The sequence below is a fragment of the Polaromonas sp. CG_9.11 genome (assembly GCF_015752225.1).
Taxonomy (GTDB): Bacteria; Pseudomonadota; Gammaproteobacteria; order Burkholderiales; family Burkholderiaceae_C; genus Polaromonas.
In genome coordinates, this window is sequence record NZ_JADOVE010000024.1 from 1 (window position 1) to 57,671 (window position 57,671).

Consider the following 57,671-nt stretch of genomic DNA (forward strand, 5'->3'; position numbering starts at 1 on the left):
CGAATTGGGCGCTGGCCTGCGGGGCAATCACCCAGCCGATCTTCCTCCAGGGCTTGAGCTCGTTTTTTTCAGCGCCCGCCGCACCGTCTCGTGGGACACGCTGTCCACCAATTCGAGCTCGACCAGCCGATCTGCCAGCAGGCGCAGCGACCAGCGGGCCTGGCCTTCAGGGGGCGCCGAGCAACTCAGGGCCAGCAGCTGCGCCTCCAGCCGGCCATCGATCTTCAGCGCGTACTCGCATTTGGCGGGCTGGCGGTTCAACGTCAACTCCAGGCCTTCGAGAACAAACTTCTTTTTGACCCGGTCCACCTTGCGCTCGCTCACGCACAGCATGGCTGCGATGTCGCAGGTGCGGGGGCGTTCAGTGCGCTCCCCCGCTTGGTCGCAGTTGAGCAGTATCAAGGCATTGATGACTTTGGATGCTGCGTGCGTGCCTTTGCCTGCGATGCCCTGCAACTCGGCTCTTTCCTGCTCTGACAAGGTGACTTTGTAATGTTCCATTCCCCATTGTCCACGTCAAATTTCTCATGACGCGACACTAGCAGGTCCAGCGTGAGCTGCGTACCGCGCTCATCCATCATTCGCTCAAGAGTGCAGGTTCACCGGCGAGTTGTGCGACAAACTACCAGTTCATGCTCCATAAACATCCGGGCAACTGATGCTGGTTTAGAGGGTGCGTACTGCATTGCTGCATTGACGATCGCAATGATAGTGCCTGCAGTTTTATCGGACACTTTCGATGTACTGCTTCGAGACCTCGTCTTGAATTTATTTGTAGACGCAATAAAACTTTGATATTTCAGAGATTTATCACAAAGTACGCTTTTTGCGCATACTGCAAAAGCATCAATTGCTATTTTATTGATAGCAGTCGGGTAGTCCCAGCGCTGCGTCGCCACGCACGAGCAACACGGCCTTTGCGGGCAACGTGTCCAGCCGTGTCCATTCACCCCACGCCAGTTGCCTGTCCGCCGCCAGCGGAGCGGCGCCTGCCGGTTCGCGCTGCCAGTGCACGGTGATGTCATGGCCCTGGAGCAACAGGCGCAGCTCAACCGCCGGCCAGTGCGCGGGCAGGCGCGGCGACAGCGAGAGGCGGCCCGGCTGTACTGCCAGACCGAGCAGCGTTTCAAGCCCTGCCCGGTATAGCCAGGCAGCCGATCCGGTGTACCAGCTCCAGCCGCCCCGGCCCACATAGGGGTCGGCGCTGTAGACGTCGCCTGCGATCACATACGGCTCCAACTCATAAGCTGGCCCACGACCGGGATGCGCGCTGCGGTGGGCCGGGCTCAAGTCCTCGAAACTGCGCCAGGCGCCTTCCACGTCACCACTCAGGGCTTGCGCCATTAAAGCCCAGACGCCGGCATGCGAATACTGCCCGCCGTTTTCGCGCACACCGGGGGGATAGGCCTGGATGTAGCCCGGATTGTTGGCAGAGTCTCGGAACGGGGGATCGAGCAGGCGCAGCAGGCCGGCTTTTTCATCGATCAGCTGGTTGTTCAGCGCCAGCATGGCCGAGCGGGTAAAGGCCGGGGTCGAAGCGCCCGACAGCACAGCCCAGGCCTGGGCAATCAGGTCGATATGGCATTCGGCATTGGCGTTGGAGCCGAGCGGCGCGCCATTGTCGAAAAAGGCGCGGCGGAACCAGGCGCCGTCCCATCCGGCGTCGTGCAACGCGGTGATCCAGCCGGTGCGCGCCTCCAGCCAGCGTTGGGCGCGCATAGCATCGCCGCGCTGCGCGGCAACCGGCGCGAAGCCCTCGACCACGCTGCACAAAAACCAGCCCAGCCAGACCGACTCGCCGCGCCCCTCATGGCCGACGCGGTTCATGCCGTCGTTCCAGTCGCCGGTGCCCATCAGGGGCAGACCATGGGCGCCCACCGCCAGGCTGCGGTCGATGGTGCGGGCGCAGTGCTCGTAGATGCTGGCCAACTGCTCGCTGGTCTGCGGCGCGTAATAAGCGTCTTCCGCGCCATCGGGAATCGGCGGTCCATCGATGAAAGCCACACTCTCGTCCAGCAAACTGGCGTCGCCTGTGGCCTGCAGGTAGTGGGTGCAGGCATAAGGCAGCCAGAGCAGGTCGTCCGAAAAATGGGTGCGCACGCCTTCGCCGCCGGGCGCGTGCCACCAGTGCTGCACGTCGCCTTCGGGAAACTGGCGTGATGCACTGAGCACGATTTGGGCACGAAGCCGCGCCGGGTCGGCCAGCGCCAGCGCCATCGAGTCCTGCAGTTGGTCACGAAAGCCCGATGCGCCACCCGCCTGGTAGAAGCCGGCCTTGGACCAAAGGCGGCAGACCACCGTCTGGTAGAGAAGCCAATGGTTGATGAGGGCATCGAAACGGGCGTCGGGCGTCTTGACTTGCACCTTGCCGAGCAGTCCGGACCAGGCGGCCTTGACGCCGGCCAGGGCATCGGTGCAGGCCTGCTGCGTCCACCGGACAGCCATCTGCTCTGCTTCAGTGGCATCGACGGCATGACCGATGATGAAGCTGAACGCCAGTTCTTCGTTGCCGGTCAGCGAAAACTCGCTGGTCAGGCAGGCGCAGGGGTCGCAACCGGTGCCGCTCTGGCCGGCCAGGGTGGCAGGCAAAAACAGCCGGCCCAGCGTGTCAAAAAATTCACCCCGGTCGCAGGTCCATTGCAGGCGATCCGAAGCGCCTGCCATGGCCAGGAACACCGTGCTGCCGCCATAGCCGTCCCGGGTCTCCTGCTGACGGGCCATCACCGCCGCCTGTCCCCGAAGCTTCCAGGTTTGCAGCGTACGACGGCGGCCGCGTGCGTCGCCCATCTGCCATTCGACCATGGCCACTGCGCGCAGGCGCCTGCGCACGCCGCCATCCAGCCGCACCTTGACCTGGACGACCTTCACCGCGGCTTGCATGTCGGCGAAGAAAGTGGTTTCCACCTGCAGCCCGTCCTGCATTCCCTGGAACACCGAGTAGCCCTGGCCATGGCGCACGCGCCAGCGGCTGTCGCTGCCTGCCAGCACCGAGGGCGCCAAGGGGAAAATCTGGCCGCTGTCGATGTCCTGCAGCAGCCAGTGCTCGAATGCAGGGTCAACGACCGGGTCGTTCGACCACGGCGTGAGCTGGTGCATGCGGCTGTTGCTGGCCCAGCTCATGCCGCTGCCGGTTTCGGATACCTGAAAGCCAAATTCCGGATTGGCGATGACATTGACCCAGGGACGCGGCAGCGATTGGCCGCCCTGCAGGTCAAACCAGAATTCCCCATTGGCCGGGTCAAACTGGCCGGCATCTTCTGGCACCGGTGCAACTGCCGGCACGCCGTTGGCCAGGGCGGTCTCGGGCCGGGCCGAAAGCAGCGTTCCGCCGGCCAGGCTGGCCTGCTGTGCTGGCCAGACGCCGGTGCGCAAGGCGGCCACCTGCGTTTCCAGTCCCCGGCCGTCAGCGGTGAGAACCACCCGCGCCAAGCCGGCCAACGCGGCTTTCTCAGCGGCAGAGGTTTCGGGCTCGCGCAGCAGGTGAAAGCTCGATGACAGCTCGCCTCCCTTGGCAAAGCTGTTCTGCACGCGCTGCATCAGCCGATCGCGCAGCGCCAAAATGTCGCGCTGCAGGGGCATGAGGTAGGAATTGGGTTCGCTGTTCAGCACCACCAAGTCAACCGCCAAACCGCCAAAGGTCCACCAGGGCTGGGCGCGTAGCAGGGCATGGACCATCGGCAGCCCGCTGGCCGCCTGGATGCGTACCAGCACGATGGGTTTGTCGCCCGAAATACCAAAGCGCCACAACTGGCGCTGGTCCAGCGGCCCGGCCACTGCATTCAGCCGGGGCGTGCTGTACATCAAGGTGGTTGTCAGGTCCTGCACCGCCAGGTGTTCTTCGGGCGTCAGGGTCAGGTCGCGCAGCCGGACCTGCGCCAGCGTGGCCGCCATCTGGGTGGCGCGCACGATGTGCATGGGCTGCAGGTACTTGTCGATGCGCGCAATGAGTTCGTCTTCCGTCTGCGCCGCCGCCGTGGCAAAGCTCAGGCGGGCCACGGCACCGGGCGCCAGCCGCAGGGTCAGGCGCAGGCTGGCCACCGGGTCCAGGCCATTGATCGGGTTGCCGTCGGTGTCCATGGGCTGGTCCCCCAGGGCAGGCACATGCTGCGGTTGATGGCGCCCGGCAAAAATCCGGCGGTCGGCGATGCAATCGACCGACAGCAGGTCGGCATCGGCCTCGGCCAGGAAATGCGCCACCGCCATTTGCGGGTCGCCATGCAGGCGTGGCATGCGCTTGAGCAGCAAGGCGCGCCATTGCGGCTCCCAGCGGGTCTGCACGAACAGGTTGGAAAACGCCGGATGCGCTTCGTCGGCGCGCGGATCCGCCAGCACTGCCTCAAAGCACGACACCAGTTCGACGACGCGCGCGGTCCGGCCGGTGTTGTGCAGTTGCACAGTACGCAGTTCTGTATCGTCCTCGGGGCTGACCAACACGCTGATGCTGGTGGTAAGGCTGTCGCCCTGCGCCTCGAACTGCACCCGGTCGGCCATGAAACGCGCCTGGTAGCGCCAGCCTGGCAGGGGCGCCGGCACGGCGGTCAGGGACCCGGTGCCTTCGTTGCCGCCCAGGTTCAGGTAGAAAAAACAGCCATGGCTGTCGCGCAGCAGGTCGTCGCGCCAGCGGCTGATGTTGCGGCCCTGCCAGCGGCTGACGCCCGCACCGCTGGCGCGCAGGGCCACGTTGTAGCGCCCGTTGGACAGCAGGTGGGTCGGTTTCCAGCCAAGCTGCACCGGATTGACGTCGCGCGAATGGAACACCGGCGCGCTGTTTTGCGCATCCAGCATGGGCGGCTGGCGCGGACTGGCGGTTTCAATGATCTGGCGCGGCGTGCGTTCATGCAGCAGGGATTCATGCGCGGCCACCTGAGGTTCGGCACAGAACCAGCGCCGGGGCGCATCCAGGCACAGCACATTGCACAGCGCCACTAGCGACATGCCGTGGTGGTGCGTCATGAAGGTCTGAACGATGCTGAAGGCCTGCCTTTCAGGCTGGTGCGAGGCGGTGAAGTCGAGCGCTTCGAACATTCCGAACTCGCCACGCCCGCCCAGCGCTTCGAGCCGCCGCAGGTTGGCTGCCGATGCTGCCGGCTCAAACAGCGTGGCCAGCAAGGTGGCATAAGGCGCGACCACGCGGTCGGTCAGTGGCGTGCGCCGCATCGCCAAGCGCGGAACGCCAAAGGGTGAATACTGGTAGGCCAGCGAATGGTCTTGGGCAAAATAGGCCGATTCCGAAACGCCCCAGGGCAGCGATTGCTGCCGGCCGAATTCCCGCTGCGCGGCAATGGCCGAACGCGCCATGGTCTGCAGCAGTCCCTCAGCAGGCTCGTGCATCAGCAACGACGGCATCAGGTATTCGAACATCGAACCCGACCACGAAGCCAGCCCGGGCGCACCGCCCACCGACAGGAATGGCCTGCCCAGGGCGCTCCAGTGGCGCTTGGGCACGTCTCCCTTGGCAATCGCCAGAAAGCTGGTCAGCCGCGACTCGGACGCCAACAGGTCGTAATAGCTGATGTCCAGCGCCTGTTCCTCAACCCGCAAACCGATATGGAACAGGCGGCGCTTGGGGTCATACAGGCCCTTGAAATCCATGGCCTCATAGAGGCTGGCGCAGCGCCCGGCCAGGCTGCGCAGCGCTGTCTGTGAATGTAACTGTGACTCTCCGCCGTCGCTGCCTTGCTGGTCTGCTTGCTGAGCCAACTGATGGCAAGCCTGACCCACGGCCAGCAGCATGCCGGCCAGGTTTCCGCTGTCGACGGACGACACATAAGCGGGCAGAAGGACTTCCAGCGTGCGCGTGTCGTACCAGTTGAGCAGGTGGCCGTTGTGCTTGGCGAGCTTGTCGATGCTGTCCAGCGACGCCTGCAGGCGACGGATGACTTCAGGGGTCGTGATCCAGCCGAATTCGCGGGCGCAGCAGACCGCCAGCAGGTACAGGCCGATGTTGGTGGGCGAGGTGCGGTGCGCCAGCGTGGGGTCGGGGACCAGCTGAAGGTTGTCGGGCGGCAGGTGGTTGTCTTCAGGCCCGACGCAGCGCTCGAAAAAGCGCCAGGTATCGCGTGCCAGCGCCAACAGGTAGCGTTTGTCTCCGGCATGCAGCGCATGCTCGGTGCTGGCCGGGCGCGGCTGGCTGGACCACCAAGCGGCGATCGGCGAGGCGCCCCAGAAGAGAAACAGGAAGATGCCGGCCCACGGGTGGGCCGCCCAAGGTGCGGCCATGGCCAGCGTGGCGCACAGCAGCGACGCTGCGGCATGCTGGTGCACAAACACGAAAAGCTCCCTGCGCGACGCCGATTGCGCCTGCGCTGCGGTGGTCCATTCCATCAGTCGGCGGCGGCTGACGCGCATGCGCCAGACCGAACGCAGCGCCGCATCAAGCAGCAGGACCGACTGCGCCGGTATCTGGCTGAACTGCCAGGCGGCAGCGCCCAGCGTGATGCGCAACTCGGCTCGGCCGCGCTTGAAAAAGTGTCGCCAGGCAATGCCAGCGTGGGTCGGCACCAAGCCTGCCAGCGCGCCCAGCAGCGGCCCGGCCAGCAGCGCGGCAATGACTGCCAGAAATGCGGTGCCCAGGGGCAATGCGCCGGTGAAGATCACCCAGACAAGCAATGCAAACGCGGCAGGAAAAACCAGCGAACGGCGCAGGTTGTCAAGCATTTTCCAGGCACCCAGGGCGTCAATGCCGTACAGCCGGGCATCCCAGAGCAGCGGGATCAGCTGCCAGTCGCCGCGCGTCCAGCGGTGCTGGCGCGATGCGGCCACGCCGGCATGGTGGGGCGCATCCTCGACGAGCATCACATCGCTGACAAAGCCGCAGCGTGCAATGCTGCCTTCAAGCAGGTCATGGCTAAGCACCGCTTCATCGGGCAGGAGGCGGTCCAGCACGGCATGCAGTGCCTTGACATGCAGCAGTCCCTTGCCGCTGAAACTCCCCGTGCCGAACAGGTCCTGGTAAACATCGGAGACGCCACTGCTATAAGGATCGATGCCGCACTGGCCGGCAAACAGCCGGTGGTAGGCGGTGTCCTCCAAACGGCCGGGCAGCGGCGTGACCATGCGGGGCTGCAAGATGGCGTAGCCGCTGACCACCCGGCGCAGGAGGGGGTCCACCCGCGGCGCATTCATCGGATGGGCGGCAATGGCGACGAGTTCGCGCAATGCGCCGGGCGGCAGGCCGGTGTCGCTGTCCAGCGTGACCACGTAGCAAATATTGTCGGCCAGCTGAAAAGTCGGTGCCAGCGGCTGGAATCCTTCCATGCTGCCAGTAGCCAGCAGGCGCATCAGCTGCTCAAGCTTCCCGCGCTTGCGTTCCCAACCGAGCCAGCGCTGCTGGGTTTCGCACCAGCTGCGCGGCCGGTGAATCAGCAGGAAGCGCGGCGGGCGGCCTGCGCCTGCAGGGTAGCGTGCATTCAGCGTTTCCAGCCGGGTCAGCGCATCCTGCACCAGCGCGTCATCACCGGGCAGGCTGGCCTCGGTCGCATCGACCCAGTCGGAGAGCAGGGCAAACTGGGCTTCGTTCTCCCGATTGGCCAGCCAGTGAAACTCCAGCTGCTGCAGCAGTGCCTCGTTGGCGTGGGAGGAGGTGAGCAGCGTCGGGATCACCACCAACACCCGATGTTCAGGCGGAATGCCGGACACAAAGCCGAGGCGCGGCAGGGACCGGACTTTCAGGGACTCGGCAATCAGGCGATGCACAAAAGCCGATGCAGCCTCGAAGGCGGGGCCGGCCAGCAGGAATAGCGCCACCAGGGCCTGCCAGCGGTGCCAGTCGGCATGGCGCGTGGCCATCAGCACCATCACCAGTGTCACCAATGTGATGCAGCCGATGTACAGGCTCAGGCGCCAACGGCGCCAGTTCAGGCGTTGCCGCGTGCGCTGCGCTGGCATGCCAAGCTCGGTTTCAAGCCGGACACGGCCATCGCCCATCAGGTAAAAACCTGCCGTTCGCTCGGCGGCGTCTGCCGCCAGGTCGCCGGGCAGCGACAGGGCCGCCGTCACCACCGCCTGGGCCACTTCATGCTCGGTTTTTTGGCTGTCGCGGGCCAGTTGCTCCATGGCCCGGGTGATCTGCTGGCGTGTGCTTTCGCTTTCGCGTGCAAAGCCGGGCAGTTGCCGCAGCACCTGCAGGGACCGGCTGACCGGCTCGATCAGCTCGACCCAGTCAATCTGGCCAATCACGCGCAGCGTCGTGATGATGTTGCCAACGGTCAGGTTGGATGCAACCTGGGCGCTCTGGCTTTCCAGCATCAGGGCATGGCCATCCGGGCAGTTCTTCTCGATCCAGCGCACTACAGCGGAGGTGTCGCCTGAAATTTCTGTCGGCAGACGCTGCCACAACTGGGTCTGGTAGCTGCGCTGCACGCCACGCTGGCGCATCAGGCTGTTGAGCGTGTCCAGGTCCGCCTCGTCCAGCGCTTGTCCGCTGTCCCAGACCGCATGGGCGACTTCGCGCGCCAGTTTGCTGCGCGCAATGTCATCGGCCATGCGGCGCAGGTTTTCCAGCAGCACCACTCTCAGCGTCGTCGGCAGGGCCCACAGTTCGCTCAGGCGCAATTCACTGCAGCTCTGGTAAGCATTCAGGAAGGCGGTGAATACTTCTGGGTTCAGAACGCTGTCGGTGTGCGCCACATAAGCCCAGGCAATGCCATAGACGCGCGGCAATCCGCGCAGCGGCAGAACGGCCAGCTTGGGCAGCCGGGCGTAAAAGCGGCGCGGCACGCCCTCACGGATTTGCTGAAGCTGCGCTTCGATCAGCGGGAAATTGTCCAGCAGCCATTCGGCCGCCGGTGTGGCGTAATGAGCGCTGTGCGAGCTCAGCGCAACATAGTCATAGGCAACGCGCAGCGCCGCCAGATTTTCCTCGACGCGTGGAAAGAACGGGGAATGGCGCAACGACTGAGCATCGTTCTCAACAACCTGCGCCTGCGCCAAGCTGCAGCCGTGCTCTTCAAAGCGCTGGATGCCGAAAAGTTCCGCCCGAATCGAAGGTTCGGCAGGTCCCTCCTGAGACAGCAAGCGTTCTCGGGCATGGGGGCTGAGCGTTCCAAGCCGGTCCAGTACGGCAGGATTCACCCGGTCAAACCATCGTCAACAGACCCAGGCCTACCAGGCCCAGGCTGCATACGACCAATGCGGCACCAGTAGTCACCAGCCGGGATGCCGTGATGGCATGCAAACTTTCAAGCCGGGTGCGCAAGGTGAAGAACCGGCCTCTCGAACGCTGGCAATCCGTCATGTGGGAGGCAAGCGCCATGAAGTCGCTGGACACCAACTCATTGCTCAGAGAAAGGCGGCGGGCAGACTGTGCATGGGTAGGGGTCATGGGTCAGGTCCTCTCGGAAGTTGGTGCTCTGGACGCGCTGGAATCGCGAAATTTTTGGCTTATTTCCGATGTTAGAACCTGCCTTTGTCAACGGCTATCGCTGACCACTGTTAGCTGTGTAGGACCCGGCCGATACTCGCTGTCAGCCGGTATTTCGCAGGCCAGCGGCAATGCCGTTGATCGAGATATGGATGCCGGTTTGCACCCGCTGGTCGGTCTGGCCGGCGCGGTAGCGTCGCACCAGTTCAACCTGCAGGTGATGCAGCGGATCGATGTACGGAAAGCGGTGGCGGATCGAGCGCTGCAGCGCGGCGTTGCCGGCCAGCCGCTGCCGGTCGCCGGTGATCAGCGTCAGCGCCTGGGCGGTGCGGTGCCATTCGCCGTCGATGGCGGAAAATATTTTCTTGCGCAGCTTGGCGTCGGCCACCAGCTCGGCATAACGCGAGGCCAGCGCCAGGTCGCTCTTGGCCATCACCATGTCCATGTTGCTCAGCAAGGTGCGAAAGAAAGGCCACTGGCGGTACATTTTTTTCAGCAGCGCCAGCGCCTCTTTGCGGCTCTCCGGTGTGCCGCCCTGGTCCAGGAACTGCGCGATGGCGCTGCCGAATCCGTACCAGCCGGGCAGGGTCAGTCGGCACTGGCCCCAGCTGAAACCCCAGGGAATCGCCCGCAGGTCCTCGATCTGCTGGGACGGCTTGCGTGACGCCGGCCGCGAGCCGATGTTGAGCTCGGCAATCTCGCGGATTGGTGTGGCGCTGAAAAAATACTCGGTGAAGCCCGGGGTGTCATACACCAGCGCCCGGTAGGCGGCCATGCTGGCCCGCGACAGTTCGTCGGCGGCCTGCAAAAAAGCCTGCGTTGCCGGCTTGGTCGGCTGCAGCAGCGTGGCTTCGAGCGTCGCAGCGACCAGCGTTTCCAGGTTGCGCCGGCCGATTTCCGGGTTGGCGTACTTCGACCCGATGACTTCGCCCTGTTCGGTCAGGCGGATCTGGCCGCGCACCGTGCCGGGCGGCTGCGCCAAAATGGCTTCGTAGCTGGGACCGCCCCCCCGGCCCACGGTGCCGCCGCGGCCATGGAACATCCGCAGCGTGATGCCATGCGACACGGCCAGCTGGTCGAACAGCTCAACCAGCGCGATTTCGGCGCGGTACAGCTCCCAGTTGCTGGTGAAGATGCCGCCGTCCTTGTTGCTGTCGCTGTAGCCGAGCATGATGTCCTGCTCGGCGCCGCTGCGCTGCAGCAGTGCGGCCACGCCCGGCAGCGCATAGAACGCGCGCATGATGGGCGCGGCATTGCGCAGGTCTTCGATGGTTTCAAACAGCGGCACGACGATCAGGTCACAGGTTGAGCCGCTCTTGTCTTGCGCATCCCCCAGCACGCCGTGCATCAGGCCGACTTCCTTTTGCAGCAGCAGCACTTCGAGCAGGTCGCTGGCCGTTTCAGTGTGGCTGATGATGTAGTGGCGAATCGCTTCCTTGCCAAACCGGGCGCGCGCGCTCAGGGCGGCTTCGAAAATCGCCAGTTCGACGCGGGCCAGTTCCGAGTAAACATGGCCCGGCACGCGCAGCGGTCGGGCGTCGTTGAGCATCTTCAGCAGCAGCGTGCGCTTGGCCGCTTCGTTCAGGCTGGCGTAGCCGGCATCGATTCGCGCCACGGCCAGCAGTTCGGCGACGACCTCTTCATGCTTGTCGGAGCTTTGGCGCAGATCGACCGTGGCCAGGTGAAAGCCGAACACTTCGACGGCGCGGATCAGCGGATGCAGGCGCTGGGCCGTCAGTGCCTGGCCATGGTGGCCGACCAGCGAGGCCTGCAGCGTTCGCAGGTCGGCCAGGAACTCTTCCGCCGTGGCGTAGGCGTTCTGCGGCGCCACCGCATGGCGCGCCGCTTCGCCGCCGGTCAGCGCTTTCAGTGTGGCCGCCAGCCGGGCATAAACGCCGGTCAGCGCGCGCCGGTAGGGTTCATCCTGGCGGTGCTCGCTGGTGTCGGGCGAACTTTGGGCCAGTTGCTGCATCGCAGCGCTGCACTCGACCAGGATGGCCGACATCGACAGCTCGCCGCCCAGCAGATGCACCTCGGTCAGGTAGTGGCGCAGCGCCACGTCGGCCTGCCGGCGCAGCGCATGGTTCAGCGTGTCGGCGTTGACGTTCGGGTTGCCGTCCCGGTCGCCGCCAATCCACTGGCCCATGCGCAGAAAGCTGTGCACCGGCTGCATGCCGAGTTCGCGCTCCAGGCTGGCGTAGATTTTCGGAATCTCGCGCAGGAACGTCGCCTCGTAGTAGCTCAGCGCATTCTCGATTTCATCAGCCACGGTCAGCTTGGACATGCGCAGCAGGCGGGTCTGCCACAGCTGCATGACGCGGGCGCGCAACTGCGCCTCGTTGGCGTCCAGCTCGCGCGGCGTGAGCGCATCCTTGGCGCTGCTCACGGCCAGCGCCATGGCCTTGATGCTGTCGCGCGCCGTCAGCAGCTGGGCAATGCCGCGCTCGGCATCGAGGATGCTCTTGCGCTGCACTTCGGTCGGGTGGGCGGTCAGCACCGGCGATACAAAACTGCGCGCCAGCGTGTCCGATATGGTCTTGGGGGCGATGCCGGCCCAGCGCAACCGGGCCAGCGCCACGTCGATGCTGCCTTCCTGCGTGTCGCCGGCGCGCTCGTGGACGGCGCGGCGGCGAATGTGGTGGCGGTCTTCGGCCAGATTGGCAAGATGGCTGAAATAGGTGAAGGCGCGGATCACGCTGACGGTCTGGTCACCGCTCAGGTCCTTCAGCAGGGTCTTGAGCGCCTTGTCGGCTTCCTGGTCCGCATCGCGCCGGAAGGCAACCGACAACGTGCGCACCTGCTCGATCAGCTCATACGCGGCCACGCCCTCCTGGTCGCGGATTACGTCGCCCAGGATGCGGCCCAGCAGGCGGATGTCCTCGACCAGCGGGCGCTCGTTGTTCCTGGCGCGAACCGACGGCGTGGCAGGTTTGACGGACTCGGCCACGGGGGCCGGGCTATCGGGCCTGACAGCGTTCTTGGTTTTTTTCGTGCGTTCGGAAGTCGGCATTCTGGTCCTTTGCGTCTGGTGGCGGGTGAAATGAGGATCAAATCGCGCATGCTAGCATTCACTCCCTCTATAGATTACCAACAGGTTACCAGTGGCAGCAGCGCTTCAAACTCCCCAAAAAACGCCCAAAGTGGTCATCGCCACGCGCGAAAGCCGCCTGGCCATGTGGCAGGCCGAGCATGTCAAGGCGCTGCTGGAAGCGCGCCTGGGCTGGCGGGTCGAACTGCTGGGCATGACCACCTTGGGCGACCAGATTCTTGACCGCTCGCTGAGCAAGGTCGGCGGCAAGGGTCTGTTCGTGAAAGAGCTGGAAGTTGCGCTGGCCGAAGGCCGGGCCGATCTGGCGGTGCATTCGCTGAAAGACGTACCGATGGACCTGCCCGACGGCTTCGCGCTGGCCTGCGTCCTGGCGCGCGAAGACCCGCACGATGCGTTTGTCTCCAACCGCTTTGCCTCGCTGGCCGAACTGCCGCACGGCGCTGTTGTCGGCACGTCGAGCCTGCGCCGGCTGGTGCTGCTCAAGGCGCTTCGTCCCGACCTGGTCATCCAGCCCCTGCGCGGCAACCTGGACACCCGGCTGCGCAAGCTCGACGAAGGCCAGTACGACGGCATCGTGCTGGCCGCCGCCGGCCTCAAGCGGCTGAAGCTGGAATCACGCATCCGCCACACCTTCGCGCCCGCCGACATGCTGCCGGCGGCCGGGCAGGGCGCGCTGGGCATTGAGGTGCGGGCCGACCGGGCCGATTTGATCAAGGCGCTGGCCACGCTGGCGCACCAGCCGACCTGGCTGGCGGTCACGGCCGAGCGCACCGTCTCGCGTGCCATGGGCGGCAGCTGCTCCATGCCGCTGGCCGCTTTTGTCACCGCCGGCAGCGGTGGTGCGCTGCGCCTTGATGCCGCCTGGGGTGAGCCGGCCACAGCCGATGCGCTGTCGGGCGCCCATCAAGCCGCGCCCGCGCCGCTGGTGCATGCCCGGCAAAGCGCTGTCGTGCAGACCTTTGCCGAAGCCGAGGCGCTGGGTGAAGCCGTGGCGGCGCAGCTGCGCGCTGGCGGCGCGGTCTGGGCCGGCAACACGCCGCTGCCAGTTTGACCCGCACCGGCCTGACCGCATGAACGCATGACAACTGCCCGCGTCATCGTGACCCGGCCCGAACCCGATGCCGGATTGTGGGTGCAGCAGCTGGTGCAGGCCGGCATTTCCGCCGAGGCCTTTGCGCTGATTGACATCGCACCCCTTTCAGAAGCTGCCGACGTGCAGGCGCTGAACTATGCCTGGCAGGCGCTGGACGATTACGCCGCCTGCATGTTTGTCAGCGGCCATGCCGTCACTCACTTTTTCAAGCAAAAAATGCCTCTTGCGCAGGTTGTACGGGCGCAAGCAGCTATTGATAACGTAGCAAGTGGCGAATTTCCAGGAATTCCTCCGCACCTGCGCTTCATGGCGCCCGGCCCCGGCACCGTGGCCGCGCTGCGTGCCGCCGGCGTTCCCGCCGCGCAAATCGACGCGCCGGCGGCCGATGCGCACCAGTTTGATTCCGAAGCCCTGTGGCAGGTTATCGGGGCGCGTGACTGGCAGAGCCGCCGGGTACTGGTCGTTCGCGGCCAGAGCGCCGGCGCTGAAAAGCCCAGCTCCGGGCGCGACTGGATTGCCCGCCAATGGCAGGATGCCGGCGCCAGCGTCGATTTTGTCGGCGTGTACCAGCGCCGCCCACCTTTATTGACCGACGCGCAGGTCGCGCGCGCGCGGCAGGCCAGCGCCGATGGCTCGGTCTGGCTGTTCAGCAGTTCCGAAGCCGTCGCCCATCTGCTTCGGCTGGCCGGCCTGCAAGGTATGAACTGGCACCGCGCCCGCGCCATCGCCACCCATCCCCGCATCGCCCAGGCGGTGTGCGCCGCCGGATGGGGTGTTGTTGTGGAGTCACGCCCGGCGCTCCAGGACATCCGGCAGGCGCTTGGCTCGATAGAATTGCAGCATCCATGAGCGACAGTCCCCCAGCCTTGCCCCCGTTGAGCCACCCGCCGCCCGCAGGCGAGCCGGCACTCGACCGTGGCGTGCCCTCCAACGCGATAACGCAGGCCGCCCCGCTGGATGCGTGGCTGGTGCCCCGCAGCTGGGCACTAGGCGTCGCGGCGCTGGCGGCGGCCGGCCTGCTGGGCAGCGCAGCGCTGTGGCAAAAGCTGGGCTCCATTCAGGAAGAACTCGCGCGGCGCACGACCAACACCAGCGCACAGTCGATTGAAGCGCGCACCCTGGCGCAGGATGCGCAGAACAGCACCCGGGAGCAGTCGGTGCGCCTGGCCCTGCTGGAAACCCGTCTGGGCGAAGTCATCCTGCAGCGCAGCCAGCTCGAAGAACTGATGCAGAGCCTGTCACGCTCGCGCGACGAAAACCTGGTCGTCGATGTCGAATCCGACCTGCGGCTGGCCCAGCAGCGCGCCCTGCTGACCGGCAGCGCCGAGCCCTTGCTGGCGGCGCTGAAATCGGCCGAAACCCGGCTGACGCGCGCCGCGCAACCGCGCCTGAACCCTCTTCAGCGCGCCATCACCCGCGACATCGAGCGCGTCAAGAACGCCAGCATTGCCGACGTGCCGGCGCTGATGCTCAAACTGGACGAACTGGCCCGCCTGGTGGACGAACTGCCGGTCGCTAATGAAGCGGCCAGCAACAACATTGCGCGTGCCGTCGATGCCGTGGCGGCCGAGCCGCAGGGCGATGCCCCGAACGCTGGCAAGAAATCCTGGCTGCCGGGCGTTGACACGTTGGCGCTGCGTGCCTGGTCGAGCCGGGTGGCGGGCAGCCTGCGGCTGGAAGCCAGCCAGCTGCTGCGGGTCAGCCGCATCGACCAGCCCGAAGCCGCGCTACTGGCGCCCGAGCAGGCATTTTTCCTGCGCGAAAACCTCAAGCTGCGGCTGCTCAACGCGCGCCTGGCCCTGTTGTCGCGACAAACCGACGCCGCGCGCGCCGACCTGCTCAATGCCGGCAACTGGTTGGGCAAGTACTTTGACCCTGCGGCGCGCAAAACCCAAGCCGCACGCCAGCTGCTGGTGCAGGTGCAGGGCCAGCTCAAGAACACTGACCTGCCCCGGCTCGACGAAACCCTGGCCGCGTTGGCCACTGCGGCCGCCGGTCGTTGAGCGCCAAGCGCCAGACACAGGCAGGTCAGACCACACCATGCGCGCCGCTCTCTGGTTCATCGCCCTGTTCGGCATCGCCGTCGCGGTCGCTCTGTTTGCCGGTAACAACCAGGCCGTCGTCACGGTGTTCTGGCCGCCGCACCGGGTCGATGTGTCCTTCAACCTGACGGTGCTGCTGCTGGTCGGGCTGTTCATGCTGCTGTACCTGGCCTCGCGCGCACTGTCGGCGCTGTTTTCACTGCCGGTCGAGGCCCGGCGTTGGCGTGCGCAGCAAAAAGAGCGAGCCATGTATGGCGCGCTCATGGATGCGCTGGCGCACCTGATGGCCGGGCGCTTCATCCGCTCGGCCAAGTCGGCCCAGAATGCGCTGGCACAGGAAAAAAGCCTGGGCGTGACCACCGAGACGACGGGACAGCCCACCGGCCACAGCGACAGCCTGGCCAGCCAGTTGCGCTCGCTGTCGCACCTGCTGGTGGCCGAAAGCGCGCAGGCGCTGCAAAACAAGGCCCTGCGCAACCGGCATCTGGCGCTTGCCCTGCAAAATTCATCCGCCCGCCATGCCCAGGAAGTACGCGAAGGCGTGCTGTTTCGCGCCGCCCGCTGGTCGCTTGAAGACCATGATGCTGGCGCCACCCTCGACTGGCTCGGCCAGCTGCCGCAGGGCGCGTCGCGCCGCACGCTGGCCCTGCGCATGAAGCTGCGCGCCGCCCGTTACGGACGGCAGACCCTGCCAGCGCTGGAAACCGCGCGCCTGCTGGCCAAGCATCGGGCGTTCTCGCCGGTTGCGGCGCACAGCATCCTGCGCGGCCTGGCACTCGAACTGCTTGACGATGCCCGTGACCCGGTGCAGTTGCAGCAGGCCTGGACATTGCTGGACGACAGTGAGCGCGCCATGCCCGAGCTGTGCGTGCATGCGGCAGCCCGGCTGATCAGCCTGCATGGCGATGCGGCGTTGGCCCGTTCCTGGCTTGTGCCTGTGTGGGAGCGCATGTTAGAGCCCCGCTCCGAACTGGGCGACAACCTGCGCATGAAGCTGATCACGGTGCTGGAAGCCGGCATGGACACGCTCGATGGTGAATGGCTGGCGCGTATCGAGGCGGCCCAGGTCAGCCGGCCTCGGGATGCCAATTTGCTGTATCTGGCCGGCATGGCCTGCCTGAGTCGGCAACTCTGGGGCAAGGCGCGCCAACTCCTGAGCCAGGCCGCGCCGGCCCTGCAGGACAGGCTGCTGTATCGCAACGCCTGGCGCGCCCTGGCCGTGCTGGCCGAGCAGCGCCAGGACGATGCCGCTGCCACGGAAGCCTACAAGCGCGCCGCGCAGCCCTGACCGGCTCTTTTTCCTACTTTTCCTGTTGCCTGGCGTGCAGGTCGAGGCATTGCGGTGCCGCTAAAGAAAAAAACCGCGTATTGGCAATCACCACATATAAAAAACAGTATTTTGCTTCTGAATCAATAGCTTGTGGTGCAGATGCAGACTGCGGAAGAAGCCTTTTTGATATCTAACATTCGTTCGAGAGCCAGGGTGGTTTCGCTCTACCCCATACCGCGCTTCTGCGCAGGCAAGTTCCTGCCGGAAGGCCGGAAATCACGGGGCGCCCTAGACACGAAACCCACGAGAGCCCCGTGAACGCGCCATCCGCCTGAACCCGGCCGCTTTGACCGCGAAAAAAAAAGCCGCATCCCGTGGGATGCGGCCTTGGCAGCTGGGCTTTGCATGACCTCCCGTTTCAGGAACTCAAGCTGCCCGGCGGGTCAGGTCAGTCGGCCGATTTCTCGAATGGCAGTGGCATGCTGCCCAAGTCGCGCTTGGTCTCGACCAGCACCAGGGGCGCTGCTTCCAGGACCACCGGCGCAGGGCGCTCGCGGCGTACCGTGATCGGCTTGACTTCAGCGGCGATGGCAGCCTGCGCTTCGGCAATCCTGGTGGCGTCGGAATTCACCCACTGCAGTCCTGAACCCTCAGCCACCTGAGCCAGGTCCTGCAAAGGCAGGTCGTAAGACTGAACCTTGGGCAGGCTGCCGGCTTTGGCTTGCAGTGCCGCAGTTGGCACTGGTGCTGCGTGCATGCGCTCCGAAGTTGGTGCCGGTGCCGCGACAGGCAGCGCGGTGGCCGGTGGCACTGGCGACACAGTAGCGACAGGCGCTTGGGTGAGTGCAGCCACTGGAAAAACTTGCGGTGCTACCAATTCAGGCGTCACGGACGCTTGTCCATCCTGCGGATAAGGCGGATTTGGCTCAAAAACGCTGGTCTTGACTACGGTTTCCCCGCCTTGCACGGCTGGCTCGCCACGGTCACCCCGCTCGCGACGTTCGCGGCCATAGCGGTCACGGCTCTTGCGTTCGCGTGGCTGGCGCTCTTGGCTTTCTTCCTGGCTTTCAGGACGCGCCTGCACGTCGGTCGATGATGACAGCGGTGCTGGTGCATTGCCTGCTTCGTTCAAACCGGGCAGGCCGGACACAACCGCCGGATGCGCCGCATCGAAACTGTCAGCCTGCGCGCCTGCAACTGGTGCGGCAGCCCCGTCGTTGCGCTCGTCCCGGTGCTCGTTGCGACGGCTGGAGCGTTCGCCTCCCCGCTCTCCGCTCCGTGGATTGCGTTCACGGCGCCCTTCGACCGGCGGCTGCTCGCTGCTGCCTTCGGCACGTGCTTCGTTGCGCGCTTCGTCGCGTCCGCCGGTTGGGCGGCGCTCGCCGTCACGTCCGTTTTCCTCGGCCGGCCGTTCCTGGCGAGGTGCCGCGACGTCGCCACCCATGGCGGCAGCCATGGCCGCCTGGTTGGCCAGTGCCAGGTCCTGCTCGACGGCATCGCGCGGAATGCGCTCGCCGCGTTCAGCCCGGTCGCTGCGCTCGGGTCGCTCGGCACGGCCTTCACGGGTCCGGCCGCGCTCGCCACCACGGCTGTCGCGGACCTGGCCCGGCGCTTCATTGCGCGGCTGGGATTCGCTGTCGCCACGACCTTCGCTGCGGTTTTCTGCACGGAATTCACCGGTTGGACGCTCCTGGCGGTCTTGTCGCTCTTGGCGTTCTTGTCGCTCGGGACGGCCAGCCTCGATGCGGCCTTCCGGGTTGCGTTCACGGCGCTGCTCGCCGCCACGGCTGTCCGGACGTGCTTCGCCGCGGCCTTCTGGCGCGGCGCCCTCAGGACGTCCGCGGCCGCCACTGCGCCGGCCATCGTTCCGGCCGCCGTCACCGCGGCCACCGTCATTCCGGCTGCCTTCAGGGCGACCGCCACGTTCCGTGCGGCCGCCGCGCTCGGACCGCTGTTCACCACGTGCTTCGCCGTACCGGCCTTCGCGCGACGCAGCCTCTTGTGTCGCATCCCTTTTCACTTCCCTGAGGACGGGCGCGGGCGCCGCTGCCGGCTCGGGTGTTTCGGCCATGCTGAACAGGTTCTTGATCCAGCCAAACAAGCCCTTTTCGGCGGGCGCAGGCGCCGGCACATGAACCGGGGGCGCAGGCGGCGCCTTGGCTGCCACAGGGGCGACAGCCACCGGCTTGGGCGGTGCCATCGGGGCCGGCGCATCGGGCAGCACGCCTTTGATGATCGGTTCCTGCTTGTTGTGCTTTTCCTGGCTGCGGCGCGTCACGGTCGTGGCGTCGTCGGCTTCGTCGGCCATCTTGTAGCTGGCCTCGATGTTGTCCAGGCGCGGGTCGTCGTGCTTGAGGCGTTCCAGCTTGTAGTTTGGCGTTTCCAGCGTCTTGTTGGGCACCAAGAGCACGTTGATGCGCTGCTTCATCTCGATCTTGCTGATTTCCGAACGTTTTTCGTTCAGCAGGAAAGACGCCACATCGACCGGCACTTGGCACAGCACCGAAGCCGTGCTGTCTTTGAGCGACTCTTCCTGGATGATGCGCAGGATCTGCAGCGCCGAGCTTTCGGTGTCGCGGATATGGCCAGAACCGCCACAGCGCGGGCAGGGGATGGACGCGCCTTCCGACAGGGCAGGGCGCAGCCGCTGGCGGCTCATTTCCATCAGGCCGAACTTGCTGATGGTGCCAAACTGCACCCGGGCGCGGTCTTGCCGCAGCGCGTCGCGCAGCCGGTTTTCCACGTCGCGGCGGTTGCGCGACTCTTCCATGTCGATGAAGTCGATGACGATCAGGCCGCCCAGGTCGCGCAGGCGCATCTGGCGCGCCACTTCGTCGGCGGCTTCCAGGTTCGTGCGGGTGGCGGTTTCCTCAATGTCGCCGCCCTTGATGGCGCGGGCCGAGTTCACATCCACCGACACCAGCGCTTCGGTGTGGTCGATGACGATGGCGCCGCCCGAAGGCAGCTGCACGGTGCGGGCATAGGCCGACTCGATCTGGTGCTCGATCTGGAAGCGCGAGAACAGCGGCGCATCGTCGCGGTAACGCTTGACGCGGTGCTCGTGCTCGGGCATCACATGCGCCATGAACTGTCGCGCCTGCTCATAGACATCGTCGGTGTCGAACAAAATGTCGCCGATGTCGCTGTTGAAATAGTCGCGGATGGCGCGGATCACCAGGCTCGATTCCTGGTAGATCAGGAAAGCGCCCTTGCCGCCCTTGCCGGCGCCATCGATCGCGGTCCAGAGCTTGAGCAGGTAGTTCAAGTCCCATTGCAGTTCAGGCGCGCTGCGTCCGATGCCGGCGGTGCGCGCGATGATGCTGGCGCCGGCCGGGTATTCCAGCTTGTCCATGTTTTCTTTGAGTTCGGCCCGGTCTTCGCCCTCGATGCGGCGCGACACGCCGCCGCCGCGCGGGTTGTTGGGCATCAGCACCACATAGCGGCCGGCCAGCGAGACAAAGGTGGTCAGCGCCGCGCCTTTGTTGCCGCGCTCTTCTTTCTCGACCTGGACCAGCAGTTCCTGGCCTTCGCGGATCACATCGCTGATGCGCGCCTGGCTGACCGACACGCCTTGCGCAAAATACTGCTTGGAGATTTCCTTGAATGGCAAAAAGCCGTGGCGGTCTTCGCCGTAATCGACGAAGCAGGCTTCGAGCGACGGCTCGACGCGGGTGACGACGGCCTTGTAGATGTTGCCTTTGCGCTGCTCGCGCCCTTCAATTTCAATTTCGTAGTCGAGGAGTTTTTGTCCATCGACAATCGCCAGGCGGCGTTCTTCGGCCTGGGTGGCATTGACCAGCATGCGTTTCATGAATGTTCCTAACTGTTCTTCGTTCTAAAGCCCAAAAATGGCTGAACGACGCCGTGAACAACGCAATGCGAACGTGGGGAATTGCCGGAGAGCTTTTGACAGCAAGCGGGCCGACCGGTTGTCGGTCGGCCCGTGTCAGTCTGGGCGTAGGCGCGTGGATGGAGTGAGCAGGTATCTGACAGGGTTTGCTACAAAATTAGTAGCTGTTTGCGCCCGATGTACAAGGGCTAAAGGCTGATTTATGCCATAAAGCAGGGCCAGGAGGCGCCGCAGGCAACTAAAAATCAGACTGACCCGTGTTGTCATCAGAGGGTTACCCGTTAAAAGACTTGATCTCAGCTGGATCCGAATGCAGTCTTCGGTCCGTGACCTGAAGCTGCATCCCTTGGTATTCCGTGGTTGAATTCGCAAAGCATCGACTCGTCTGCAAGGCAATTCCCTTGCCGCGAGGTGCCTAGCACGCGTCGCTTGTGGGCCATTGCCACCAGTGGCATCGACTTTCCAGCGAGGCTGTTCGCAGACCTTTTCAGGGGCTTTGGATTGGTGTGGACTAAACTCCAGACAAATCAACTACTTACAGCGTATCGCTAGTGAAACACATTATAGGGGCAGCTTCTGGCAAGGCAAAACGCCCGATAAAAGCGCCATTCAGCCCCGTTCCTGCAGCGGTCCCACCAGTCCTCCAAGTCATGCCAGCCCCAACCCTTGATGCAGCGGCAACCGTGCCGCAAGCCACGCTGGTCACGGTCGACGAGGACTATGCGGGCCAGCGGCTCGACAATTTCCTGATTCGCCAGCTCAAGGGCGTGCCCAAGACCCATGTGTACCGCATCATCCGCAGCGGCGAAGTGCGCGTCAACAAGGGCAGGGCGCATGCCGACACCCGTGTCGAGGCCGGCGACATCGTGCGCCTGCCGCCAGTGCGTACCTCGGAGCGAGCGGAGCAAAAAGCCCAGGTCATGCAGCGCGTGATGACCGAAGTGGCGCGCCACGGCGCCAGCTCGACCGTCGGCGGCTATGCGCCCGCCGCTGAATTCCCGATCCTGTTCGAGGACGACTTCCTGCTGGCCATCGACAAGCCGGCCGGTGTGGCCGTGCATGGCGGCAGCGGCGTGAGCTTCGGCATCATCGAGCAGCTGCGCATGGCCCGGCCCGAGGCTGATTTCCTGGAACTGGTGCACCGTCTGGACCGCGAAACCAGCGGCATCCTGCTGATCGCCAAGCGCCGCATGGCCTTGAAGCTGCTGCAGGAGCAGTTCCGCGAACGCGAAACCGACAAGGTCTATCTGGCGCTGGTCAGCGGCAACTGGCCCGTCAAGCTGCGCGTGATCGACAAGGCGCTGCACAAATACCTGCTGCCCAACGGTGAGCGGCGCGTCAAGATCGTCGCCAACGACCATCCCGATGCCATGCGCTCCGTCACGCTGGTGAAGATGAAAAGCCAGATTGCCGCCAATCCGCTAGCGCCCGACACGCCGTTCAGCCTGCTCGAAGTCACCATCAAGACCGGACGCACACACCAGATTCGGGTCCACCTGGCAGGGGAAGGGCATCCGATTGCCGGCGACGACAAGTACGGTGATTTCGAGCTGAACAAGGTACTGCAAAAAAGCAGCCTCAGCTCGCCCTCGTTGAAGCGCATGTTTCTGCATGCCTGGAGCCTGAAGTTCAACCACCCCAAGACCCGCAAGGCCGTCCAATTGCAGGCAGCCTTGCCGGTGGAACTGCAGCAGTTCCTGCCTTACCGCACCGCCGAGGCTTCTGCGGAAGCCGGAGATTCCTGAAAAATTGCGCGGCAGATCACGCATCGGGCATGCCGTCCAGCGACAATCTGGTCTATGCATACCCGAAATTTTGAACTGATTGCCTTTGACTGGGACGGAACGCTGTACGACTCGACCCAGATCATCGTGCGCTGCATCCAGGCAGCCGTTTGCGATGTGGGCGGCCGGCAGCCGACCCAGCAAGCCGCTGCCTATGTCATCGGCCTGGGCCTGATGCAGGCGCTGGTCCATGCCGCGCCCGACGTTCCGCCCGAGAAATACCCGGAGCTCGGCGAGCGCTACCGCCACCACTACGCCACTCATTTCAATGACCTGAGCCTGTTTGACGGCGTCTTGCCGCTGCTCGACGCGCTCAAAGCAGGTGGCCATTTGCTAGCGGTGGCGACCGGAAAATCAAGGCGTGGGCTTGACGAAACCCTGCAAAACGTTGAACTCAAAGGCGTTTTTGACGGCTCGCGGACCGCCGACGAAACCGCTGGCAAGCCCGACCCGCTGATGCTGCATGAACTGATGGCGCAGTTCGACCTCCCTGCCAGCAGGATATTGATGATTGGCGACACCACCCACGACCTGCAGATGGCGCTGAACGCCGGCTGCGCCAGCGTCGGCGTGAGCTACGGCGCGCATGAACCGTCCACTTTCACCGTTCTGAATCCGCTGCATGTGGCACATTCGGTGCAGGACCTGCACCAATGGCTGCTGGCCAACGGCTGAATGTGGCTTGACGCCATGGACGAGGCGCTTCCGCTTTGCAACAGCCGCGAGTTGGCGGACGGCGGGCTGGCCGTGGGATTTGACGTGGTGTACGCCGGCCAGACCTGCCGCGCCTTCGCCATCCGTTTCCAGGGTCTGCCGCAGGCCTACTTGAACCGCTGCACCCATGTGGCGATGGAGCTGGACTGGCTGCCCAACCGGGTATTTGACGACAGCGGCCGGTGGCTGCTGTGCGCCAGCCACGGCGCGGCCTACCGGCCCGATACCGGGCAGTGCGTTGGCGGTCCGTGCCGCGGAGGATTGGTCAAGATCATGCTTTCCGAGCGTGAAGAGATTGTCTATTGGCACGCCACCTACAACCTCAAGCCCTTGCTGATTTGAATACTTCTCTAAACTAGCCCCATGAACGATTCCAACCAACCCGGCAACCCCGACCCTTCCTTTGATCCGTCCCGGGAGCCTGGGTTATCGCCCGACCTGCCGCAATCCCCCGCCCCGCAAACGAAAGAGGCTGCCGAATTGAAGGGGAAGTACGCTGCGGCAGACGCGTCCGGCGTTCCCGGCTGGGAGAAGGCGACCCTGGAGAAACTGGTTTTTGCCACGCTGAACGAGCAAAGGGCTACGCGCCGCTGGAAAACCTTCGTTCGCCTGTCCTGGCTGCTGTTTTTTGTCGTCCTGCTGTGGTTGGCGCTGCAGCGCGGTACCCCGGCCATCGACGCCAGCGTTCCGCACACCGCCGTGATCGAGATCAAGGGTGAAATTGCCCAGGGTGCCGATGCCAGCGCCGAGTTTGTCAATGCCGCCTTGCGCACGGCCTTTGAGGATGAGGGCTCCAAGGCCATCGTGCTGCTCATCAATTCGCCAGGCGGCAGCCCGGTTCAGGCTGGCATGATGAATGACGAGATCCTGCGTCTGAAAGCCAAGCACAAGAAGCCGGTCTATGCCGTGGTGGAGGAAAGCTGCGCCTCGGCGGCTTATTACATCGCCGTGTCTGCCGACCAGATATTCGTCGACAAGGCCAGCATCGTCGGCAGCATCGGCGTGCTGATGGATAGCTTTGGTTTTACCGGTCTGATGGACAAGCTCGGCGTGGAGCGCCGTTTGTTGACGGCCGGTGAAAACAAGGGGTTTCTCGATCCCTTCAGCGCGCAAAGCGACAAGCAGCGGGCCTTCGCCCAGAGCATGCTGGACCAGATTCACCAGCAGTTCATTGCGGTGGTCAAGAATGGTCGCGGCAGCCGCCTGAAGGAAACGCCCGAGATGTTCACCGGGCTGTTCTGGAACGGGCAGCAGGCGGTGGAACTCGGCCTGGCTGACCATCTGGGCAACCTCGACTATGTGGCCCGCGAGGTCGTCAAGGTGGAGGAAATTATCGATTACACGCGCCGCGACAACGTGGCCGAGCGCCTCGCCAAGAAGTTTGGCGCCGCGCTGGGCGAGGGCGCCATGAAGGCCTTTCAGGCGATTCCCGTGCTCCGCTAAAAAAGAGGAGTCAAAAAAGCCCGCGCAGGTCGCGGGCTTTTTTTATGGTGCGATTGGAAATGTCAGTTACCGGCCAATGCAGAATACGGTAGGCAGATCGAGCGGCAGCACCGGCTTGTCGCGTTTCCACTGGCTCGCCAGCGCACTTCGCGATACACCGCTGCCCAGCGTGATGCCGCAACTCAGGGCGAGACGGGTATTGCCCTGCAGCGTTTGCAACAGGCCTTGCAGCAAGGCAGCATTGCGGTAAGGGGTTTCGATGAAAATCTGCGTCTGGCCGGTCTTCAGGGCCAACGATTCGAGTTCGCGTATGCGCTGTGCCCGACCGGAAAGGTCTTGCGGCAGGTAGCCGACGAACGCAAAGTTCTGTCCGTTCAGTCCGCTTGACGCCAGTGCCAGCACCAGCGACATCGGGCCCGTCAGCGCAACCACCTGAATGCCCAGATCATGCGCAGCGCGCACCACCGACGAGCCCGGGTCGGCAATGGCAGGCATGCCGGCTTCGCTGACCAGGCCCATGTCGCGGCCTTCCATGGCGGGAACCAGCAGCGGCCGGGCATCAAATTGGCCGGTGTGGTCGCCTTTCTTGTGGACTTCGCGCGGCAGCTCTTGTATGTGCAGCGCCTGGACCAGCGTGGACAAAGGGTGCAGCTCGTTGATGCGTTTGAGGTAGGCGCGCGTGCTTTTGGCGTTCTCGCAGATCCAGCAGCACAGCCGGGCGGCTATTTCCAGCGTGCCCGGGGGCATCACGTCGTGCAACGGTGCCTGCTCGTCGCAGCCGAAATCCAGCGGCGCCGGCACCAGATAGAGTTTGCCTTTGGCGATGCTCATGGGGCGGCCTTGTGGTTTACCAGCAGGTTGGTGCCTGCGGCCTGGATCATTTTGCAGGTGCGGATCAGCGGCAGGCCGATCAGTGCGGTCGGGTCGTCGCTGTCAATTGATTCGAGCAGCGCAATCCCCAGTCCCTCGCTTTTGGCGCTGCCGGCGCAATCGTAGGGTTGCTCGGCACGCAGGTAATTTTCAATTTCGGCATCGTTCAGGTCGCGGAACTTCACGCGGACTGCCGCCAGGGCGGTTTGCGCGAAACCGCTTTCCAGGCAAACCACCGCCACCGCCGTTTGAAAAATCACGGTCTGGCCGCGCATCTGGCGCAACTGAACGACCGCCCGTTCATGGCTGCCCGGCTTGCCCAGCGCCAGACCGTTGAGGTCCGCCACCTGGTCGGAACCGATCACGACCGCTTGGGGAAAGTTTCTGGCCACGGCGCTCGCCTTGGCCAGCGCCAGGCGTTTGGCCAGCGCATCCGGTGCTTCATGCGGCAGCGGCGTTTCGTCCACCTCGGGCGCGGCCACCTCGAAGGGAATTTGCAGGCGCTGGAGCAACTCGCGCCGGTAGGGGGAGGTGGAGCCCAGGACCAGTGGTCGGCCTGCCGGAGGGTAGGTCGCGGGCAGGTCGGGTTTTTCGGGGAAGGCAGGTGAAGGAAGGGTCGCAGGATTCATGTACTGATTCTCTTACACTGCACACATGTCCAAATTTCATCACGCCACCCGGCTGAACATGCATGCCTTCGCCCAGGAAGGCGTTGCGCTCATCGAAACCATCCCGCTACAAAATATGGAGCGCCTGGCGCAGGAAGCGAATGCGCTAGCGCCTGATTTGATGCTTAATTGGGAAGCCCGGGTCGAGTTGCGCCCAGGCTCGGGCCCAGAGGAAGATATCTGGCTGCACCTGGTGGCCAGCGCATCGGTTCCGCTGACCTGCCAGCGCTGCATGGGCACGGTGGCCACGCCGCTGGCGGTCAATCAGTGGTACCGCTTTGTGGCCACCGAAGCGATCGCCATGGCCGAAGACGACGAGTCCGAGGAGGACCTGCTGGTCATGGAGCCGCACTTCGACCTGCTGGCGCTGCTGGAGGATGAACTGTTGATGGCGCTGCCGCTGGTGCCCATGCATGGCGAATGCCCGGTGGCGCCCGTTATGCAGGTCGGCGAAGACGCGCTGGCTGGCGAGAAAAACGAGATCGGCGAAGAAATCCCCTCCGGCGAAAAACCCAATCCTTTTGCGGTTCTGGCACAGTTGAAAAAGAAAAGCCAGTAGCTGGAATGCGATTTTCAGGGTGCGCAGCTCAAGGGTGGCAGGCCATTTGTGTGACTGCCCCAGCACCCAGCGCAGGATGTCATCCTGTATCGGGCTATAATCCAAGGCTTCGCGTACCAAGGTAGTGATGCTGGCTTCTCTAGCTTGAACAGAGCAATGCAGTTCACCAGACTTCGAAATTTGGTGCGAAATTTACCAACACTATCACCCCTAGCAGGAGCGAATCATGGCTGTCCAGCAAAACAAAAAATCCCCTTCCAAGCGCGGTATGCACCGCTCGCACAACGCACTGAACGTGCCGGGCATTGCCGTGGAGTCCACCACCGGCGAAATCCACCTGCGCCACCACATCAGCCCCACCGGTTTCTACCGTGGCCGCAAGGTGCTGAAAACAAAAGCTGAAGCGTAATTTCACGTTCTAAGCAACGGCCCGCACTCATCCTGCGGGCCTTTCTTTTGCTTAAATTTCTATTCTTGACTGAACCGGTCCGCGCATGATCAGGATTGCTGTCGATGCCATGGGAGGCGATGTCGGTCCTGATGTCACCGTTGCGGCCAGTCTGGCCTTTTTGCGGGCGCATCCGGACGCCGAACTGTTGCTGGTGGGACAGCCCGAGGTGCTTGCAGCCCATCCCCTGCATGCCCAGTTGCTGACCCAGGCCCGATGCGAGATTGTTGCCGCCAACGAGGTGGTCACCATGGACGATTCGATTGAAATCGCCCTGCGCCGCAAGAAGAATTCCTCAATGCGCGTGGCCATCAACCAGGTCAAGGAGGGGCGCGCCCAGGTGGCCGTCTCGGGCGGCAATACCGGCGCGCTGATGGCAATTGCCCGTTATGTGCTCAAAACACTCGAAGGCATAGACCGCCCTGCCATTGCGTCCCAGTTGCCCAATGCAGCAGGAAAGGCTACCACCATGCTCGACCTGGGCGCTAATGTGGATTGCACCGAAGAGCATTTGCTGCAGTTTGCCGTGATGGGTTCGGCGCTGGTTGCGGCCATTGCCGACATCCCCTCGCCGACGGTGGGCTTGCTCAACATCGGGGAAGAAGCCATCAAGGGTGGCGACATGATCAAAAAGGCCGGACGTCTGTTGCGGGCCGCTTCCGATTCAGGCGATATCAATTTCTATGGAAATGTCGAAGGCAACGACATTTTCAAGGGCACGACCGATCTGGTCGTGTGCGACGGATTTGTGGGCAATGTGGCGCTGAAAAGCAGCGAAGGCCTGGCCCACATGATCGGCGATTACATCAAGGCCGAGTTTTCCCGCAACCTGCTGACCAAGATGGCCGCGCTGGTGGCCTACCCGGTGTTGTCAGCCTTTAAAAAGCGCTTTGACCACAGGCGCTACAACGGTGCTGCCTTGCTCGGCCTGCGCGGCCTGGTCTTCAAAAGCCATGGCTCGGCGGACGTCTTTGCATTCGAGCAGGCCTTGGGTCGGGCTTATGATGCAGCCCGGAACAACCTGCTGGAAAGGGTGCGCGAACGCATTGCCCATGCAGCGCCTCTGCTGGTAGCCGCTAGAGCGGCAGTGTCCACCGACGACGCGCAGGCGACTTTCCGTCTGCCTGCCGACTCTCCTGTTTCAACCCCGGCACATTAATCCAATGACCCGCTATTCACGCATCACCGGCACCGGCAGCTACCTGCCGCCAAATCGTTTGACCAATGCTCAACTGGCCGCCGACCTGGCCGCCAGGGGTGTCGAAACCTCTGACGAATGGATTGTTGAACGCACGGGCATCAGCGCGCGCCACTTTGCCGCGCCTGACGTGACCAGCAGCGACCTCGCGCTTGAGGCGTCCAGACGCGCCATCGACGCCGCTGGACTGCAAGCCGCTGACATCGACCTGATCATCGTCGCGACCTCGACGCCTGACATGGTGTTTCCTTCGGTTGCCTGCATCCTGCAGCACAAGCTGGGAATAGCCGGTTGCCCGGCTTTTGACATGCAGGCGGTCTGCAGCGGTTTCGTTTATGCCTTGACAGTGGCCGACGCCATGATCAAGAGCGGCGCGGCGAGCAAGGCACTGGTGGTCGGTGCCGAAGTGTTTTCGCGCCTTCTTGATTTCTCCGACCGCACGACTTGCGTGCTGTTCGGCGACGGCGCCGGCGCCGTGGTGCTGGAAGCCTCGGAAACCCCCGGGATTCTGGCCAGCGACCTGCATGCCGATGGCAGGCATGTCGGCATCCTTTGCGTTCCTGGCCATGTATCGGGCGGTCAGGTGCTCGGCAGCCCGCTCCTCACCATGGATGGCAAGGCGGTCTTCAAGCTGGCCGTCGGGGTGCTTGAAAGCGCCGCTCGGGCCGCCCTTGCGAAGGCGGAACTTACCGAAGACGATATTGACTGGCTAATTCCTCACCAGGCCAACCTGCGCATCATGCACAGCACGGCCAAAAAACTGAAACTCCCGCTGGAAAAACTGATTGTCACCGTGGACCAGCATGGCAACACCTCGGCGGCATCCATTCCACTGGCACTGGACGAAGCGGTGCGCAGCGGCAAGGTCAAAAAGGGAGACATCGTCATGCTCGAAGGCGTCGGCGGCGGTTTCACCTGGGGTGCAGTGCTTCTCAAATACTGAAATGATGGTCCGCTGCCTTCACAGGTGCACGCTTTTCGGGCAGGGGGCTGCTTGAAATCCAGCAAGCCAAGTTTTTCACGCCGTATGGATTTGCTGGCGGCGCTGGCGCTGATGGCGATTTTTCTTTTGGCTGGCTGGAAAATTGCCAGCCGTCTGCCCGCGCCGGATTTTCTATTGCTTTCCCGGCAGAAGGCGTCTGCAACAAGGGTTTTGCCGATTGCGCAGGCCACTGCTTCCGCAGCGCTGGTGCCAGTCCGGCAGCATTCGCCGGATGGCCGTTTCGATTTTGACGCCCGGTTTGTCACTTCTACACCCGGACAGGCTGTGCATGCTGCGTCGCTGGTGGAACTGCTTGACGGCCGTTTGCGCGCTGTATGGTTTTCGGGTTCCCGCGAAGGGGCGAGGGACGTGGTCATCAAGACCTCCGTGATGGACACGGAAAGCCTGCGCTGGAGCGAGGAAACGACGCTACTGGACCGCCAGCATTTGCAACAGGGCTTGTGGCGATATGTCAAAAAAATTGGCAATCCGGTGATTGCCCGAATGCCTGACGATTCACTCATGCTGTGGATGGTCAACGTCTCGGTGGGTGGCTGGGCGGGCAGTTCCATCACCTGGCTACGTTCCACCGACGAAGGCTTGTCCTGGGGCATTCCCAGAAGGCTGGTGACTTCGCCTTTCCTCAATATCAGCACGCTCGCCAAGGGAGCGCCATTTTTTTACCAGGATGGGCAGATCGGCTTGCCGGTGTACCACGAATTCGTGACCAAGTTTGCTGAAATCCTGCGCATCAGTCCCGAGGGACGCGTGCTCGACAAAGTACGTGTTCCCGGCAGCCAGACCAGCCTGCAGCCCGTGGTGCTGGTGAGCAGTGCCAGTCAGGCGCAAATTTACATGCGCTCGGGCCTCAGCACCACCGTGATGGCGTCTGAAACGGCCGATGCAGGCAAAACCTGGTCAGCAACCCATGCTACCGCTTGGCCGAATCCGGATTCGGCGCTGGCCGGTGTCGTGACCCCTGCAGGCCAGCAGTGGCTTGCCTTGAACCCGAAACCCAAAAATCGTGAAATGCTGACACTGCTGCAGGCCAGCGCGACGGGCTCGTTCGAGGGCGCCATTCCGTGGGTCGTGGAATCTTCCCCCACCCCCGAAACGTTTTTGCCAGTCAGCAACTACGAGCGCCTGCTGAGCGACGAACTCCAAAAGCAGGGCGCCAGCCAGGCGCAAATCCAGGCTGATGTTGCCAGCGCCAAACGCCAGCTGTGCGGCCCAGCCACCTGTCTGCAGGAGTTTTCCTATCCCTACCTGCTGCAAGGCCGTGATGGCTATCTGCACCTGGTGTACACATGGCACCGCAGCCGCATCAAGCATGTCCGGCTCGATCCCATGCAAGCCCTTCAACCCGACGCTGCATCGCCAGCTCAAAGCCATGCTGCTTCCGCCGCTTACTGACCTGGTGGCCCTGCTGGGCATTGACTTGGTGCTGTGCGCAGTCGGCCTGCGGCTGCTGAGCGGCCGCAACGGCGTCACCTGGAGTGCCAAATGGGCCGTGATCGCCTGTTTTGTGCTGTTGTGGCTTCCCTTTGGCACAGCGCAACTGCCGCTGCTGGCTTATGTCAGGGGCGTCAGTTCGGACCTGAGCACGACGCTGGTGGCGCTGGCCTGTCTGGACCTGGGCCGGCGCCTGTCGGGCTGTCCTGCCATGGCCTGGCGCGAAGGAATGGTTTTGTCTGTTGCCCTTGCCGTGGCCGCTGTCGTGCTGTACCCAACCGCCTTGGGATGGGGTGACTGGGATGCCTATCGGTCAGGATGGGGGGCGTTTGCCATGCTGGGCATTTTGCTGATGCTATCGCTTGCATGCTGGATTGGCGGCTTACGGCTTTTGCCGGCACTGGTCGGCCTGGCGCTGCTGGCCTGGGTCATAGGATTGATGGAATCAGTCAATCTTTGGGATTACCTGATCGACCCTTGGCTGGCTATTTTGGCCATGATTCAATGCCTGAATACTGGCGTGAGGGGTATGTACCGGTATAGGCTTCGCGCCCCCGCAACACTGTCTTCGCCGCATTGATGCAGCGCAAAAACAACCCCGTTTGCAGGTCATACACCTTTCTACAATGAGCGCAATTCTCACCATGCGATTGATAACCGGAGTCACCATTTGAAATCATTTGCTTTTGTCTTTCCTGGCCAAGGCTCGCAGGCAGTCGGCATGCTGGACGCCTGGGGCGACCATCCCGTCGTGATCCAGACCCTGGCTGAAGCCTCCGACGCACTGGCTGAAGATGTCGGCCACCTCATCAAGGACGGCCCCAAGGAAGCGCTGGCGCTGACTACCAATACCCAGCCGGTCATGCTGGTTGCCGGTGTGGCGGCCTACCGGGTGTGGTTGGCCGAAACCGGCTTGGCGCCCGCTGTGGTGGCTGGTCACTCGCTGGGTGAATACTCGGCGCTGGTCGCCTCGGGCGTGCTAAGTCTGTCGCAGGCGGTGCCGCTGGTGCGCTTTCGGGCGCAGGCCATGCAGGACGCCGTGCCTGTCGGCATGGGTGCGATGGCTGCCATCTTGGGCATGGAAGCCGGCAAAGTCGTTGAAGGTTGCGCTGAAGTTGTGCGGAGCTTTGGTGCCAATACGTTTGAAATCGTGGAAGCCGTCAATTTCAACGACCCGATGCAAACCGTGATTGCCGGCAGCAAGGCAGCAGTGGACAAGGCCTGTGAAATCCTCAAGGCCAGTGGCGCGAAACGGACCTTGCCCTTGCCAGTGTCAGCGCCGTTTCACTCTAGCCTGATGAAGCCTGCAGCCGACAGGCTCAAGGAGCAACTTGCCAGCATCGAGTTTGCAGCACCCCGGATTTCGGTCGTCAACAATGTTGATGTTGCCGTCGAAACCGATCCCGACCGCATCCGTGATGCGCTCTACCGGCAGGCCTTCAGTCCGGTGCGCTGGGTCGAATGCGTACAAGCCATCAGGGTGCTCGGCTTGACGACGCTGGTCGAGTGCGGACCGGGCAAGGTTCTGGCGGGTCTGGCGAAACGGATTGATCCGGAATTGACCGGGGTGCCTTTGTTTGATCCTGCTTCCCTGGCTGCTGCGAAGGAGATGCTGGCATGAGCGAAATCAGGTTTGAAGGACAGGCGGCGCTGGTGACGGGCGCCTCGCGCGGCATCGGCGCAGCCATTGCGCTGGAACTTGCCAAAAGGGGTTTGAAGGTGACCGGCACTGCCACTACCGACGAAGGCGCTGCAAAAATCAGCCGTACGCTGGCGGCCTACCCGGGCTGCTCTGGACAGGTTCTCGATGTGAACGACGGGGCCGCTGCCGAGGCGCTGGTCAACAGCATCGTGACCGAGTTTGGCGGCTTGCAGGTGCTGGTGAACAATGCCGGCATCACCCGCGACATGTTGGCCATGCGTCTGAAGGACGACGACTGGGACGCGGTACTCGACACCAACCTGAAAGCAGTGTTTCGCATGAGCCGGGCCGTGATGCGCAGCATGATGAGGCAACGCTATGGTCGCATCATCAGCATCACTTCGGTGGTGGGCGCCTCGGGCAATGCCGGCCAGGCCAATTACGCCGCTGCTAAGGCCGGTGTTGCCGGCATGACGCGTGCGCTGGCGCGCGAACTCGGATCGCGCAGCATCACCGTCAATTGCGTGGCGCCCGGCTTTATCGAAACCGACATGACAGCCCGCTTGCCCGAGGAACAGCAAAAAGCGTTGCTTGGACAAATTCCGCTGGGCCACCTGGGCAAGCCGCAGGACATCGCGCATGCCGTGGCTTTTCTGGCGAGTCCGCAGGCCGCTTACATCACGGGGCAGGAACTTCACGTCAATGGCGGCATGTATATGTAACAGCGGTAGAGGTTCAGCTGCTGGTTCGGCAACTTGACCTGACAAGCCTCTGCATGACAGTGGTAAAACACAGGAAATCGACGCCGGTTTTTATCCGTCCGGCCCGGTGCTTGGGAAGACAATCCCAACGCGGTAAAATCACGGATTAATTTACAACCCTCAGAGGGATTTATGAGCGATATCGAAGCACGTGTTAAGAAAATCATTGCCGAACAACTTGGCGTTGAAGAAGGTCAAGTTACCAGCGAAAAGTCCTTTGTGGCTGACCTGGGCGCTGATTCCCTTGACACCGTAGAGCTGGTCATGGCACTCGAAGACGAGTTTGGCATTGAAATTCCCGACGAAGACGCCGAGAAAATCACCACTGTCCAGAACGCGATTGACTACGCCAACACCCATCACAAGGCCTAAGGCATTCGCGCCTTTGCCGTCAACTACCTGAAAAACCAGTTTCGGTCTTTCAGGTTTTTTTCCAGGATTACTGAATGAGCCGTCGTCGTGTCGTCGTCACAGGTCTGGGTTGTGTCAGCCCGGTAGGAAATACCGTGGCTGATTCCTGGGCCAATGTGCTTGCCGGAACACCCGGTATTGATCTGATCACCCATTTTGATGCAAGCAACTTGGCCTGCAAGTTCGCAGGCGAAGTCAAGGGATTCAACATCGCGGATTACATCCCCGAGAAAGAAGCTCGACACATGGACCGCTTCATCCATCTGGGACTGGCTGCGGCCTGCCAGGCGGTGGCTGACAGCGGTTTGCCGACCGGCGATGCCCTTGGCGACGACTTGGCAACCCGCATCGGCTGCAACATCGGCTCAGGCATTGGCGGCTTGCCGCTGATAGAGCGTATGCACGGCGAACTTGTGGAGCGCGGCCCGCGCCGCATTTCACCTTTCTTTGTACCGGCCACCATCATCAACATGATCTCCGGACACGTGTCTATCAAGTTCGGTTTCAAGGGGCCCAACATTGCCGTCGTGACCGCCTGCACCACCGGGCTGCATGCCATCGGGCTGTCGGCGCGGATGATCGAGTACGGCGACTGCGATGTCATGGTTGCCGGGGGTTCCGAAGCGACCGTGTCGGCCTTGGGTGTAGGTGGTTTTGCAGCGGCCCGGGCCCTGTCGACCCGCAACGAAGACCCGAAAACAGCGTCGCGCCCTTGGGACCGTGACCGCGATGGTTTCGTACTGGGCGAGGGCAGCGGCGTGGTCGTGCTCGAAGAATACGAACACGCCAAGGCGCGCGGCGCCAAGATTTACGCTGAAGTGCTGGGCTTTGGCATGAGCGCCGATGCCTTCCACATGACGGCTCCCGACATTGATGGCCCGCGCCGCTCCATGGCGATGGCCCTGAAGAATGCCGGCGTCAATGCCGACCAGGTGCAGTACCTCAATGCGCATGGCACGTCTACGCCGTTGGGTGACCTGAATGAAACCAATGCCATCAAGGCAGCCTTTGGCGCCCATGCCAAGGACCAGTTGGTGGTCAGTTCGACCAAGTCCATGACGGGCCATTTGCTGGGCGGTGCTGGCGGCATTGAATCGGTGTTCACCGTGCTTGCACTTCACCACCAGAAAATTCCGCCGACGATCAACCTGTTCAATCAGGACCCCGAGTGCGATCTGGATTTCTGCGCCAATACCGCGCGTGATGCCACTATCGATATTGCCGTCAAAAACAATTTCGGCTTTGGCGGAACCAACGGCACGCTGGTATTCAAGCGCGTCTGAGAGTAACAAGGCTTTCTTCAACAGCGCCTACCCTTCACGCACTGCCTTGAACCGCCACAATGCCCCGCCGGTGGTTTATCCGCTCGGACGTTCGGCTTTTTTGGCCGGCTTGTTGCTGGCGCTCTGGCTCGCTGGCTTTCTTTCTGTGTTGCTTTGGTGGAACGTCATGCGGCAGATTGACTTGCGCATGCTGCTGGCGGGGTTTTCGGTGATTCTTGCAGGCCTTGCTGCAAGAATCACCTGGAACAACCTTCCGGGCGGCCAACTGGCGTGGGATGGCGATGTCTGGCGCTGGGAAAGTGCCAGCTACCAGACCGGTGAGGGTGAGCATGCGTTGTCGGTGATTGCTGATTTTCAGAAAAGGCTTCTGTTGCGGCTTGAAAACCAGGCTGGTGTCAGCCTGTGGTTGTGGGTCGAGCAAAACACCATGCCTGAGCGATGGCTAGATTTGCGCCGCGCCGTCTATTCCCCGCACAAGTCGCGTGCTTCCTTGTCTACGCACGACTTTTTGCCTGTCGACTCCTCCGGTTCGCTGCCGTCTGCTGTGTCACCATCGAAAGCTATGCACTCCCAACATGTTTCGCAGGCCAGACGATGAGCGATGACATGCTCCCGCCTGCCGTCGAGAAAGTCGCGGACAGCGACGCACTGCTGGTCGAGCGCACGGTCGCGGGTGACCAGAAGGCGTTTGAACTGCTTGTCATCAAATACCAACGGCGAATTCAGCGCCTGATTGGACGCATGGTCCGCGATGTCGACCTGGTGGAAGATATAGCACAGGAAACCTTCATACGGGCTTATCGAGCCTTGGGACAGTTCAGAGGCGAAGCGCAGTTTTATACCTGGCTCTACCGTATTGCAGTCAATACGGCCAAGAAAGCCCTGATGGACCTCAAGCGAAACCCCACCGTTTCAGAAAATGCCTACAAATCCGACGATGACGATGAAACTTCCCGGGTCGAAAACGAACTAACCAGTCTTGAGACCCCTGAAACGGTGTTGGCCAGCAAGGAAATTGCCAGCATCATCAACCAGGCGATGCAGGATTTGCCGGAGGAATTGCGCGAAGCGATCACCTTGCGGGAGATTGAAGGTTTGAGCTATGAGGAGATATCCGAAGCCATGAGTTGTCCGATTGGTACGGTACGGTCACGCATTTTTAGAGCCCGTGAATCAATATCTGCAAAGGTCAAACCCTTGCTGGAAAACCAAACGGGCAAACGCTGGTGAGTTTGTTGCCCTTTCGCCGTCATTCGCCAGCCCAAGCAGTCAGTGAACAAAACCGGCAGACCCGCTGCCCATAAAACATCATGAAATCATGCATGACGACCCCCGAACTTCTTTCTGCGTTGGCGGACGGCCAGCTAGGCGAGCAGGATTTCGCAACCGCGCTTGAGGCCTGCAGCCAAGACGATGCAGCGATCGAATGCTGGAATAACTACCACATGATTGGGGACTTCCTGCGTTCGCCGGCCGACCTGCCTGCATCGTCCTTGGCACGGGAGGGCGAAATCGGATTTGCTCGGCGGCTCAGCGCGCGTCTTGCGCGAGAGTCTGTGGCTGCTGTGGTGGAGCTTGCGGCAGCTCGGCTGCCGGCTTCTCAGGATATTGTTCACCATCGTGGACCGGCATCGAACGACGGAAATTTCCGCTGGAAACTGGTGGCAGGTGTGGCGTCTCTGGCCGCTGTTTCCGCCATTGCATGGAATGCGTCCGGGCTGATGGCGCCGATGGTGTCCGCGCCCCAACTGGCACAGTCTTCCCCTTCCCAAATCGTGGTCACCTCATCGCAAGGACCCGTGGTGCGCGATGCCCGGCTGGAAGAGCTGCTCGCGGCGCACCGCCAGTTTGGAACGGCTTCGGCCTTACAGGAGTCTTCGGGTTTCCTGCGCAAGGCGACGTTTGAAACGGCGCGCAATCCACAGGCCGCCAGCGCGCGTTAAGCACCGGAAAACTTCCTGAAATCCATGATTTTTAAGAATTTAAGGCTTTTTCCGCTTGCCCTGTCAGCATTCTTAGCTATGAATTGTGTAGCTGCGCAAGTTTTGGCGGCTGCCGCTCCGCCAACGGCGTCGCCCGCAGAGGTGCGCAGCCTGAATGACTGGCTGATGCGAATGCACCAGGCTTCCGTCAACCAGTCCTATGTCGGAACCTTCGTGGTGTCGGCGGGCGGCAACATGTCCAGCGCCAAGATATGGCACGTCTGCGAAGGCACGCAACAGGTTGAGCGTGTCGAAACCCTTACCGGCGCGCCGCGTTCCATCTTTCGGCACAACGACCAGGTCACGACCTTCATGCCGGACCACAAGGTGGCACGCAGTGAAAAGCGAGAGTCGCTCGGCCTCTTTCCCCAATTGTTCCAGTCGGCCGACAGCCGGATTGCCGACTTCTACAAGTTTCGGCAGGACGGCATGGAACGGGTGGCGGGCCTTGATGCCGACATCATCATGCTCGTTCCCAGGGACCGGTTGCGCTTTGGCTACCGGGTCTGGAGCGAGCGTAAAAATGGCTTGATCGTGAGGCTCCAGACGCTCGATACCGACGGGAAAGTCATTGAAGAAGCGGCATTTTCAGAGCTTCAGCTGGACGCACCTGTCAGCTTGAGCCAGCTTGTCCAGATGATGGGCAAGGTGCAGGGCTACCGTCTCGAAAAGCCCGCGATGGTCAAGACAACGGCAGCCGCCGAAGGCTGGGCATTGAAGACGCCAGTGTCAGGTTTCAATCCCATGAACTGCTACAAGCGGTCGGCTTCCGTAGCAGGCACTGGGGCAAAGGGCGCAACCGGCGATGGCCCGCTGCAATGGATTTTTTCAGATGGCCTGACGTCGGTGTCGATTTTTGTGGAACCGTTCGACCGGCAGCGTCATGTGCGGGAAGCTGCGCTTTCGTTGGGCGCCACCCAGACCCTGACGCGTCAGCTTGATGACCACTGGATCACACTGGTAGGTGAAGTCCCCGTCCAGACCCTGCAGATGTTTGCCAATGCCCTGGAACGTAAAAAGTGAAGGCTCAACGCTGTGGCTGAAATTTTTCGGTGAATTGGCAGGGCAAGCACTTGCCTTGTCCCTGCCGATTTCCATTCGCCTGTTTATTTCGAAAATGTGCTGGTTTGGTTAATACAACTTTATTGATGACAAGGCTGAAAATGCGTGAATTGAATCTTAAACCGTTGCGGCCCTTCCTGGCTGCAAGCCTGTTGGCGATCGCCGCGACAACCTCTGTGCTGCCGGTGACATCCGTGTTGGCGCAAACCCGTACATTGCCTGACTTTACCGACCTGGTCGACCAGGTGGGGCCGTCAGTGGTCAACATACGCACCCTTGAACGAGCCAAGGCTTCATCAGTCACGAGCGGCATCGACGAGCAGATGCTGGAGTTCTTCAAGCGCTTCGGCATTCCGGTGCCGCCCAACATGCCGCGCGGGCCACGCGCCGAGCCCGGACAGCCCGATGAAGACCAGCCTCGCGGCGTTGGTTCTGGTTTCATCCTGACAGCCGATGGCTTTGTCATGACCAATGCGCATGTGGTCGAGGGGGCGGACGAGGTCATTGTCACCCTGACCGACAAGCGCGAGTTCAAGGCCAAACTCATTGGCGCCGACAAGCGCAGCGACGTTGCCGTGGTCAAGATCGAAGCCACAGGCCTGCCCGCGGTCAAGATTGGCGACATTGGCCGCCTGCGGGTAGGCGAATGGGTGATGGCCATCGGTTCGCCATTCGGCCTTGAAAATACGGTGACGGCGGGAATCGTCAGTGCCAAGCAGCGCGATACGGGCGACTATCTGCCGTTCATCCAGACCGATGTGGCCATCAACCCCGGCAACTCGGGCGGCCCGCTGATCAACATGCGTGGTGAAGTCGTTGGCATCAACAGCCAGATATATTCACGTTCCGGTGGCTTTCAGGGTATTTCCTTTTCAATCCCCATCGACGAGGCAACGCGCGTGTCTGAGCAACTGCGCATCAGCGGAAAGGTGACGCGCGGCCGAATCGGCGTGCAGATCGACCAGGTTACGAAGGACGTGGCCGAATCGATCGGACTGGGCAAGGTGCAGGGCGCGCTGGTGCGGGGTGTCGAAAGCGGCGCGCCTGCCGAAAAGGCGGGTATTGAAGCGGGCGACATCATCACGAAGTTTGAGGGCAAGCCGATCGACAAGGCCAGTGATCTTCCGCGCATGGTGGGCAATGTCAAACCTGGCACCCAAGTGACTGTCACCGTGTTTCGGCGTGGTGCCAGCAAGGACTTGTTGGTCACGATTGCCGAGGTTGAAGCCGACAAGGCAGCGCGTCCGGTTGCCAAGTCAGAATCCAAGCCGCCGGTGGCCGGCCCGGCACAGGTTTTGGGCTTGTCAGTCAGTGAAATCACTGAAGCGCAGAAAAAAGAACTCAATGTCAAGGGCGGCGTCAAGGTCGATGCGGCCGATGGCGCGGCGGCCCGCGCCGGGCTGCGCGAAGGCGACGTGATCGTCTCGATAGCCAATGCCGAAGTGATCGGTATCAAGGGTTTTGAGGCGGCACTGGCGAAAATTGACAAGACCAAAAATATCACCGTGCTGGTCCGCCGTGGCGAACTGGCACAATTTGTAATCATCCGGCCGGCGCGCTGACATCTTGCTGCAGAGCCTCGAAACCGGTTGGGCGGTGGGGCTCGTTACAATGCGGCAGCATTCCAGTAGTTTTTTACACCGGCGTTGGCGCAGTCTTCTTGCCAGCTAGCCAAGCCGAGGAAAAACCTGACTCCTGCAAAGGTCAGCAGCAGCAGATGTTGAAACGGGTCGCTCCTGGCTTTTTGCCTACAATGAAGTTCCAACTTTCGCAGTTGCCAAAGATTGTTGGTTCAGGGCGCGTCATTGCAAGACGCGCCTTTTTTTATGCTCATTGGCGTGGTGTGTTTTTTTTCGCAATATATTCAAGTAATTAGGCGTTTTTGTTGATGAATCACATTCGAAATTTTTCGATCATTGCGCATATTGATCATGGCAAGTCCACGCTTGCCGACCGGCTGATTCAGCGCTGTGGTGGCCTTCAAGACCGCGAGATGAGCGCCCAGGTGCTGGATTCGATGGACATCGAAAAAGAGCGCGGCATCACGATCAAGGCGCAGACTGCTTCGCTCCAGTACAAAGCAAAGGACGGCCAGGTCTACAACCTCAACTTGATCGACACGCCGGGCCATGTCGACTTTTCGTATGAAGTCAGCCGTTCGTTGTCAGCCTGCGAAGGCGCGTTGCTGGTAGTCGATGCCAGCCAGGGTGTCGAAGCGCAGACCGTCGCCAATTGCTACACCGCGCTGGACCTGGGCGTGACGGTGGTGCCGGTGCTCAACAAGATGGACCTGCCGCAGGCCGACCCTGACAACGCCAAGCAGGAGATCGAGGAAGTCATTGGCATCGATGCCACCGACGCGATTCCGTGCAGCGCCAAGACCGGCATGGGCATTGACGAGATTCTCGAAGCCGTGATCGCCCTGATTCCGCCGCCCAAGGGAAATCCCGAGGCGGCCTTGCGCGCCATGATCATCGACAGCTGGTACGACGCCTACGTTGGTGTGGTCATGCTGGTGCGCGTGGTCGATGGCCGCCTGGCCAAGGGCGACCGCATCAAGCTGATGGCCAGCGAAGCCACCTACAACGCCGAGCAGCTCGGCGTGTTCACGCCGCACACCGAACCGCGCTCCTCGCTCGAAGCCGGTGAAGTGGGCTTCGTGATTGCCGGCATCAAGGAACTGCAGGCGGCCCGCGTTGGTGACACCGTCACGCTGATCAAGGGCGGTAGCGGCGGCGCGGCCTTCACCGCAATCGAAGCGTTGCCGGGTTTCAAGGAAATCCAGCCGCAGGTGTTTGCCGGCCTGTATCCCTCGGAAGCCAGTGAATACGAGTCGCTGCGCGATGCGCTGGAAAAGCTCAAGCTCAACGACGCATCGCTGCATTACGAGCCCGAGGTCAGTGAAGCGCTGGGCTTTGGCTTTCGCTGCGGCTTCCTGGGTCTGCTGCACATGGAAATTGTCCAGGAGCGTCTGGAGCGCGAGTTTGACCAGGACCTGATCACGACAGCGCCCAGCGTGGTCTATGAAGTGCTCAAATCCGATGGCGAGATCATCCGGGTTGAAAACCCATCGAAAATTCCCGATGGCGGCCGCGTCAACGAGATTCGTGAACCCATCGTCACCGTGCACCTGTACATGCCGCAGGACTATGTCGGTGCCGTCATGACGCTGGCCAACCAGAAGCGCGGCGTGCAGCTGAACATGGCATACCATGGCAAGCAGGTCATGCTGACCTACGAAATGCCGCTGGGCGAGATCGTGCTTGACTTTTTCGACAAGCTCAAATCGGTCTCGCGCGGCTATGCGTCGATGGACTACGAGTTCAAGGAATTCCGTGCGTCCGACGTGGTGAAGGTCGACATTTTGCTCAACGGCGAGAAGGTCGATGCGCTGTCGATCATCGTTCACCGAAGTCAGTCTGCCTACCGTGGCCGGGCGGTGGTGGCCAAGATGCGCGAGATCATCTCGCGCCAGCAGTTCGATGTCGCGATCCAGGCGGCCATTGGCGCCAACATCATTGCCCGCGAGACCATCAAGGCTTTGCGCAAGAACGTGATCGCCAAGTGCTACGGCGGCGATATTTCCCGTAAGAAGAAGCTTTTAGAGAAGCAAAAGGCAGGCAAGAAGCGCATGAAACAAATCGGTTCGGTGGAAGTGCCCCAAGAGGCATTCTTGGCTATCTTGCAGGTGGAAGACTGATGCGCGGCGTCATGAGTTCCATCACCGCCGTGGTGCTGGCCGGCTTTGTCGGCTACGGTGCCGCCTGGTACTTCGGCCTGGTCGAAGGAAACTTTTCGGCCCTGCTGTTCCTGGCCGCTGTGGTGACCGGCATTTACTGGGTGGCCGAGCGGCTTTATTTCCTGCCGCAGCGGCGCAAGGCCGTGGCCACCCTTGATGCGAATGCCCTCCAGCGCCAGGCCGAGCTGGCCAAAATGGGCATCAGCCAGGTCGATGACCACACCCAGGACGCCAGAAGCCGGCTGATCATGCAGCCCTGGTGGCTGGACTGGACCGCCGGCCTGTTTCCGGTGATCATCATCGTTTTCCTGCTGCGCTCGTTTTTGTTCGAGCCGTTCAAGATTCCGTCGGGCTCGATGATCCCGACGCTGCTGGTCAATGACCTGATCCTGGTGAACAAGTTTCACTATGGCGTGCGCCTGCCGGTCATCAACCGCAAGATACTTGACAACCACAGCCCCGAACGAGGCGACGTGATGGTGTTTCGCTATCCGCCCAAGCCCAGCCTGGATTACATCAAGCGGGTGGTCGGCATTCCCGGCGACGAGGTGGCTTACCTGAACAAGAAGCTCACGATCAACGGCAAGCCCTTGCCCAAAGTGGCGCTCCCGGATTTTTTCGATGCCGATTCAATGCGTTATGCCAAGCAGTTCGAGGAAACCAACGGCGAGCGGAAATACCGGCTCCTGAATGACGACGACCGTCCGTCCTTCATCGCTGGCGCCGACAATTTTCCCTACCGGGACCATTGCCGCTACAGCACCGAAGGCGTGGTGTGCAAGGTGCCTGAAGGGCACTATTTCATGATGGGCGACAACCGCGACAATTCCCTCGATTCGCGCTACTGGGGCTTTGTTCCCGAGCAGAACATTGTTGGCAAGGCATTTTTTGTCTGGATGAACTTTGGCAATCTCAAGCGCATTGGTTCATTTGATTAAGCGCAAAACCGCTCGCGTCCCAGTCATCACAAAAAGCATTTCTTCATGAATTTCTCTGGGAATCCGGATCAATGAAACACAAGCAACGTGGTATTTCCTTCATCGGCCTGCTGTTTTTCGGCGCCATTGCGGCCGGCACCTTCATTCTGGGTGCGCAGGTGCTGCCGACATTGATTGAATTCCAGGCCATCACCAAGGCCGCTACCAAGGCCACGGTAGGCAGCACGGTGCCCGAAGTCAGGGCAATCTTCGACAAGGCCGGGCAGATCGACGACATTCACTCCATTTCTGGCAAGGACCTGGACGTGACCAAAGATGGCGACAAGACGGTGGTGGCTTTTGCCTATACGCGTGAAATCCACCTGGCTGGACCTGCCTACCTGCTGCTGAAGTACAGTGGGCGATCCAAGTAAAGTGCGCACCGCTTCTCCCTCCAGTCCTGCCTTGCAGGCCCTGCAAAAGCGCCTGCAGCATGAATTCGCCAATCCGAAGCTGCTTGCCCAGGCGCTGACACACCGAAGCTTTTCTTCCGATCACAACGAACGTGTCGAATTCCTGGGTGATTCCGTTCTGAACCTGGCGGTGGCCGGACTGCTGTTCGAGCAGTTGAGCGAACTGCCTGAAGGCGATCTCTCGCGCGTCCGGGCCAATCTTGTCAAGCAAGACACGCTGCACCACCTGGCCGTGGTGCTGGGCTTGCCCGACCTGCTGCGGCTGGGCGAAGGCGAAGCCCGTTCCGGCGGAAAGAACCGGCCGTCCATGCTGGCCGATGCGCTGGAAGCCGTGATCGGCGCGGTCTATCTGGATGCGGGCTATGACAAGGCCGACCAGCTGGTGCGCCGCCTGTTCAAGGATGTCCAGGTGAGCCCGCAAATGAAAGCCATCGGCAAGGATCCGAAAACAGAATTGCAGGAGTGGCTTCAGGGGCGCAAAATGCGCCTTCCCGCCTACAAGGTAGTTGGCACGCTGGGGGCTGCGCACCAGCAGACTTTTGAAGTGGAATGCGAAATCACCGAATTCAGCCGCGCCGAACGCGGTACCGGCATCTCACGGCGGGCTGGCGAACAGGCCGCTGCCAGTGCCATGCTGCTTTACGTCAAGACACTGGCTGCGTGACGGCCTTTTTGCCAATGCCGCCACTGGCCGGCCATCCAACACGATTGAATTGATTATGAGTACCGGAAAAAAAGAATCCAGCCCAACTGCTGATACCTTGTCCCAGTCGGGGCAAACGGCCATCTCTCCCGCATCGCTTGCGCCAGCGCAGAGCCAGGACGCCATCGACGCCATGCTCGCCCAGGCGACGGCTTCGCGTGGCGCGGCTGTGCCGGCGGACAGCGGCACGCAGAGCCTGCCACCCGTGGGCGAACAGCGCTGCGGGCTGATTGCCATTGTCGGCAAGCCCAACGTCGGCAAGTCCACCCTGCTCAATGCACTGGTCGGCCAGAAGGTCAGCATCACTTCCCGCAAGGCGCAGACCACGCGCCACCGGATCACCGGCATGCGCACGCGCGCCGCGACGCAGTTTGTATTTGTCGATACGCCGGGCTTTCAGACGCGGCACGGCAACGCGCTGAACCGTTCTCTGAACCGCACGGTGGTCGGCGCCGTCAATGACGTGGACCTGATCGTTTTTGTGGTGGAAGCCGGCCAGTTCAACCTGGCCGATGCCAAGGTGCTGGCACTGCTGCCCGAGAAAACACCGGCCATCCTGCTGGCCAACAAGTTCGACCTGATCCACCGCCGCGCCGAAATTGCTCCCTGGTTGCGTTCCATGCAAGAGCGGCACAATTTCTCCGAATTCGTGCCGATGTCGGCCAACAATGCCAAGGATGTCGAGCGCCTGTTCGGGATTTGCGAAAAATACCTGCCGGTCCAGCCGTGGATGTATGGCGCCGACGAACTGACCGACCGCAGCGACCGCTTCATGGCCGCCGAGATCATCCGCGAAAAGCTGTTTCGCCTGACCGGCGACGAGCTGCCCTACACCTCGACCGTCATCATCGACCAGTACGAGGAAGAGGGCAATCTGCGCAAGATTGCCGCGACCATCGTCGTCGAGCGCGACGGCCACAAGGGCATGATCATTGGCGAGAAGGGCGAGAAACTCAAGCGCATCGGCACCGAGGCGCGGCATGAACTCGAAGCGCTGACCGGCGGCAAGGTGTTCCTGGAGATCTGGGTCAAGGTCCGCTCCGGCTGGGCCGACGATGAAGCACGCGTCAAGACCTTTGGCTATGAATAGCCCCCACGGTCACCCATTGCGTGTGGCTTCCTGCCCCCGGGGGGGCTGCTGCGCCTGCGGCCTGGCAAAGCCGGTCCCGCGGCCCTTGCTTGGGAAAGCGCAGAGCCACGTTGGTCACTTTGTGGCCGGTGCTGTCTTGAAATGCTGATCGCTTGATCTGGCACCTTTATCTTGGCCATCCAACGCATCAGCAACGAACCCGCCTATGTGCTGCACCGTTACGACTGGAGCGAGTCCAGCCTGGTCCTGGATGTGTTCACCCGTCACTATGGGCGGGTGGCGCTGGTGGCGCGCGGGGCCAAGAAACCCAGTTCCAGCTTCCGGCCGATTTTGCTGCCCATGCAGCCGCTGCATGTGGCCTTTGGCGGCGATGCGGAAATCCGCAACCTCAAGAGCGCTGAATGGCAGGGCGGCCATGTCATGCCCAGCGGCGACGCGCTGCTCTCGGGTTATTACCTGAACGAGCTGCTGATGCGCCTGCTGGCCAGGGACGACCCGCATGCGCTGCTGTTCGACGCCTATGCCGCCACGGTCCAGCTGCTCGCCAGCCAGAATGCCGACACGCTTCAGCTGGCGCTGCGCGCCTTCGAGTTGCGCCTGTTGCAGGGTATTGGCTTGTTGCCCCGGCTGGACGTGGAAACCGCGACGCTGGCGCCCGTGGCCGCGCAGGCGCGCTATGTGCTGGTCGCTGAAGCCGGCCTGCGGCAGGCACATGACGATGACCGTATCAGCTTGAGCGGCGAACACTGGCAGGCGCTGCAGCAGTCGCTCGGTGACAAGGCGCTGTTTACCGACACGCTGCGGGCCTGCGTGCCGGCCGCCAATGAACTGAAAATCCAGCTGCGCGCCTTGCTGCACTACCATTGCGGCGTCAGGGTTTTGAAAACCCGGCAGATGATGATGGACCTGCAAGCCCTTTAACGATTTATTCGATTGATGTCGCCATGATCGCCTTATTCCATTCCGGCCCCCGTTCGCATCTGCCCCATCCGCCGGGTACCCTGAAAACCGTGCTGTCGGTCAACGTCAACAAGGTGGCGCTGCTTCGAAATACCCGGCACCTGGACATTCCGAGTGTGCTGCGCGCCGCCGAGTTGTGCCTGCAAGCAGGCGCCAACGGCATCACGGTGCATCCCCGGCCCGACGAGCGCCATGTCCGCGCTGACGATGTGTATGAAATTGCCGCGCTGATGAAGGACTGGCCGCACTGCGAGTTCAACATCGAAGGCAATCCGCTGCAGAACCTGATGCATTTTGTCCGTGACCTGTCGGCCCGGGGCCTGCCGCTGCACCAGTGCACCTTCGTGCCCGACAGCGAAGACCAGTTCACCAGCGACCATGGCTGGAGTTTTCCGCAGGATGCCGAACGTCTGCGGCCACACATCGAATATGCCCATGCGCGCGGCGTTCGCGTCAGCCTGTTCATGGACCCGGTTCCCGAGGCCATGGCGGCCGCCAAAGGCATCGGCGCGGACCGGGTCGAGTTGTACACCGAAAGCTATGCCCGCGACTGGTCTGGTCCGGAAAAAAACAAGGCTTTAGACCAGTTTGCGCAGACAGCGCGTGCAGCGGCAGCTGTCAATCTGGGAGTCAACGCCGGACACGACCTGAACCGCGACAACCTGGCTGAATTCCTGCGGGCCGTTCCCGGCGTGCTCGAAGTCTCCATCGGCCATGCGCTGATGACCGACGCGCTGGAACTCGGTTACCAGGCCACGGTCAAGGCGTACCTGCACTGCATCAACGAGGCGTTTGCGCCTGCCACCGTGGCCTGATGATCTACGGCATCGGCACCGACATCTGCGACATCCGCCGGATCCGCGCCAGCCTGGCGCGCCATGGCGAACGCTTTGCACAAAGAATTTTGAGCGACGGCGAACTGGCGACCTGGATAGAGCGCAGCGCCCGCTGGCCCGACCGGGGTGTCAGCTACCTCGCCACCCGTTTTTCCGCCAAGGAAGCCTTCAGCAAGGCGATCGGCCTGGGCATGCGCATGCCCATGACCTGGCGGCATTGCGAAATCGCCAAGATGAACAGCGGCAAGCCCGAAATCGTGCTGCATGCCGCGCTCAAGGAATGGTTTGACGCCCGCGAACTGACGGCACACATCACCGTCACCGATGAAACCGACTATGCCGCGAGTTTTTGCGTTGTAGAGAAAAGATAGCGGTTGCGCAGGACAGGCCTGCATAAGCAGCTATGAATTTAATAGTCACCCTGAAAATATTCCCATGACCCAGCACGCCCCCCTCATTATCGACATCGCCGGTCTCAAACTGAGCAAGGACGACCGCCGTCGCCTCAGGCATCCGCTGACCGGCGGCATCATCCTGTTTGCCCGCAACTGGAAAGACCGCCAGCAGCTTGGCAAGCTGTGCGCCGAGATCAAGGCTTTGCGCGACGACCTGCTGATCTGCGTGGACCACGAAGGCGGCCGGGTGCAGCGCTTTCGCACCGACGGACTGACGCACCTGCCGCCGATGCGTGCATTGGGGCAGCAATGGATGCGCGACCAGCTCGCCGCCACCAATGCCGCCACCGCCTGCGGCTATGTGCTGGGCGCCGAACTGCGCGCCTGCGGCGTCGATTTCAGCTTCACGCCGGTGCTGGACCTGGACCATGGCGAAAGCAGCATCATCGGCGACCGTGCCTTTGGCCGCGACCCGCGCGTCGTCAGCCTGCTGGCCAAGAGCCTGATGCACGGCCTGCTGCAAAGCGGCATGACCAACTGCGGCAAGCATTTTCCCGGCCACGGCTTCGTCAAGGCCGATTCGCACACCGACATTCCGGTGGACACGCGCACCCTCAACGCCATCCTGAAAGACGATGCCGCGCCGTATGAATGGCTCAACACCACGCTGTCCAGCGTGATGCCGGCGCATGTGATCTACCCCAAGGTCGATGCTCGGCCGGCCGGTTTTTCCAGCAAATGGCTGAACTTCATCCTGCGCAGCCAGCTCGGTTTTGGCGGCGCGATTTTCAGCGACGACCTGAGCATGGCCGGCGCCCGGCTGATCGATGGCGTGGAAGTGAGCTACCTGGAGGCCGCCATCGCCGCGCTCAACGCCGGCTGCGACATGGTGCTGCTGTGCAACCAGTCGGTGGGCGATGGCAAGCCGGTCGATGAATTGCTCGATGGCATGGCCGAAGCGCTGCTCAAGTGCCGGTGGGAAGCGCTGGACGCCAGCGAGTTGCGTCGTGAGGCCCTGCTGCCGCAGACGCCCGCGCTGGAGTGGGACGAACTCATGGTGCACCCGGCCTACATGCATGCGCTGGGCTTGATTCCCTGATTCCATTTCCAAATGCAATCCGAGATGGCGTTCCTTCGCCTTGGCGTGCTGCAGCCGGTTCTCCGGCTTCGCGTCAACTCCGGATTGATGTGGAAGCCCATTTACCCGCACCGGCCTGGCCTGTTCAGGCCATGCCGGGCCACTCCAGCTTGCCCGCCGCATCGATGTGCGTCAGGTACACGCGCAGGTCAAACTCGTACTGGTGGTAGAGCGGCTCCATGTAGGTGCAGAGCTGGTAGAAGGCCCTGTCATGGCCTTTTTCCTTGAGGTGCGCCAGTTCATGCACGGCGATCATCCGTAGAAACTCGACCGGCACTTCCTTGAACAGCGACGCCACCCGGATTTCACGCTTGGACTTGAGCTTGCTGCCCTGCACCCGCGAAATCGTGGTGTGCGTGCCCAGCGCGTGGGTGATGATCTGCAGCTTGCTGTCGAACGCCACCTTGGACAGCGGCTCCGAATTGCGCAAAAACTCATTTTTCAGCGCCATGACATAGTCATACAGGGCCTTGTCGGTACGTACCGCGTGGGCATGGCGGTATTTGGCCAGCAGCGTATCGCCCAGGCTGCCCTTGGCCAGCAAGTGCTGAACCTGCGCTTGAAGGTTCTCCGGGTAGCCGGCAAGGTATTTCATGGAATTTACTCTTATTTTTGTAGCTGAAGGTGCTTATGGATAGTGCGCAAGAGGCTGTTTTCATTCAAAAAATGGCAGTTGCGGGATGCTGCCGGATGGTAGCGTAAACCGTCTAGTCACTGATCAGCTGGCGGCCGGACCGGTTTGAAGCCAGCTGCAACACCGTCCGCGCCTATTCGCATGGTTTGTGTATGGAAAAGTAATTCTCATGGCTGTAGATGCGGCAGGCGAGAAGAATCGCAAGCCGGTTCGCATCAGGACGGCCTTGTTCTCAAAGCCCGGCGAACTGAAAAGCGCCTGCAAGCGCAAGCACTTGCAGGTCGACAATCTTGTTTGAGGGGAAGCATCATGGCAAAAAACGTCTTGCGATTCACCCAGGACATGGCCGCTGCCAGCGAAGAGGTCACGCGACGGGGCGGACGGATTACCCAGCAGTTCAGCCCGACGGTCTTTGTGGCCGAACTTCCGGATGCCGCCGACGAAGCGGCGATGACCGCATCAACGGACCAGCCGACCCAGCCGCTCGACGAGCCCTCGCAACTGGCCGTTGATGCGTGGACCCACGGCGTCCAGGCCAGAAGCGCCCTTGCCGGCCAGGCCCGGTCGCCGACCGAAGGCTTGAGCTGGGACACGCCGGGCTACGAGCCGCCGCGCGAACTGGAGCCGCGTGAAACCGGGACGCGCGCAGCCGGTGCACCCGAAGCCCCGGCCGAGTCGACCGGCACGCCGACCAGCCGCTACCTGATCGGTTCGGTGGCGGTCGGCGTCGTGCTGGTGTCGCGCAACACCGGCGCGGAAGTCCTGAGCAGTGCCGAACGGGTCAAGATCATCCAGGAAGTGCAGGAGGGGCTGGGCTGGCTGGCCGGCGTCGAGCCACGGGCCCGGGTGTCCTTTGTCTATGACATTCGCACGGTCACCGTGGCGTCTGCCCCCGGTCCCTATGCCGGCGTTGCCGATGCCTATGAGCGCTACGAGCGCGACTGGCGCGACGCCGCGCTGGCAAGCATGGGCTATGCCGCCGGGCGGCCCGGCTACCAGAAGTACGCCAGCGACCTGCGTGCCAGCCGGCACACCGACTGGGCCTACGTGGCTTTTTTCACCAAATACCCGCTGAACCATTTTGCCTATGCCATCGTCGAGAAGGTGGTGATGAACTATGCCAACGACGGCTGGGGACCCGACAACATCAACCGGGTGTTCGCCCACGAGTCGTGCCACATCTTCGGCGCCGCCGACGAATACGGCGCGTGCGCCTGCGGCGCCACCAGTGGCCACCTGGCGGTGCCCAACAGCAACTGCGTCAACTGCTTCCCGCCAGGGACCCAGCTGGCTTGCCTCATGAATGCCAACACCCTGGACATGTGTACCTTCAGCCGACAGCAGATCGGCTGGGACGAACGCCTGTTTCCACGCCAGGTCGGCTGGTCGGGCTGGGTGGCGCTCGGCACGCCTGCAGTGGGCTTTGCCGGCGCGCCGGCGGTCATCTCGCGCAATGGCACGGTCTGCAACATCTACGTTCGCGGCACCGACAACGCGCTCTGGCAAAAGGCCTGGTTCAACAACGCCTGGCATGACTGGGGGCGGCACAACGACGGCGGCGTGCTGGCTTCCGAGCCGGCGCTGGGCTCGATGGGACCGAACCACGAGCATGTGTTCGTTCGCGGCACCGACAACCAGGTCTGGCAGAAGTTCTGGAAAGCCGAGAGCGGCTGGTCGGGCTGGTTCGCACTTGGTGCGCCTGCGGTAGGCTTTACCGGCGCACCGGCGGTGGTCTCGCGCAACGGCACGGTCTGCAACATTTACGTGCGCGGTGCCGACAACGCGCTCTGGCAAAAGGCCTGGTTCAACAACGCCTGGCATGACTGGAGCCGCCACAACGACGGCGGCGTGCTGGCTTCCGAGCCGGCGCTGGGCTCAATGGGGCCTGACCACGAGCATGTGTTCGTGCGCGGCACCGACAACCAGGTCTGGCAAAAGTGGTGGACAGGCGCGGGCGGCTGGTCGGGCTGGGTGGCCCTGGGCGCGCCTCCGGGCGGCTTCACCGGTGCGCCATCGGTCATCTCGCGCAACGGCACGGTCTGCAACATCTATGTGCGCGGCGCCGACAACGCGCTGTGGCAGAAGGCCTGGTTCAACAACGCCTGGCATGACTGGGGCCGCCACAACGACGGCGGGGTGCTGGCCTCCGAGCCGGCGCTGGGCTCGATGGGGCCGAACCACGAGCATGTGTTCGTTCGCGGCACCGACAACCAGGTCTGGCAGAAGTGGTGGCAGGGTTGATGTGGATGTGGATGTGGATGTGGATGTGGATGTGCGCGCCAGCATGCTGAGCCCTGGTCGCGTGGCGGTCCTTGCGGCTCAGCAGCGCGCCACATCCAATTCCGCGCAGCGCCGGCTAAAGATGAGCAGGGAATGGTGGCCCTGGCGGTTTGGTACCCTCGGAAGATGAAAATTTCCAACGGTGTCTTACCCCTTCTTCCCGCCAGCGGCCACCCCGTGGTCAACCTGGCGCTACAAGGCGGCGGCTCGCACGGCGCCTTCACCTGGGGCGTGCTGGACGCGCTGCTTGAAGACGGCCGCATTGACATCGAGGGCATCAGCGGCACCAGCGCCGGCGCCATGAACGCCGTGGTGCTGGCGCATGGGCTGGTCAGCGCCCCTGGCCAGTCCCGGGTCGCACGGCATGAAGCGGCCCGTCAGGCGCTGGCGACTTTCTGGAACGGCATTGTTGACCTGGGCACCGTGTCGTCTTCGCTGTCCAAGTCGTTGTCGCTCTGGCAGCGCGCGCCTTTCAACGTCCTGCTGGGCCAACTGGGCGGCGGCATCTGGTCGGCGTCTCGCTGGACCGATGAACTGACCCGCTACTGGTCAGGCAGCGTGTCGCCGTACCAGAGCAACCCGTTGGACATCAACCCGCTGAAGGATTTCCTGGCGTCCCAGGTCGATTTCGAGCGGCTGGCCGCGCATCCTTTCCCGGCAACGCCCAAGGTATTCGTGGTGGCCACGCGCGTCAGCAGCGGCAAGGCTGAAGTGTTTTCAGGCAAACGGCTGACGGCTGACGCGGTCATGGCGTCGGCCTGCCTGCCGATGGTGTTCCAGGCGGTCGAGATTGAAGGCGATCATTTCTGGGATGGCGGCTACACCGGCAACCCGGCGCTGCACCCGCTGCTCTACGAATGCCAGAGCCGCGACATCATGCTGGTTCAGATCAACCCGATCCGGCGCGACAAGCTGCCGACCCAGCCCGGGGAAATCGCCGACCGGGTCAATGAAATCACCTTCAATGCCGGGCTGGTCGCCGAAATGCGCGCCATTGATTTCGTCAAGCGCCTGCTGGCCGAAGGCAAGCTCGAAGCATCGCAGTACAAGGACGTGCTGATGCACCGCATCGACGGCGGTGACGTGCTGGACAGCTACAGCGCCTCGACCAAGGCCTCGACCGATGCCGGCCTGATCCATGCCCTGCGCGACCTGGGCAGGCTGTACGCGGGCCAATGGCTGGCCCGGCGCTACGCCATGCTGGGCGTCGAATGCAGCGTCGATATTGCGCACGACTACCTGGATGACCTGCGCCTGCCGGTGGAACGGGCGACGGCCGCGCCGAAAAGAAAGCAGCCTGTCCTGGACTAAAAACGCGGCCTGCGCAGCTGGCTGGAGCGCATTCTTTCTGACTGAGAAATGACATTTAAAGAATGAAATATGCTTTTAGCGCACGCTGTATATGCCTTTGAAGCTATTAATTAAATAGCAAAATTTCCAGTTGAACGGCTTCTGTTTTAAGCTTCCCGGCGCAGCGCCGGAAACAAAATCACGTCGCGGATGCTGGCGCTGTCGGTCAGCAGCATCATCAGCCGGTCGATGCCGATGCCGCATCCGCCGGCCGGGGGCATGCCGTATTCCAGCGCGCGGATGAAGTCGTGGTCGTAAAACATGGCTTCGTCGTCGCCGCTGTCCTTGGCATCGACCTGCGCATTGAAGCGCGCAGCCTGTTCCTCGGCGTCGTTCAACTCGCTGAAACCATTGCCGAATTCGCGGCCGGTGATGTACAGCTCGAAACGCTCGGTGACCTCCGGCCGCTCGTCGTTGGCCCGGGCCAGCGGCGAGATTTCGGTGGGATGCTCCATGATGAAGGTCGGCTGCCAGAGCTTGTCTTCCACCGTTTCCTCAAAATACAGCACCTGCAGGCTGGCCAGCGAACGGCCGGCCAGGCGGTTCTTGGCTTCACTCAAGCCAAGCTTTTTCAGCGCGTGGGTCAGCCATTCGGCGTTGTCCACGTGGTCGCCGGCATCGGTGTGCTTGAGGATGGCTTGGCGGATCGTCAGGCGTTCAAACGGCTGGCTCAGGTCAACCGGTTTGTCGGCATAGCTCAGTTGCAGTGAACCGCAGACTTTCTGCGCAATGTCGCGGATCAGGTCTTCGGTGAAAGCCATCAGGTCACGGTAGTTCCACCACGCCGCATAGAACTCCATCATGGTGAACTCGGGGTTGTGGCGAACGCTGATGCCTTCGTTGCGGTAGCTGCGGTTGATCTCGAACACCCGCTCGAAGCCGCCGACGATCAGGCGCTTCAAATACAGCTCGGGCGCAATGCGCAAAAACATTTCCTGGTCCAGCGCGTTGTGGTGCGTCTTGAACGGCTTGGCATTGGCGCCGCCCGGAATCGGGTGCAGCATCGGCGTCTCGACTTCCAGGAAATCGTGCGCCACCATGAAGTCACGAATGCCGCTGACCGCCTTGCTGCGCGCCATGAAACGCTTGCGCGCGGCCTCGTCCATGATCAGGTCGACATAGCGCTGGCGGTACTTCACTTCCTGGTCGGCCATGCCGTGAAACTTGTCGGGCAGCGGCCGCAGGCTCTTGGTGACCAGCCGGATGCTGTCGGCATGAATCGACAACTCGCCGGTCTTGGTGCGAAACAGCGTGCCGGCGGCGGACACGATGTCGCCCAGGTCCCAGTGCTTGAAAGCGGCATGCACGTCTTCGCCGACGCCGGCATTGTTGATGTAGAGCTGGATGCGGCCGCCCGTGGGGCCGAACGACGCATCTTGCAATGTGGCAAAGCTGGCCTTGCCCATCACGCGCTTGAGCATCATGCGGCCGGCCACCGTGACCTTGACCGCCAGGGGTTCGAGTTCTTCGTTGCTCAGGTGGCTGTACTGCGCAAACAACGCTGCGGCACGGTGTTCCGGCTTGATGTCGTTGGGAAAGGCCACGCCCCGGCCGTCGGCCTGTTGCTGGCGCAGGACGGCGAGCTTTTCCCGGCGCTCCACCATGAGCTGGTTTTCGTCGTGAGGGGCAGGGGCTGCAATGCCGGCGGCGGCGGTTGCGGAAGAGGTCGGTTGGCTGGACATAAAGGTCGGTGTTCCGGAAAAAAAAGAAGGCTGGAAAAGTGCTGGCGAGGGCTGGGCCAAGCGCAGGCACACAGGCAGCTCACGCAAAGCGCCGCGCTGTTTCGCCCCGCAGGGTGGGACACAAGCGCCGAACCGCTGATTTTAGTTTTTTAACGGGACGATTTTGGCAGGCATGCACTGCCGCCTTCGCTTTGCCCTGAATGCGGGGCCCTGCCCGCGACACATCAGCGCGAAATGCCGTGGCGCTCCAGCACGTCGCAGACCAGTTCCAGCCTGAGCAGCGGATTTTCCAGTTCCATGAGCTGCTGCTTGACCTTGAGCGGCAAGGGCAGCAATTCGCACCAGCGGTTGGCCACCCAGCCGCAGTCCTCCAGCTGGTAAGGCGGCAGCAGGGGCATTTTTTCGGAAGGCGTGTCGCCATTGAGCAAGCCCTTGATCAGCTTGCCCAGCGCATCCGCCGCTTTTTGCAGGTCATGCGGAATTTTCACCGGCAGGTCGTCGTCGATGCGCACCACATCCGAAATCCACAGGCCATGCTTGAGCTTTTCGCGGCGGGCGATGGTGAAACGGTGTATGCCCTGGCATTGCACCACCATCAACCCGGGCTGGGGCACCGAATACTCGATGATTTGGGCCAGCGTGCCGACGGCATTGAAGGTTTCATCGGCAAAGCCATCGGCCCCGGCTGACGCGCCTCCGGCCGCCGGCTTGACCGCCCGGCGAACTTCCGAGCCTTCGGTCAGCGACACCACGCCAAACGGCGCGCCCGTCTTGTGGCATTTGCCGATCATGTCCAGGTAGCGGACCTCGAAAATCTGCAGCGGCAGCAGGCCGCCAGGGTAGAGCACGGTGCCCAGGGGAAACAGCGGAAGGGAGTTCAATGTCAGGATGTCGGACATGATGGCAGGCTTCAAATTAGGTTGACCCGCATCATCCCATGATCTCCTTTACTGCGCATGGGGTGGATGCTGATTTACCTCATTGGCTTGCAGGGCGGGCGCGGCACGACGCTGGTTTGAACGTCATTTTTTCAGGATGCGGCATGCAGATCAGGAAAATGCGGCCAGCACTGGTACGGCTGGCACGTTGCCCAAGTACAAAGCGCCAAGTAAATCACTATGAAAAGAATAGCTGAAAGTGCCCGCTGGTTGGGCGGTATAGGCAATTTTTGCATTCCAATCGTGCTGAAAGTTTTTTCAAACCATCACGTTTGCGTTCAAAGGGTCTGCGAGGGCGCTCTGCTTGAACGGCTTTGTGAATCAGGGCCGTGCAGGATTTGCCAGCGGTTGCGAAGACTGACACCGGAATAGCAGGGCAGGTTGACCCGTGTTGGCCAGGAACGGCGGTTGCAGGCCTGCGAAGCACGGGGCTCGGCGTTCGCGAGATGGAAAGGTCAGGTGTCATCCGGCACGCAATGTCTGGTTTTGTCCTACCCTGACCGCTTTGTATTCAGGAAAAGATAGACGTTCACCAACCGAAGGAAGAAGCCATGACTGACCCGCGCAACATAGCCCACGACAAGAAAGTCCAGCAAGAGAAAAAGCACCAAGGCCAGGAGATCGCGCCCGGGGCAGACAAGACGCCGCAACCGGGCAAGAAAACCCATATGGAAAACCATGCCTCCGACGTTGCGAAAGTGCCCGACGAAGCAGCAACAGTACCAACGGGCGAAAAGCCCTTGGAATAACACCTGCCGTGCTGGGAGGCCTGGTGGCGTCGATCGCTATGGGGGCCTGACGGTTGACCCAGGCGGCCGGCTGCACGTACGCCAGACCGCTTGAAGGGAATATCAGGCATCCGGTTGCAAGCGCTTGCTGAGCACGACGCTGCGGTAGACCTTGCCCGGCCACTGAACCCCGCCGACCTCACGGTAGCCGAGCCTGGCGTACAACCCGATCAGATGCGTTGCCGGTTCGGCAGTGTCCATGGCCAACTCACGAAAGCCATTTTCTGCCGCCCACGATTCCGCTTGGGCCAGCAACATTCGACCGATGCCCAGGCATTGACGGTCCGGGTCGACGGCGAACTGATGGGCAGCCGCGACACCGGGACGGGTGAAGTATTCGCAGTCGTTCTCAGAGTAGGTCGGCTGAACGACGATGGTTCCCACGAGGGTGTTCGCGAGGGTTGCGACATAGCAGGTACCGCCGCGAATGCGCCTGGCCGTGACTTCCGCCGATTGATCTACGGCGGTGTAGTTCAGGCCCATGTCTCCCAAACGTGCGTAGGCTCGGTGAAAAAGACTTGTCAGCTCAACGAGGGAGTCGGACGTAGAGAAAATGCGTACTTGTGGCATGGGGCGGAATGGTGATGCGGATGTCTAACGTTTGACTTAAGCGCCTAGCCGTAGGCCAGTCCGCTTGAAGGAAGGGTTAGGACGCACCGGGCGCCGACGGCTCGGGCGGTACCAGACCATAGGTTTCTGGCATATCGAATTCGGTGAAATCGTTAGTCTTAAATCGCTCAACCAAGTATGTTCTTGCCTTGATCTTGACATCTGCGAGTTTTGCGTAGGCGCGCTGAAGCGTCTCTAAGCAATTAGCAGTGCTATTCACAATCGTTCCGAACAGATGCTTGCCCAAGACAAGCTCGATGGCTTCTTGAGTGACAACGCCGCCGTTCGGAATGATCGAGGCAGCCAGTGCAGGTTGCACCTTCTCAAAGTGGATAGAAGATCGCAGATTCCATTGGTTCAGCGCCTCGACGTAGTTTTCTTGCGCTAGGTAGAAATCGTATAGGACAGCACGGCCCGACTTTGAGTCAATTAGGAACGCAAGATCGGGCACTTGCAGGATGTTCTTCGACACGTCAAAGCTCGGGGTTGCTGGGATTGAGATAAACCGACCGGGATTGCCCAAATGCTCGAATACATAGTCTCGCTGAATCAACACTATCGTGTTGATTTGCTGGAGCAGGGCAAAAATCAATCTGTGTGCTGAGGTCAGTGCGTTTCGCTCCTCGACGCGCGCCTGCATTTGGCGCTGCATCGCATAGGCCAGCATGGCGCCTAAAAGTGCGCCGATGAGGGTTGCCATTCCGTTCGCAAGTGCATCCGGTGTAAACGGCTTGAGCGCAGCTACTAGATCTGCGGCAGAGGCTGCTGCACTTGCTGACTCTGGCGTAGCGCCCGCGACCGGCGCCGATGCGGCTATTACTAACGATGCTGCCTGTGAAGTTGGAAGTGCTGCATACATGGTTCGCGAGACCTAACGTGTGAATTCAGTGGGCGGCGAAGCCGATCCACTGCAATGCCGGGTTAGGACCTTGGTGCTTGAATAAGGATTCGTGGCGCAACCTGAAAGCCCGAAGCGCGGAAGCGCCGCCACTATGGAAAGCATATCTGAAACCACAGGCAGGGACTGCGCTAGCGGCACCTTGGGCATGAAGTTTGGCATGCGTGACTGTATAAAAGCTAACGTTGAAGTTCAGTGGTTGCGCAGCAATCCACTGCAACGCCGGGTTAGAACCTTGGTGCCAAAACAGGCACGCCTGGCAAACCACTGCGGCCCGCAGCGCGCAAGCGCCCGCGCCACACCAAGCCGACCAGCCA

Annotated in this window: 48 protein-coding genes and 1 pseudogene; 37 read left to right on the forward strand and 12 right to left on the reverse strand. The window is 62.2% G+C overall.

The annotated features are described in order from the left end of the window. The 4 genes and pseudogenes from IWX85_RS17205 to ppc all read right to left on the reverse strand — a co-directional run. A pseudogene (locus IWX85_RS17205) lies at window positions 1–501 on the reverse strand (helix-turn-helix domain-containing protein); the annotation flags it as partial. Window positions 502–858: 357 nt separating this feature from the next. Next, window positions 859–9,072: a GH36-type glycosyl hydrolase domain-containing protein gene (locus tag IWX85_RS17210; protein ID WP_196870540.1), complete on the reverse strand. Its 8,214-nt coding sequence runs from the start codon at window positions 9,070–9,072 to the stop codon at window positions 859–861. Between the two features lie 4 nt (window positions 9,073–9,076). Next, a complete protein-coding gene (locus tag IWX85_RS17215; protein ID WP_036804994.1) occupies window positions 9,077–9,322 on the reverse strand; it encodes a hypothetical protein in 246 nt (81 codons plus the stop codon). 142 nt (window positions 9,323–9,464) lie between these two features. Beyond that, window positions 9,465–12,371, reverse strand: coding sequence for a phosphoenolpyruvate carboxylase (gene ppc / locus IWX85_RS17220; protein WP_231379906.1), 2,907 nt, complete (start codon window positions 12,369–12,371; stop codon window positions 9,465–9,467). 91 nt (window positions 12,372–12,462) lie between these two features. On the opposite strand from ppc, the gene hemC reads away from it, so the two are divergent. From hemC to IWX85_RS17240, 4 genes are read left to right on the forward strand one after another with little or no spacing between them, the layout of a single operon-like run. Further along, on the forward strand, window positions 12,463–13,461 hold the full coding sequence (gene hemC, locus IWX85_RS17225) for a hydroxymethylbilane synthase (protein WP_196870541.1): 999 nt from the start codon (window positions 12,463–12,465) through the stop codon (window positions 13,459–13,461). Window positions 13,462–13,488: 27 nt separating this feature from the next. Continuing rightward, window positions 13,489–14,352 (forward strand): uroporphyrinogen-III synthase, encoded by an 864-nt coding sequence (locus IWX85_RS17230; RefSeq protein WP_196870542.1) that lies wholly within the window; start codon window positions 13,489–13,491, stop codon window positions 14,350–14,352. After that, window positions 14,349–15,506, forward strand: coding sequence for a uroporphyrinogen-III C-methyltransferase (locus tag IWX85_RS17235; protein WP_196870543.1), 1,158 nt, complete (start codon window positions 14,349–14,351; stop codon window positions 15,504–15,506). The genes IWX85_RS17230 and IWX85_RS17235 overlap by 4 nt, the downstream gene beginning before the upstream one ends. A 37-nt stretch (window positions 15,507–15,543) precedes the next feature. Then, window positions 15,544–16,833, forward strand: coding sequence for a heme biosynthesis HemY N-terminal domain-containing protein (locus tag IWX85_RS17240; protein WP_036804981.1), 1,290 nt, complete (start codon window positions 15,544–15,546; stop codon window positions 16,831–16,833). 430 nt (window positions 16,834–17,263) lie between these two features. Here IWX85_RS17240 and IWX85_RS17245 read toward each other — a convergent pair whose 3' ends face one another. Next, the gene (locus IWX85_RS17245) at window positions 17,264–20,626 is read right to left on the reverse strand and encodes an Rne/Rng family ribonuclease (RefSeq protein WP_196870544.1); all 3,363 of its coding nucleotides are present in this window, start codon (window positions 20,624–20,626) and stop codon (window positions 17,264–17,266) included. A 590-nt stretch (window positions 20,627–21,216) separates the two neighbouring features. Between IWX85_RS17245 and IWX85_RS17250 the strand changes: the two genes are divergently transcribed. The 4 genes from IWX85_RS17250 to IWX85_RS17265 are packed head-to-tail and all read left to right on the forward strand — an operon-like array spanning window position 21,217 to window position 24,606. Continuing rightward, on the forward strand, window positions 21,217–22,410 hold the full coding sequence (locus IWX85_RS17250) for an RluA family pseudouridine synthase (protein WP_036804977.1): 1,194 nt from the start codon (window positions 21,217–21,219) through the stop codon (window positions 22,408–22,410). A 54-nt stretch (window positions 22,411–22,464) separates the two neighbouring features. After that, on the forward strand, window positions 22,465–23,124 hold the full coding sequence (locus tag IWX85_RS17255; RefSeq protein WP_196870545.1) for an HAD family hydrolase: 660 nt from the start codon (window positions 22,465–22,467) through the stop codon (window positions 23,122–23,124). A gap of 15 nt (window positions 23,125–23,139) precedes the next feature. Further along, window positions 23,140–23,505, forward strand: coding sequence for a Rieske 2Fe-2S domain-containing protein (locus IWX85_RS17260; RefSeq protein WP_081932764.1), 366 nt, complete (start codon window positions 23,140–23,142; stop codon window positions 23,503–23,505). Between the two features lie 21 nt (window positions 23,506–23,526). Then, complete coding sequence (locus tag IWX85_RS17265; RefSeq protein ID WP_196870546.1) at window positions 23,527–24,606, forward strand: S49 family peptidase; 1,080 nt, start codon at window positions 23,527–23,529, stop codon at window positions 24,604–24,606. Window positions 24,607–24,672: 66 nt separating this feature from the next. Here IWX85_RS17265 and IWX85_RS17270 read toward each other — a convergent pair whose 3' ends face one another. Together IWX85_RS17270 and IWX85_RS17275 are read right to left on the reverse strand one after the other, a co-directional pair. Continuing rightward, a complete protein-coding gene (locus IWX85_RS17270; protein ID WP_196870547.1) occupies window positions 24,673–25,437 on the reverse strand; it encodes an SAM-dependent methyltransferase in 765 nt (254 codons plus the stop codon). Beyond that, on the reverse strand, window positions 25,434–26,105 hold the full coding sequence (locus tag IWX85_RS17275; protein ID WP_081932353.1) for a Maf family nucleotide pyrophosphatase: 672 nt from the start codon (window positions 26,103–26,105) through the stop codon (window positions 25,434–25,436). The genes IWX85_RS17270 and IWX85_RS17275 overlap by 4 nt, the downstream gene beginning before the upstream one ends. 25 nt (window positions 26,106–26,130) lie before the next feature. Here IWX85_RS17275 and IWX85_RS17280 point away from each other — a divergent pair, with 25 nt between their 5' ends. The 24 genes from IWX85_RS17280 to nagZ all read left to right on the forward strand — a co-directional run bounded on the left by IWX85_RS17280 (window position 26,131) and on the right by nagZ (window position 48,136). After that, a complete protein-coding gene (locus IWX85_RS17280) occupies window positions 26,131–26,703 on the forward strand; it encodes a DUF177 domain-containing protein (protein WP_196870548.1) in 573 nt (190 codons plus the stop codon). A 226-nt stretch (window positions 26,704–26,929) separates the two neighbouring features. Further along, window positions 26,930–27,112, forward strand: coding sequence for a 50S ribosomal protein L32 (gene rpmF, locus IWX85_RS17285; RefSeq protein WP_011802449.1), 183 nt, complete (start codon window positions 26,930–26,932; stop codon window positions 27,110–27,112). Between the two features lie 85 nt (window positions 27,113–27,197). After that, window positions 27,198–28,310 carry a phosphate acyltransferase PlsX gene (gene plsX / locus IWX85_RS17290; RefSeq protein WP_036804964.1) on the forward strand — a complete coding sequence of 371 codons (1,113 nt, stop codon included), beginning with the start codon at window positions 27,198–27,200 and terminating at the stop codon, window positions 28,308–28,310. Between the two features lie 4 nt (window positions 28,311–28,314). Beyond that, window positions 28,315–29,292, forward strand: a complete 978-nt coding sequence (locus tag IWX85_RS17295) for a beta-ketoacyl-ACP synthase III (RefSeq protein WP_036804962.1) — start codon at window positions 28,315–28,317, stop codon at window positions 29,290–29,292. A gap of 51 nt (window positions 29,293–29,343) precedes the next feature. Further along, window positions 29,344–30,744: an exo-alpha-sialidase gene (locus tag IWX85_RS17300; protein WP_231379907.1), complete on the forward strand. Its 1,401-nt coding sequence runs from the start codon at window positions 29,344–29,346 to the stop codon at window positions 30,742–30,744. Beyond that, window positions 30,722–31,363 (forward strand): hypothetical protein, encoded by a 642-nt coding sequence (locus tag IWX85_RS17305; RefSeq protein ID WP_196870550.1) that lies wholly within the window; start codon window positions 30,722–30,724, stop codon window positions 31,361–31,363. Before IWX85_RS17300 ends, IWX85_RS17305 begins: the two co-directional genes overlap by 23 nt. A 90-nt stretch (window positions 31,364–31,453) precedes the next feature. Then, a complete protein-coding gene (gene fabD, locus IWX85_RS17310) occupies window positions 31,454–32,404 on the forward strand; it encodes an ACP S-malonyltransferase (RefSeq protein WP_196870551.1) in 951 nt (316 codons plus the stop codon). Then, entirely contained in the window at window positions 32,401–33,147 is a 747-nt protein-coding gene (gene fabG / locus IWX85_RS17315) for a 3-oxoacyl-ACP reductase FabG (RefSeq protein ID WP_196870552.1), read from the forward strand. Before fabD ends, fabG begins: the two co-directional genes overlap by 4 nt. Window positions 33,148–33,318: 171 nt before the next feature. Continuing rightward, window positions 33,319–33,558 carry an acyl carrier protein gene (acpP, locus tag IWX85_RS17320; RefSeq protein WP_011802442.1) on the forward strand — a complete coding sequence of 80 codons (240 nt, stop codon included), beginning with the start codon at window positions 33,319–33,321 and terminating at the stop codon, window positions 33,556–33,558. A 74-nt stretch (window positions 33,559–33,632) separates the two neighbouring features. After that, window positions 33,633–34,880 (forward strand): beta-ketoacyl-ACP synthase II, encoded by a 1,248-nt coding sequence (gene fabF, locus IWX85_RS17325; protein WP_036804952.1) that lies wholly within the window; start codon window positions 33,633–33,635, stop codon window positions 34,878–34,880. 46 nt (window positions 34,881–34,926) lie between these two features. After that, window positions 34,927–35,478: a hypothetical protein gene (locus IWX85_RS17330; RefSeq protein ID WP_196870553.1), complete on the forward strand. Its 552-nt coding sequence runs from the start codon at window positions 34,927–34,929 to the stop codon at window positions 35,476–35,478. Next, window positions 35,475–36,110 carry an RNA polymerase sigma factor RpoE gene (gene rpoE / locus IWX85_RS17335; protein ID WP_036804948.1) on the forward strand — a complete coding sequence of 212 codons (636 nt, stop codon included), beginning with the start codon at window positions 35,475–35,477 and terminating at the stop codon, window positions 36,108–36,110. Before IWX85_RS17330 ends, rpoE begins: the two co-directional genes overlap by 4 nt. A 92-nt stretch (window positions 36,111–36,202) precedes the next feature. Beyond that, complete coding sequence (locus IWX85_RS17340; RefSeq protein WP_231379908.1) at window positions 36,203–36,823, forward strand: sigma-E factor negative regulatory protein; 621 nt, start codon at window positions 36,203–36,205, stop codon at window positions 36,821–36,823. 24 nt (window positions 36,824–36,847) lie between these two features. Beyond that, window positions 36,848–37,885 carry a MucB/RseB C-terminal domain-containing protein gene (locus tag IWX85_RS17345; protein WP_196870555.1) on the forward strand — a complete coding sequence of 346 codons (1,038 nt, stop codon included), beginning with the start codon at window positions 36,848–36,850 and terminating at the stop codon, window positions 37,883–37,885. A gap of 140 nt (window positions 37,886–38,025) precedes the next feature. After that, window positions 38,026–39,486 (forward strand): Do family serine endopeptidase, encoded by a 1,461-nt coding sequence (locus tag IWX85_RS17350; RefSeq protein WP_196870556.1) that lies wholly within the window; start codon window positions 38,026–38,028, stop codon window positions 39,484–39,486. Between the two features lie 326 nt (window positions 39,487–39,812). After that, window positions 39,813–41,624 (forward strand): translation elongation factor 4, encoded by a 1,812-nt coding sequence (lepA, locus tag IWX85_RS17355; protein ID WP_196870557.1) that lies wholly within the window; start codon window positions 39,813–39,815, stop codon window positions 41,622–41,624. Between the two features lie 11 nt (window positions 41,625–41,635). Continuing rightward, window positions 41,636–42,601: a signal peptidase I gene (lepB, locus tag IWX85_RS17360; protein ID WP_231379911.1), complete on the forward strand. Its 966-nt coding sequence runs from the start codon at window positions 41,636–41,638 to the stop codon at window positions 42,599–42,601. A gap of 71 nt (window positions 42,602–42,672) precedes the next feature. Continuing rightward, window positions 42,673–43,014 (forward strand): DUF4845 domain-containing protein, encoded by a 342-nt coding sequence (locus IWX85_RS17365; protein ID WP_036804940.1) that lies wholly within the window; start codon window positions 42,673–42,675, stop codon window positions 43,012–43,014. A gap of 31 nt (window positions 43,015–43,045) precedes the next feature. Beyond that, window positions 43,046–43,717 carry a ribonuclease III gene (gene rnc / locus IWX85_RS17370; RefSeq protein ID WP_231379912.1) on the forward strand — a complete coding sequence of 224 codons (672 nt, stop codon included), beginning with the start codon at window positions 43,046–43,048 and terminating at the stop codon, window positions 43,715–43,717. A 172-nt stretch (window positions 43,718–43,889) separates the two neighbouring features. Continuing rightward, complete coding sequence (gene era / locus IWX85_RS17375; protein ID WP_051984444.1) at window positions 43,890–44,846, forward strand: GTPase Era; 957 nt, start codon at window positions 43,890–43,892, stop codon at window positions 44,844–44,846. A 171-nt stretch (window positions 44,847–45,017) separates the two neighbouring features. Continuing rightward, window positions 45,018–45,767 carry a DNA repair protein RecO gene (gene recO / locus IWX85_RS17380; RefSeq protein WP_036804935.1) on the forward strand — a complete coding sequence of 250 codons (750 nt, stop codon included), beginning with the start codon at window positions 45,018–45,020 and terminating at the stop codon, window positions 45,765–45,767. Window positions 45,768–45,790: 23 nt separating this feature from the next. Further along, the gene (locus tag IWX85_RS17385) at window positions 45,791–46,621 is read left to right on the forward strand and encodes a pyridoxine 5'-phosphate synthase (protein WP_196870559.1); all 831 of its coding nucleotides are present in this window, start codon (window positions 45,791–45,793) and stop codon (window positions 46,619–46,621) included. Next, window positions 46,621–47,013, forward strand: a complete 393-nt coding sequence (gene acpS, locus IWX85_RS17390) for a holo-ACP synthase (RefSeq protein WP_196870560.1) — start codon at window positions 46,621–46,623, stop codon at window positions 47,011–47,013. Before IWX85_RS17385 ends, acpS begins: the two co-directional genes overlap by 1 nt. A gap of 64 nt (window positions 47,014–47,077) precedes the next feature. Beyond that, a complete protein-coding gene (gene nagZ, locus IWX85_RS17395) occupies window positions 47,078–48,136 on the forward strand; it encodes a beta-N-acetylhexosaminidase (RefSeq protein ID WP_196870561.1) in 1,059 nt (352 codons plus the stop codon). A gap of 124 nt (window positions 48,137–48,260) precedes the next feature. On the opposite strand, the gene IWX85_RS17400 is transcribed toward nagZ, so the two are convergent. Beyond that, entirely contained in the window at window positions 48,261–48,770 is a 510-nt protein-coding gene (locus IWX85_RS17400; protein ID WP_196870562.1) for a YgjP-like metallopeptidase domain-containing protein, read from the reverse strand. Between the two features lie 208 nt (window positions 48,771–48,978). Here IWX85_RS17400 and IWX85_RS20765 point away from each other — a divergent pair, with 208 nt between their 5' ends. The 3 genes from IWX85_RS20765 to IWX85_RS17410 all read left to right on the forward strand — a co-directional run bounded on the left by IWX85_RS20765 (window position 48,979) and on the right by IWX85_RS17410 (window position 52,400). Further along, window positions 48,979–49,107 (forward strand): hypothetical protein, encoded by a 129-nt coding sequence (locus IWX85_RS20765; RefSeq protein ID WP_255529467.1) that lies wholly within the window; start codon window positions 48,979–48,981, stop codon window positions 49,105–49,107. A gap of 11 nt (window positions 49,108–49,118) precedes the next feature. Next, window positions 49,119–51,050, forward strand: coding sequence for a hypothetical protein (locus IWX85_RS17405; protein ID WP_196870563.1), 1,932 nt, complete (start codon window positions 49,119–49,121; stop codon window positions 51,048–51,050). 165 nt (window positions 51,051–51,215) lie between these two features. After that, window positions 51,216–52,400, forward strand: a complete 1,185-nt coding sequence (locus tag IWX85_RS17410; protein WP_196870564.1) for a patatin-like phospholipase family protein — start codon at window positions 51,216–51,218, stop codon at window positions 52,398–52,400. 146 nt (window positions 52,401–52,546) lie between these two features. Here IWX85_RS17410 and lysS read toward each other — a convergent pair whose 3' ends face one another. Continuing rightward, on the reverse strand, window positions 52,547–54,121 hold the full coding sequence (lysS, locus tag IWX85_RS17415; protein ID WP_196870565.1) for a lysine--tRNA ligase: 1,575 nt from the start codon (window positions 54,119–54,121) through the stop codon (window positions 52,547–52,549). A 224-nt stretch (window positions 54,122–54,345) separates the two neighbouring features. Continuing rightward, window positions 54,346–55,020: an LON peptidase substrate-binding domain-containing protein gene (locus tag IWX85_RS17420; RefSeq protein WP_036812278.1), complete on the reverse strand. Its 675-nt coding sequence runs from the start codon at window positions 55,018–55,020 to the stop codon at window positions 54,346–54,348. 38 nt (window positions 55,021–55,058) lie between these two features. Between IWX85_RS17420 and IWX85_RS17425 the strand changes: the two genes are divergently transcribed. Continuing rightward, complete coding sequence (locus IWX85_RS17425) at window positions 55,059–55,256, forward strand: hypothetical protein (RefSeq protein WP_196870566.1); 198 nt, start codon at window positions 55,059–55,061, stop codon at window positions 55,254–55,256. A gap of 354 nt (window positions 55,257–55,610) precedes the next feature. Further along, window positions 55,611–55,808 carry a hypothetical protein gene (locus IWX85_RS17430; RefSeq protein WP_036804923.1) on the forward strand — a complete coding sequence of 66 codons (198 nt, stop codon included), beginning with the start codon at window positions 55,611–55,613 and terminating at the stop codon, window positions 55,806–55,808. 102 nt (window positions 55,809–55,910) lie between these two features. Here the strand turns inward: IWX85_RS17430 and IWX85_RS17435 are convergent, their stop codons facing one another. Both IWX85_RS17435 and IWX85_RS17440 read right to left on the reverse strand, forming a co-directional pair. Beyond that, window positions 55,911–56,330 (reverse strand): GNAT family N-acetyltransferase, encoded by a 420-nt coding sequence (locus IWX85_RS17435; RefSeq protein WP_231379914.1) that lies wholly within the window; start codon window positions 56,328–56,330, stop codon window positions 55,911–55,913. 163 nt (window positions 56,331–56,493) lie between these two features. Next, entirely contained in the window at window positions 56,494–57,315 is an 822-nt protein-coding gene (locus IWX85_RS17440; RefSeq protein ID WP_196870568.1) for a hypothetical protein, read from the reverse strand. Window positions 57,316–57,671 lie beyond the last annotated feature (356 nt).

Coding starts and splice junctions, on each gene's coding strand:
- IWX85_RS17215 (WP_036804994.1), bottom strand. CDS start 9,322: ATGACCCCTACCCATGCACAGTCTGCCCGCCGCCTTTCTCTGAGCAAT.
- ppc (WP_231379906.1), bottom strand. CDS start 12,371: ATGCCGACTTCCGAACGCACGAAAAAAACCAAGAACGCTGTCAGGCCC.
- IWX85_RS17230 (WP_196870542.1), top strand. CDS start 13,489: ATGACAACTGCCCGCGTCATCGTGACCCGGCCCGAACCCGATGCCGGA.
- IWX85_RS17235 (WP_196870543.1), top strand. CDS start 14,349: ATGAGCGACAGTCCCCCAGCCTTGCCCCCGTTGAGCCACCCGCCGCCC.
- IWX85_RS17240 (WP_036804981.1), top strand. CDS start 15,544: ATGCGCGCCGCTCTCTGGTTCATCGCCCTGTTCGGCATCGCCGTCGCG.
- IWX85_RS17245 (WP_196870544.1), bottom strand. CDS start 20,626: ATGAAACGCATGCTGGTCAATGCCACCCAGGCCGAAGAACGCCGCCTG.
- IWX85_RS17255 (WP_196870545.1), top strand. CDS start 22,465: ATGCATACCCGAAATTTTGAACTGATTGCCTTTGACTGGGACGGAACG.
- IWX85_RS17260 (WP_081932764.1), top strand. CDS start 23,140: ATGGACGAGGCGCTTCCGCTTTGCAACAGCCGCGAGTTGGCGGACGGC.
- IWX85_RS17265 (WP_196870546.1), top strand. CDS start 23,527: ATGAACGATTCCAACCAACCCGGCAACCCCGACCCTTCCTTTGATCCG.
- IWX85_RS17270 (WP_196870547.1), bottom strand. CDS start 25,437: ATGAGCATCGCCAAAGGCAAACTCTATCTGGTGCCGGCGCCGCTGGAT.
- IWX85_RS17275 (WP_081932353.1), bottom strand. CDS start 26,105: ATGAATCCTGCGACCCTTCCTTCACCTGCCTTCCCCGAAAAACCCGAC.
- IWX85_RS17280 (WP_196870548.1), top strand. CDS start 26,131: ATGTCCAAATTTCATCACGCCACCCGGCTGAACATGCATGCCTTCGCC.
- rpmF (WP_011802449.1), top strand. CDS start 26,930: ATGGCTGTCCAGCAAAACAAAAAATCCCCTTCCAAGCGCGGTATGCAC.
- plsX (WP_036804964.1), top strand. CDS start 27,198: ATGATCAGGATTGCTGTCGATGCCATGGGAGGCGATGTCGGTCCTGAT.
- IWX85_RS17295 (WP_036804962.1), top strand. CDS start 28,315: ATGACCCGCTATTCACGCATCACCGGCACCGGCAGCTACCTGCCGCCA.
- IWX85_RS17305 (WP_196870550.1), top strand. CDS start 30,722: ATGCTGCTTCCGCCGCTTACTGACCTGGTGGCCCTGCTGGGCATTGAC.
- fabG (WP_196870552.1), top strand. CDS start 32,401: ATGAGCGAAATCAGGTTTGAAGGACAGGCGGCGCTGGTGACGGGCGCC.
- acpP (WP_011802442.1), top strand. CDS start 33,319: ATGAGCGATATCGAAGCACGTGTTAAGAAAATCATTGCCGAACAACTT.
- fabF (WP_036804952.1), top strand. CDS start 33,633: ATGAGCCGTCGTCGTGTCGTCGTCACAGGTCTGGGTTGTGTCAGCCCG.
- rpoE (WP_036804948.1), top strand. CDS start 35,475: ATGAGCGATGACATGCTCCCGCCTGCCGTCGAGAAAGTCGCGGACAGC.
- IWX85_RS17340 (WP_231379908.1), top strand. CDS start 36,203: ATGACGACCCCCGAACTTCTTTCTGCGTTGGCGGACGGCCAGCTAGGC.
- IWX85_RS17345 (WP_196870555.1), top strand. CDS start 36,848: ATGATTTTTAAGAATTTAAGGCTTTTTCCGCTTGCCCTGTCAGCATTC.
- IWX85_RS17350 (WP_196870556.1), top strand. CDS start 38,026: ATGCGTGAATTGAATCTTAAACCGTTGCGGCCCTTCCTGGCTGCAAGC.
- lepA (WP_196870557.1), top strand. CDS start 39,813: ATGAATCACATTCGAAATTTTTCGATCATTGCGCATATTGATCATGGC.
- lepB (WP_231379911.1), top strand. CDS start 41,636: ATGAGTTCCATCACCGCCGTGGTGCTGGCCGGCTTTGTCGGCTACGGT.
- IWX85_RS17365 (WP_036804940.1), top strand. CDS start 42,673: ATGAAACACAAGCAACGTGGTATTTCCTTCATCGGCCTGCTGTTTTTC.
- era (WP_051984444.1), top strand. CDS start 43,890: ATGCTCGCCCAGGCGACGGCTTCGCGTGGCGCGGCTGTGCCGGCGGAC.
- IWX85_RS17385 (WP_196870559.1), top strand. CDS start 45,791: ATGATCGCCTTATTCCATTCCGGCCCCCGTTCGCATCTGCCCCATCCG.
- acpS (WP_196870560.1), top strand. CDS start 46,621: ATGATCTACGGCATCGGCACCGACATCTGCGACATCCGCCGGATCCGC.
- nagZ (WP_196870561.1), top strand. CDS start 47,078: ATGACCCAGCACGCCCCCCTCATTATCGACATCGCCGGTCTCAAACTG.
- IWX85_RS17400 (WP_196870562.1), bottom strand. CDS start 48,770: ATGAAATACCTTGCCGGCTACCCGGAGAACCTTCAAGCGCAGGTTCAG.
- IWX85_RS20765 (WP_255529467.1), top strand. CDS start 48,979: ATGGCTGTAGATGCGGCAGGCGAGAAGAATCGCAAGCCGGTTCGCATC.
- IWX85_RS17405 (WP_196870563.1), top strand. CDS start 49,119: ATGGCAAAAAACGTCTTGCGATTCACCCAGGACATGGCCGCTGCCAGC.
- IWX85_RS17410 (WP_196870564.1), top strand. CDS start 51,216: ATGAAAATTTCCAACGGTGTCTTACCCCTTCTTCCCGCCAGCGGCCAC.
- lysS (WP_196870565.1), bottom strand. CDS start 54,121: ATGTCCAGCCAACCGACCTCTTCCGCAACCGCCGCCGCCGGCATTGCA.
- IWX85_RS17420 (WP_036812278.1), bottom strand. CDS start 55,020: ATGTCCGACATCCTGACATTGAACTCCCTTCCGCTGTTTCCCCTGGGC.
- IWX85_RS17425 (WP_196870566.1), top strand. CDS start 55,059: ATGATCTCCTTTACTGCGCATGGGGTGGATGCTGATTTACCTCATTGG.
- IWX85_RS17430 (WP_036804923.1), top strand. CDS start 55,611: ATGACTGACCCGCGCAACATAGCCCACGACAAGAAAGTCCAGCAAGAG.
- IWX85_RS17435 (WP_231379914.1), bottom strand. CDS start 56,330: ATGGGCCTGAACTACACCGCCGTAGATCAATCGGCGGAAGTCACGGCC.
- IWX85_RS17440 (WP_196870568.1), bottom strand. CDS start 57,315: ATGTATGCAGCACTTCCAACTTCACAGGCAGCATCGTTAGTAATAGCC.